Below are 56,416 nucleotides of genomic sequence, written 5' to 3'. Positions count from 1 at the left end.
GGAACCGGTGGCGCTGACGCCCAAGGAGTACCAGTTGCTGCACGAGCTGCTGTCGCCACCGGGCAGGATCATGACCCGCGATCATCTGATGCAATTGCTGTACGGCTGGAGCGAGGAGGCCGAGAGCAACACCCTGGAGGTGCACATCCACCACCTGCGCAAGAAATTTTCCGCTGACCTCATCCGTACCGTTCGCGGGGTCGGATACCTGGTGGAGGAGCGCCATTGACCTCGATCAGACGCCGCACGCTGACCCTGATCATCGGCCTGATGCTGGTCGGGCTGACCCTCATCAGTGTCCTTAACCTGCACGACAGCAACCACGAAATCGCCGAAGTCTATGACGCACAACTGGCGCAGAACGCGCGCCTGTTGCAAGGCATCATGCGCATGCCCCTGACCGGCAGGGAACACGCCGACCTGTATCAGGCCTTCAACCAGGCCCTGAGCGAAGCGGAGCCCAAGGTTGACGGGCATCCCTATGAAACGAAGATCGCATTCCAGGTCTGGGATCCCAAGGATGAAGTGCTGGTGCACACCGCGAGTGCGCCTTCGTTCAAGACCCCGCCGCGAACGGCAGGTTTCAGCGACCTCGTCGACCTGAACAATCGCCATTGGCGGGCCTTCCTCCTCGAAGACCGGCACAACGGCCTGCGCATCTGGGTAGGGGAGCGCGACGATGTGCGCGCCGACCTGGTGGACCGGATCGTGCGTCACACCCTGTGGCCCAACATTCTGGGCAGCTTGCTGCTGGCGGCAATGATCTGGCTGGCCATCGGCCTGGGGTTGAAACCGTTGGTCAATATGGCCGCTACGTTGCGGGCCAGGCCTCCCGGCTCCCTCGAACCCCTGCAATTGACGCCACTGCCTACCGAGCTTGAACCCATGCAGGCAGCGCTCAACCGGATGCTGGCGCAAATCCAGGAGGTGATGGGCCGTGAGCGGCGCTTCATCGCCGATGCCGCCCATGAAATGCGAACGCCCCTGGCCGTGCTCCGGGTGCATGCCCAGAACCTGTTGGAGCAGGGCAGTGAACAGGACCGTCGGGCATCGCTTGAACATTTGATTGCCGGCGTGGACCGGACCACCCGGCTGGTCAACCAGTTGCTCACCATGGCGCGCATCGAACCCCGGGCGGACAGCAAGCCGCCTGAGCCCATTGACCTGGCCGCGACGGTTCGCGGCAGCCTGATTCAGCTGACGCCCTGGTTGTTGAGCAAGGACATCGAGCCGGTGCTCGATGTCGCTGACGACATCGGCCTTGTCAGGGTCGACCCGACAGCCATCGACATTGCGTTGAACAACCTTGTCACCAACGCGGCCAACTTCTCTCCCGCCCACGGGGTCATCACCATCAGGCTGGCCCGCACAGAAAGAGGCTACGAGCTGATCGTCGAGGACGAGGGGCCGGGCATCGATGAGCAGGACCGGGACCGGCTGTTCGAGCGCTTCTACAGCCGAGGCAATGACCACGGCGCGGGACTGGGCCTGACCATCGTGCAGACCATCGCCGAGCGCTTCGGTGGGCAGGTCAGGCTGGAAAACCGTTCGCCTCGCGGGTTGCGTGCGTCGTTGGAAATCGGTCGCTCGTGATGCCGTGAGCGACTGCCCTGGCGGCTCAGGACGGCTCCGGGGAAACCACCCACACGCTGCAGGGCAGCTTGTACAACAAATGTTCCACCGTGCTGCCCACCAGCCGTTCCACGCCACGGTGGCCAATGCGGCCCATGACAATCACATCGGTGTCATGGGTTGCGGCGTAGCTGGACAGTACCCTCGCCGGACTGCCCATGATCATGTGCCGGTTTTCCGACGGGATGCCGTTGCGCTCGGCCAGTTCGTGAAAGGCCTCGGCCTGCGCGTCGTACAGGGTCCTGGCGGCCGTCGAGGTGAAAAATGCCGAGCCATTGCCGAAGCCGATTTCATCCGCACTGATGCTGGAAAGATCGTGGGCGTAGATCACCTCCAGTTCAGCATCGCAGGTGCTCGCCAGTTTGCAGGCTTCGCGCAGAATCCTGTCGTTGAGGTCCTCGTATTGGCCATAGGCATGAAACGGATCGACTGCGGCAACGACCTTGCGTGGCAGGGCGTTGTGCAGGTGGCTGACAAAATGCACGGGCACCGGGCATTCGCGCAGCAGGTGGATATCCAGGGGCGTGAAAAACAGGCGGGAGAGCCTTGATTCGTGCTCCAGCGCCTTGATCAGGGCCGCCATCGGCTGTTCCTGGAGGTGGATGAGTATTTCCTGCAACGGCGCTTCCACCCATACCACTTCCGTGGTGACCGTGACACCGATCTTGCGCAACGGCCTGGCCTGGTCTTCGAGCCATTGGCGATGACGCTCGACGTATCCCAGCCGCATCTGTTCCAGCGCTTGCTCGTTGACCAGTGCGGCCGTTGCCAGGCCTTCCAGATAATCAAATGCCACGATGTGCAGGGCAGCACCCGCCGCCTTGGCCAGGGCGGCCGCCCGGTCGAAGGCGGGGCTGTTTTCCATCAGGGGCGGGACGACCAGCATGAAACGTGGTTGATCAGACATGATTCAATCTCCGCTAGGTGACCGTGCAATCACAGGCTCCAATGGTCCCGGCATTCCCGGGTCTTGAAGCCTCGTCTTCAGCCTGTCCCTGTGGCGGTCGCCGGGCTTGATCCGTGTCAAGCAGGTGAGGGAATCACCTGGCTGTCCGACGTGCGGTCGTTCGCAGGCCAGCCAGTGACGCATTTGTTGACCATTATCAATCCTTCGTCCGGGTCCACGGCGCAGTCTGCGGATTCGTGCCGAACGCTGGTTTACGCACGCTAAAAGGAGTGAGCACCATGGCAACCATGAGAGCGGCTGTTTTCGTCGAAAAGAACCGGATCGTGCTGGAAGACAAACCCATTCCTGAAGTCGGACCGCTGGATGCACTGGTACGGATCACCACCACGACCATTTGCGGCACCGATGTGCATATCCTGCGTGGCGAGTACCCGGTGGCCAAGGGGCTGACCGTGGGCCACGAGCCGGTGGGGGTGATAGAGCGACTGGGCTCGCAGGTGCGGGGTTTTGTTGAAGGACAGCGGGTGATTGCCGGGGCCATCACGCCCAGCGGACAGAGTTATGCCTGCCTGTGTGGCTGTGGTTCCCAGGACGGACCCGACACGCGCCATGGCTTTCGTGCCACCGGTGGCTGGAAGTTCGGCAACATCATTGACGGCTGCCAGGCCGAGTACGTGCTGGTGCCGGACGCCCTGGCCAATTTGTGCCCGATTCCCGACGGGCTCAGTGACGAGCAGGTGCTGATGTGCCCGGACATCATGTCCACCGGGTTCTCCGGGGCCGAGCGCGGCGAGGTGAACATCGGCGATACCGTGGTCGTGTTCGCCCTGGGCCCCATCGGCCTGTGCGCGGTTGCAGGAGCGCGACTCAAGGGCGCGACCATGATCATCGGCGTGGATGCCGTGGCCGAGCGCATGAGCGTGGCTCGCCGGTTGGGTGCGACCCATGTCGTCAATTTCAAGGACGGCGACGTGGTGGAGCAGATCATGGCGCTCACCGATGGCCGTGGCGTCGATGTGTCCATCGAGGCATTGGGCACCCAGGGTACGTTCGAATCTGCGCTGCGGGTGCTGCGCCCGGGCGGTCGCCTGTCCAGCCTTGGCGTCTACTCCAGCGACCTGCGCATTCCCCTGGACGCCTTCGCCGCCGGCCTGGGCGACTACAGCATCGTTTCCACCCTGTGCCCGGGTGGCAAGGAGCGCATGCGGCGCCTGATGGCGGTGGTCCAGAGTGGAGGCGTGGACCTGTCGCCACTGGTGACCCACCGTTTCAAACTCGACGATATTGAAGCGGCCTACGAGTTGTTCGCGCATCAACGCGATGGCGTGATGAAGATCGCGATTACACCGTGAGGCGATAAGCCAGGGCCTACAGCGTCAACTTCCGGCTGAATTTGGTTTCCATCACGATGTGCGAGGCGGTGTGCGCCACGCCCTTGATCATGTTGATCCGGGTCAGCTCGGCGTTGAGTTCGCTCAGGGTCGCCGTGACCAGGTGGATGATGAAATCCGACTCGCCGGAGACCGCGTACACGGCCTGCACCGCCTCCATCTTGCGCAGCGAGGTCATGACATCGGTGTAGCTCTTGTTGGTGCAGGACGTCATGGTGAAGCAGTTGATGGTCTGCTGCAGCCGGTCCTGATCGATGCGTACGCTGTAGCCGGTGATGACGCCGGCTTTTTCCAGGCGGGTGATTCGCTCCTGCACCGCCGAGCGCGACACCCCGAGCTTGCGCGCCAGCGAAGCAGTGGGCTCCCGGGCGTTGGCGTGCAACAGGCCGAGCAATTGCCTGTCCTTGTCGGTCAGGTTGAACAGGGGACCGGAACGCTGCACATCCATGGACACTGGCTTGACCTCGCGAGGCTTCAGTTTTTAACGGCCGCTCGGCGTTGCGAACGGGTTTCCTGGAACATATCCATCATCTTCAGGCCGGCGTAAACCGTTTGTGCGGCTGCCGGGCCGAGCGGGCCACCGTTCCATTGCAGGCCATAGGCATCGAACAGGCGGTAGCGATCGGTCTCGCCGCAGATGGCTTCGGCAATGACGCGTGCGCCAATCGGCGCGGTGTTCATACCATGGCCGCCAAACGATGTACATGTCCACAAGCCCTGACCCAGGGGGCCGATGTGCGGCATTTTGTGCCGCGCATAGCCCATCAGCCCGGACCAGGCCTTATCGATCCGGATGCCGCGCAACTGCGGATAGACATCGAGAATGTCGTCGGTCAGCAACTGGCCCAGGCGCTTTTCATCCTGCAGGTTGCGGGTGGTGATCCGGCCGCCCCAGAGCAGGCGGTCACCGTCGACAATCCGGTAATAGTCCGAGGCCCGGCGATTGTCACCCACCGCATCGGTGGTCGCGACCGCGTCCGCCAGGCGCTCGCCCAGGCGTTCGGTGAGAACGGCGTAGGTCGCAATCGGCAGGAAGGCGCGGCGCAGCTTGCCGAACTCGGGGCCACCGTAGCCACCGCAGCAATACACGACATGGGCGCAATCGACGCTGCCTTGATCGGTGATCACCCGGTGCCGTCCGCGCTCGCTCTGCACCCGGACCATGGCTGAATGCTCATGGATCCTGCCGCCGTTGCGCGCAATGAGCTGGGCCAGCCCCAGGCAATAATTCAACGGATGGAAATGAAAGCCGTGGACATCGCGCAGCGCCTGGAAATAGCGATCGGTCTTCAAGCGCTCGCGCACGGCCTGGCGATCCAGGTACTCGAGGTGGAAATCGAAGTCGGTGGCCATTTTGTCGCGCAGTCGCTGCAGGTTGTCGCCATCCTCATAGCGCACGACGCTGAGCTTTCCGGGCGTTGGCGCGCAGCCCGGGAATTGATGCCGGGCGATCATGTCGCGAACCGTGTCGACCCCTTCGAGGGACAGTTTGAACAGCGCTGCGGCGGTCGCCTTGCCGCACCGACGCTCGATGGACGTCAGGCCCTCGGACCAACCCTGCAGGACGAAACCGCCGTTGCGCCCGGAAGCCCCCCAGGCCACGCGACCGGCGTCGAGCAGCACCACGGATTTGCCACGCGAGAGCAGTTCCCAGGCGGTGCTCAGACCGGCCAGTCCGGCGCCGACGATGCACACGTCGGCTTGCGCAGCACCTGTCAGCGCCGCGTGCTCGGTCGCGTATTGCATGGTGGCGGTGTAATAGTTGTTGATGTACATGAAGTGCGTTGTCCTTATTTTCACGGCACAGGCAAGCCGCGCGCCGCGTTCAAGACGGGCGCCCGGCAACGCATGGAGGGGTTATTGCACCTGGGTGAGGTCGGCGCCGTACCATTTTTCCGACAGTTGCTTGAGGGTGCCGTCGGTTTTCATGTCCGCGACGATCTTGGTCAGCGCACTGTTGAAGGCGTCGTCACCCTTGTCGACGGCGATGGCCAGCGGTTCGTAGTAGGCAGGCTTGCCTTCGACCTGCACGATCGGATAGCCATTCTTGACGGCGGCAACGATGGTCGGCAGCGCGGACAAGGTGGCATTCAGGCGCACCCCGTTACCCATGCGCAGGTCATCCAGCGGGCCCATGCTGTCGCCGTAGGTCTGGATTTCACCGGGCGTGACGTCGTAGGTAAAGGCCGGCACATCGGCCGCGTCGATTTTCAGGCGACGGTTGATGTAATCCTCCGACGTCGTCCCGGCTTCGACGCCGATCACCTTGCCGTTCAGGTCCGCCGGTTTGGCCCCGGCGGCATCCTTGTGCACCGCGAAGACATAAGGCGTGTAGTAATAGATCGCCGGGAAATCGAGGACCCGACTGCGCTCGGTCGTGGGGGTCATGGAGCCGACCGACAGGTCCCAGCGATTCGACCAGCGTCCGGCGGTGATGATGCCGTATTCGGGCGTGACGAAGGTGACCTTGCTTCCCAGACGCTTGCCGATTTCGGTGGCGACGTCTATATCGAAGCCCTGCAGCTTGTTGTCCGGGCCGAGGAACGACTGCGGTGGCCAGTTCGCCGCAGTGGCGACTTTTATCACCTTGGTGTCATGCACGCGGTCGAGGGTCGCGCCGGCCCAGGCGGCGCCTGCGGTGGTCGTGACGGCGGTGGCGACAGCGGCTGCAGCGAAGAAACGGGTAAGCGAGATCATGGGTAAGCCTCCAGGGGCGCGGGTTTTGTTGTTGTTTTTGTCGATGACTTGGGGCGGTACGGCTGATGCTTCTCAGTGGCTGAGAATCTGCGATAGAAACTCCCGGGCGCGTTCGTGCTGCGGGTTGTCGAAAAACTCCTTGGGTTTGGCCTGTTCGATGATGCAGCCCTGGTCCATGAAGATGATCCGGTCGGCGACGCGCCGGGCGAATCCCATCTCGTGGGTGACGCACACCATCGTGATGCCGTCCTGGGCGAGCTCGCCCATCACATCCAGCACTTCCTTGACCATTTCCGGGTCCAGCGCCGAGGTCGGTTCGTCGAACAGCATGATGCGCGGGCGCATGCACAGGGCACGGGCGATGGCCACACGTTGCTGCTGGCCGCCGGAGAGTTGGCCGGGATACTTGTCTGCCTGGTTGCCGATGCGGACCCGGGCGAGGTATTCACAGGCCAGTTCACGGGCCTGGGCCTCACTGAGCTTGCTCACCAGGCGCGGCCCGAGCATGAGGTTTTCCAGCACGGTCATGTGCGGAAACAGGTTGAACTGCTGGAACACCATGCCGACCTGACGCCTGACGTCGGCCACGCGGGTGGCTTCCCGGGTCAACTCGACGCCCTCGATGAACACGCTGCCTTTCTGGAAGTCTTCCAGCAGGTTCAGGCAACGGATCAAGGTGGACTTGCCGGAGCCGGACGGCCCGCAGACCACCACGATTTCGCCGCTGGCAATGTGCAGGTCAATGCCCTTGAGCACATGAAATTCCCCATACCACTTGTGCATGTCGTTGATCGAAACGGCAGGGCAGAGCGCGGTTGCAAGCTGATTCATCCTAAGGCTCCTGACTCAGCGGTGGGCACGGTTGAAGTGCTTTTCCAGGCGCGCCTGGACGGTTTCCAGCACGATCGACAGCAGCCAATAGAGCACGGCGGCGGTGATGAGCATTTCCAGGTGACGGAACTCGGCGCGGCCTTGCGTCCGTGCCAGGAACATCAGCTCCCAGACCCCGATCACCGACACCAGCGAACTGTCCTTGAGCATCGAGATGAACTGGTTGCCCGTCGGTGGAATGATCAGGCGCATGGACTGCGGGAGAATCACCCGGGTCATGGCCTGGAACGGATTGAGTCCGATCGCCCGTGAGGCTTCCCACTGGCCGCGCGGAATACTGCTGATGCCGGCACGGAAAATCTCCGTCATGTAGGCGCCATAGCACAGCGAGAGCGCGAGGATCCCGGCGGGTACGGCCCCGACCACATAGCCGAGCTGAGGAATGCCCAGGTAGATCAGGTAGATCTGGATCAGCAATGGAACACCACGGAAGAACGAGGTGTAGAAGCTGGCGATGGCAATGGCGAAACCATTGGAAGACAACCGCGCCGTCGCCCCCAGCAACGCCAGGACAAACGCGATGGCAATCGAGATCGCGGACACGTAGACCGTGGTGAATACCCCTTGGGTAATCATGAAGCCGACTTTGGTGGCGATGAAGCTGTAGGAAAGGTTGAAGGTGTCGAAGAACAACAGGAACAGTGCCAGCAATTCGCACCAGACCGTGATGATCTGCGTACGCAACGGCAGCCGGCCGAGAATGAACAGGTTCAACACCACCGTGAGGGTGAAGGTGAAGCCAACGGCGATGTCACGCGCCAGCGGGGCCTGCAGATCCAGGACGATGGGGCCCATCAACTGGGACAGGCGACCCTCGCCCAAACCGCAGGCCAGCGTGATGACGAAAATCACGACAGCGACCGATCCCATGAAGACGGCGCTATCGGTCCTGCGTGGTTTGACGACAAGGTCTTTGTACATGACTTACACGCCTTAGGGGGACCCCCTTTATTGTTGTAAGTCCATTATGTGCGCGCAGAATGCCGGGCGGGACCCGGCGAAACGATGGAGGAGTGGGTTAATTGACACAGATGTAGGGGGCAAGCCTCTACAACTGATGGAAAGGGTCGGCAGCCTGCACCTTTCGTGTTGCTCGCCATGCGTTGCCGCGTGACGTCCATCGCGGGCAGGTACTGACCCAGTGGGGCGCGAGACTGCCCGCGATGGAAGTTCAGGCACCCTACGAAGCGTTGATCCAGATGGTTTTCAACTCCGTGTACTGATCGTGGGCCCAGATCGATTTGTCACGTCCACCAAAGCCCGATTCCTTGTAGCCTCCGAACGGTGTCGAGGCATCGCCTTCGCCGAAGCAGTTGACCGTGACCACGCCGGCGCGGATCTCCCGCGACAGACGCAGGGCATTGCGCAGGCTGCCGGTGTAGGCGGAGGCGGCCAGGCCATAGACCGTGTCGTTGGCCAGTTCGATGGCTTCATCGAGGGTCGAGAACGTTGTCACGCTCAGCACCGGACCGAAAATCTCCTCGATGAACAGCCGATCATCGCGGCCCACACCGTCGATGATGGTCGGTTGCACGAACACCCCCGCTTCGGTCGCGCCACCCTGGACCACCTTGAGTTTGCCCTCGACAGCGTGCTGCAGGTATGAAGTCACCTTATCGAAATGCGCCTTGCTGACCATGGCCCCCAGGCGATTGTCCGGGTCCAGCGGGTCACCCAGTTTCCAGTCCTTGAGGTGCTTGGCAATCAGCCCGAGCAGGTCGTCCTTCACGTCCTTGTGAACGATCAGGCGCGAGGAGGCCGAGCAGTTTTCGCCCATGTTCCAGAAGGCGCCGGCGGTGACGAACTGGGCCACTTCGTCCAGGTCCTCACAGTCGTTCATGACCACGGCCGGGTTCTTGCCACCCAGCTCCAGCACCACGCGCTTGAGGTTGGAGTCGGCGGCGTACCGGAGGAACAGACGCCCGGTCTCGGTAGACCCGGTGAAGCTGACCATAGACACGTCCATGTGCCGGCCAATGGCTTCGCCGGCCTCGCGACCGCCGCCAGGCACGATGTTGAACACGCCCGGCGGGATCCCGGCCTGGTGCGCCAGTTCGACCACGCGCAGGGCGCTGAGGGTGGTTTCCCTGGCCGGTTTGACCACGATGGAGCAACCGGCGGCCAGCGACGGCGCAATCTTCCACGCCAGCATCAACAGGGGGAAGTTCCACGGCAGCACCAGGCCCACCACGCCAATGGCTTCGCGTACCACCAGGGTCACCGCCGCTGAACCCGTAGGCGCGGTGCTGTCGTAGATCTTGTCGATCAGCTCGGCATGCCAGCGCAGGGTGTGGATGGTTTCCGGTACATCGACGTTCTGGCATTCACTGACCGGTTTGCCGCTGTCCAGGCTTTCCAGCACGGCCAGTTCATGGGCGTTCTCTTCCAGCAGGCGGGCGAAATCCAGCAGGATATGTTTGCGCTCGCCCGGCGACAGTTTTGCCCAGCGGCCATCTTCGAAAGCCTGTTTTGCCGCCGCCACGGCGACATCGACATCCTGGACGTCGCAGGCGGCGACGTCGGCCAGCTTCTGGCCGGTGGCCGGGTTGGTGGTGACGAAGGTGTTGCCCGAGATCGCATCGCGAAACTCACCGTCAATGAAGGCCTGGGTACGGAATTTCAGTTGGTAGGCCAGCGCCGCGTATTGTTCCTTGCTCAACAATTCAGCCATTTCATGCACCTCCGGTGATCTGGGCGATATTGCGCTTGAGGGTGGTGATCACGTCCTTGAGTTCGGCTTTTTCACGGTCGTTCAGGCCCTGCAGCGGGGCGCGTACGCCACCGCTGCGCAGGCCCTGAAGCTCACTGCCGTACTTGATCGACTGCACGAACTTGCCGCCTTCGAGGTAGTCCATCAGCGGCATCAGCTCGGCCATGATCCGACGGCCCTTGGCAAAGTCCTGCTCGATCACGCAGGCCTCGTACAGGGCGATGTGTTCCCGTGGAATGAAGTTGGAGCCGGCACAGGTCCAGCTCGTGGCACCCCAGGCGAAGAATTCCAGGGCCTGGTCGTCCCAGCCGCAGGACAGGGCGATGTTCGGGCGCTGGATGGCCAGGCGGTGCAACTGGGCCATGTCACCGGAGCTTTCCTTGATGGCCGCGATGTTCTTCACGTCGGCGACCGCATCGAAGAACGCTTCGCCCATGCTCACGCTCATGCGGCCCGGGTAGTTGTAGAGCATGATCGGCAGGCCGCCGGCGCGATCCACGGCTTTGACGTGGAGGGCGATTTCCTCCTGGGTCGGCAGCGCGTACGGCGGGGTGCCGACCAGCAGGGCATCGGCCTTGATCTCCCGAGCGGCAGCGGCATAGGCCACGGAGTCCTCGGTGCGGATGGCACCGGTGCCGACGATCAGCGGCAGGCGGCCGTTGAGCACATCCTTGGCCTGGGCGGCCAGCTCGAAGCGCTCCTGGGCGGTGTGGGCGTAGTACTCGCCGGTGGAGCCGCCGATGATCACGCCGTGGACCCTGGACTCGACCAGGTACTCCAGAACGTTGGCGAACGCGGCCTTGTCGATGCTGCCATCTGCGGCCAAGGGGGTGATGGCCGGGGTGTAGATACCTTCGAATTTCATGAGTGAGCCTCAGTGCAGTGATTGTGGTTCAGCGACGTGCAATCAACCTTCCTTGCCGGCGCGCATTTGCCCCCAGGCCAGGTTCAGGTTGACGCCTATCGAGAGCAGGGGTTGCGGTGGGTTGGCATTGGGGCCTGGCGAGTTCAACAGGAACTCGATCAGCTCGTTGCGCTCGCCGGCCAGCCAGTCGGCCAGCAACTGACCGGTGGCGGTGCCGCGCGTCACGCCCAGGCCGTTGCAGCACAGCGCGCCGTAGACGTTGGGCCCGAGCTCGCCGAAATAGCCTTCATGGTTGCGCGACAGCGCCAGGGCGCCGCCCCAGGTGTATTCGAAGGCCAGGTCGGGAAGCATCGGGAAGCGCCGGTCGAACGAGGCGCGATGACGCGTGGCGAAGCGCTCCAGGTACTTGTGGTTGCTGCGTCCATCCGGGTTGAAACTGAAACTGTTGCGAATCAGCAGCCGATTGTCCGGCGTGCGCCGCACCGTGGTGCCGAACGGATCGGCCGGGATCACTCCCCAGTACGGCTTGCCACCCAGGCGTGCCTGCTCCTGCGCGGTCATCGGCCGGGTCAGGCTGGCGTAGGTGAACACCGGCAGCATGCGGCCCTTGAGGAAGCCGAAGTGTTGGCCGAAGGCGTTGTTGGTCAGCAGCAACTTGTCGGCGGTGATCGAACCGCCGGCGTGGCGCAGCACGGTGCGGTTGCCGTATTCGACATCGGTGATGACGGTGTTTTCGTGCAGCGTCACATTGGCCGGCAGGCTGTCGGCCAGCCCCTTGACCAGCGCGGCGGGCTGCAACAGCGAAGTGCCCGGCGTGAACAGTGCCTTGCGGTAGAACGAGGTGCCGATGTGCTCCGGCAGATCGCCGCCGTCGATCATTTCGTAAGGTTGGTCGAGCTTGTCCAGGCCACGGCGGTAAGCATCGAGCACCGCAATGCCACGGGGCTCGATGGCAGCCTGGTACTTGCCGCAGTGCATCATCTGGCAGTCGATGGCGAAGCGCTGGACCAGCGCCTTGAGGGCGTTCTTGCCACTCAGGTTGAGCTTCATGGTCTTGCGCGCCAGGGTGATGTCGCCGATGTAATCCTCGGCGCCGATGTCATGGGGCAGGTCGATGGCGAAGCCGGCGTTGCGTCCCGAGGTGCCGAAACCGACCTGCTGCGCATCCAGCAGGATGATCTGCTCATCGGGAAAGTGGCTGGCCAGTTGACGCGCGGCGGCCAGCCCCGTGAAACCGGCGCCGACGATGACCCAGCGCGCCGCCGTGTGGCCCTGATGGGCAGGGGCAGGGGTGCGCGGCCTGCTGGTGAGAAACCAGCCACAGCTGTCATCATCGGCAGGCAACGAAGTTATTTTTGTCATGGTTCGAATCCTGATTGGCAATGCAAGCGTGCAAGCGGTCGTCGCGCATCGCGGACAACTGCGCAGGGTTGGGGCCGAGAGGGATCGTCTGAGCGGGTGGACAACCCGGTCCAGGGCTTGAGCCCCAACCCTCCACAGGTTCCCGCCGTGCTTTACCAGCGATGCGGGAGCCTGCGGGTGATCAGGAAACAGCGCGAGTGGCTGCCATCAATTACTGGCCTGCACCGCTGCCGCCCGCGAAGCCTTCAGCCACTCGTCAAACTGTGCACGGTGCGCCTGCACCCATTCCTTGGCATGGCGGGTGATGTCCTTGGGTTTCTTCTCGCCTTCCTGCATCTTCAGGTTCTGCTGACTCTCGTCGTCCGAGGTGATCTGCACCAGCGAGAGGAACTTCAAGGCCGCCGGGTTCTTCTGGGCGAAGTCCCTGTTGAGCACCGCCTCGACCTTGTCCACGGCAAAGCCCAGGTTCTTGCCCTTGTACATCGTGTTGACGTCGTTCTTGCCGCCCGGCAGGTCGGTCTTCGGCACCTCCAGCCAGACCACGTCCTTGTCCTCGACCAACACGCTGGCGATCCATTGCGGCACCCAGGTGAAGTAGAAGATCGGCTTGCCTTCCTTGTAGCGGGCGATGGTGTCGGCCATCAGCGCGAAGTACGAGCCCTGGTTGACGTTGATGGCATTTCCCAGGTCATAGGCTTTCATGTGGTGGGCGATCACCAGTTCGCAGCCCCAGCCCGGGTTGCAACCGGTCATGTCGGCCTTGCCGTCGCCATCGGTGTCGAACAGCTTGGCGATCTCCGGCTTTTTCATGTCGGTGATGTACTTGATGTTGTATTTTTCGGCGGTTTTCTTGTCGATCAGGTAGCCCTGCAGCACGCCCGGCAGGATGTCGCCGGCCTTGACCATGGTCTTGTCGCCACCGGCCTTCTGATAGAACTCGTCATGCAACTGGTCCCACAGGTGCACGGTGAAGTCTGCATCGCCGCCGGACAGCGCCATCATCATCACGCCGTATTCGGTTTCTTTCGGCTCCTGGACCTTGTAGCCCAGCTCGCGCAGGCCCTCCATCGCCACCTCGCCACGGAAACGTTCCTCGGCGATCGAAGGAAAAATCGGCGTCACCTTGATACCTTCGCCGGGCTTGTCGGGCGAGGCGAGGGCGGCCAGCGAGGCCAGGGTGAAAGTGACGGCGCCAGCGCACTGGAGCAGGTTGCGGGTGAAATTGCTGTTCAACATCATCACGTACCTTTAATGGTTGTTATGGGTGTACGGCAGATTCAAAAATGGACATTCAAGCGGTCTTGCCGGGCACACTGGCCGGCTTGTTGCCGAACAGGCGCATCAGCACGCCCACGGGACCGGTCTGATACCAGCGCCGGCTCGGGTCGGCATTGGTGCGGGCGCCCATGGCCTGGGTCAGGCGGTCGAGGAAAATCGCCAGCAGCACCAGACCGACTCCGCCCACGGTGGCCAGGCCCATGTCCAGACGGCCAATGCCGCGCAGGACCATCTGGCCCAGGCCGCCCACGGAAATCATCGAAGCGATCACCACCATCGACAGCGACAGCATCAGGGTCTGGTTGAGACCGGCCATGATGGTCGAGGTGGCCAGCGGCAGTTGCACGCGGGTCAGCATCTGCCGTGGGGTGCAGCCAAAGGCACGGGCGGCCTCGATCTTGTCTTCGGGCACCTGGCGGATACCCAGGTTGGTCAGGCGCACCAGCGGCGGCAGGGCGAACACGATGGTCACCAGCACGCCGGGGACGTTGCCGATGCCAAACAGCATCACCACCGGGACCAGGTAGACGAATGCCGGCAGCGTCTGCATGGCGTCGAGCACCGGCCGGATCACCCGCTCGAGGCGGTCGCTGCGGGCGCAGACGATGCCCAGCGGAATGCCGATCACCGCGCAAAAGAACACCGAGGTCAGCACCAGGGCCAGGGTGGTCATGGATTCGGACCAGACCCCGATCAAACCGAGCAAGGTCAGGGTCACGAAGCACAGCAGCGCCATGCGCTTGCCGGCCAGCTGCCAGCCGAGCAGCGAGGACAGCAGGATGCCGATGCTCGGCGGGATGCTCTGCAAGGTGAACTCGATGCCATTGAGCACCTGATCGATCGGCCAGCGGATCGCGCGGAACACCTCGCGAAAATTCTGCACCATGTAGTTGAGCACTACTTCCACCCAGTCGCCCAAGGGGATGGTGAGGGTCTGGAAGGGGTCGAGGAAGCTGAAATCGGACATTGCGAGTACCTCTTCAAAGGAACGCTGGCGCTTAGTGGCGGCTCAGGGTCTGCAGCAACTGGTTCTTCGACACGGTGCCCTTGAACGAACCATCACGGCCGAGCACCGGCACCGGGTACGGCAGTGTGGCGGCGATATCGAGCACTTCATGCAGCGGGGTGTCGACGTACACCGGTTGCTGTTCGTGCTGGCAATAGCGGTCACTGGCCGAAGCGCCGCTTTCGTCGGTATCGACCACGCCCAGCAACCGCCCCTTGTCGTCGATCAGGTAGCCGAAGGCGGTGCATGCCTTGAACTGCGGCGCCTTGCCGTTGACTCGGCACACCGTCTGCGGATCGAGCTGCGCGACATCACCCGCCTTGAGCACCCGTGAGCTATCGAAGCCCTTGAAGAACGTCCTCACGTACTCGTTCGCCGGCTGGTTGATCAATTCCTGCGGCGTACCGATCTGCACCACGCGCCCGCCCTCCATGATCGCGATGCGATGGCCGATGCGGATGGCTTCCTCGATGTCGTGGGAAATGAAGATGATGGTGCGCTGCTGCTCGGCCTGCAGGCGGATCAGCTCGCCTTGCATCTCGCTGCGGATCAGCGGGTCAAGGGCGGAAAACGCTTCGTCCATCAGCAGGATGGTCGGGTCGTTGGCCAGCGCACGAGCCAGGCCGACACGTTGCTGCATGCCGCCGGAGAGCTGGTGCGGATAACTGTGTTCATGGCCGGCCAGGCCAACCTGGGCCAACGCTTCCTTCGCCCGGCAGTGCCGCTCGCTTTCATTGACGCCGGAGATTTCCAGGCCAAAGGCGGCGTTCTCCAGCACGCTCATGTGTGGCATCAGGGCGAAGGACTGGAACACCATGCCCATTTCCTTGCGCCGCACATCCAGCAACGCCTTGTCGCTCAGGCCGGTGATTTCCTTGCCGTTGAGGTGGATGGTGCCCGAGGTGGGTTCGATCAGGCGGTTGAACAGTCGCACCATGGTCGATTTGCCCGAGCCGGACAGGCCCATGATCACGAAGATCTCGCCGCGCTTGACCGAGAAACTGGCGTCGAACACGCCGACCACATGGCCGGTCTTCTTGAAGATCTCGTTCTTGTCGGCACCGTTGTTCAACATCTTCATGGCCAGGTCCGGATTCGGACCAAAGACCTTGAAGATGTTCTTTACCGAAAGAATCTCTTCGGAATGGCTCATACGACCCTCTTCTTATGGTTTTATCCAACTGTTAACCCTGACCGCCAGGCGCTGGCGTTCAGGGTGTGCATTGGCAGTCCGTTCGAAATCCGAACGCGAGTCAGTCCTTGAAGCGTGCCACCTGTTTCTGACGATGCGCTGTGTGGCGGCCTCGTTCAATGGGTGGGCCTGCCGGCATTCGCGCCGAACAGGTGGGCTCATGCATTTTCTTGTGTGCGCCCGGAGAAAAGGCGGTTGTTGCATTTGCTTTGGCTTGCGGACAGTCTAGAGCCGGGCCTCCCGCCCAGAAATCGACATTTTTTGCGGGCTATTGATTACCTGGTGTTATGGTTAAACATACTGAACCCGATCAGACGCTGATCAAGATGCCCTCCCTGCGCGCCGTGAAAGCCTTCGTCGCGGCGGCGCGCTACCAGAATTTCACTCGTGCGGCCGAGGCACTGTGCGTCACCCAGGCCGCCATCAGCCGGCAGATCCGCGAGCTGGAGGAGCACCTCGGCGCAGAATTGTTCAACCGCGCCGGGCGGGCAGTCGAGCTGACGTCCGCGGGGTCGATTTTCTACGATGCGGTGCAGTTATCCTTCACCAACATCGCCCAGGCGGCGGAGCGCATCAGCAGCAACAGCAACTCAAAACACGTGGTGACCCTGTGTTGCTCGCAGGCGTTCGCCAACCTGTTGCTGATGCCCAAGCTGCCAACGTTCTTCGAAGCACACCCCGAGATCGATCTGAACCTGGTGGTCACCCAGAACTTCCTGACCATGGAGAACGGTGTGCACCCGGACTTCATCATCTGCAAGATGATGAAAAGCCACGACGGCTACCACAGCCAGGCGTTGATGCATGACCAGATCTACCCGGTGTGCTCGCCGCTGTACCTTGAACGCCATCCGCAACTGCGCAAGGTCCAGGACCTACGCGACGGCGCCTTGCTCAATCTCAGCCCGTTCGGGCGCTCGCAGGTCGCCGAGCACGTCGATTGGAACGTGTGGTTCGCGTACCACGACATTGACCTCAAGACCCGACCGACCGACACCCCGCACTTTTTCAATGCCAATGACTACAACCTGTTGATCCAGCTGGCCTTGAATCATCAAGGCGTGGTGCTGGGCTGGCACCATCTGGTGGGGCCGATGGTGGAAGAGGGGTTGCTGGTCCGGCCGGTCAGGGAAGTGCTGGTACTGCAGGATTCCAAGCACTACCTGAGCTTCAACGAGGACAAGCAGAACGACGCCAGTTGCCGCCGCCTGTACCAATGGTTGCTCGCCGAATTCGGCCCTGATGGCGCTGCCGCGCAAGACTGATAACGGCAGATCATCGTGCACAGGAAACGCTGGGAACGAGCCTGCTCGCGATGGTCGCCAACGATGACGCAGGCCACCTCATGCACCCCGCACGCTCCCATACAGGGGCTTACGCCGTACGGATCTTCCTGGTCGCGTCCTGGCGGGCAACGAAAGCATTGATGTTGTCCACTGCACTGTCCATCAACTGCTGCATGGCGTCCTCGCTGCTCCAGGCGATGTGCGGGTTGAGCAGGAAATCATCGCGGTCGATCAGGGTGAACAGCGGGTTGTCCGGATGCAGCGGCTCATGTTCGACCACATCCAGTGCCACTCCGCCAAGTCGACCATTCTCCAGCGCAGCGATCAGTGCGGCCTCGTTGACCACGCCACCTCGACCGGTATTGACCACCACCGCATCGGGCTTCATCAAGGCCAGCCGCTCGGAATCGATCAGGTTGTAGGTCTCGGGCGTCAGCGGGCAGTTGATCGACAGCACGTCACAGTTGCCGAGCAGTTCATTGAGCGGGCGGCAGTCCGGCCCCCGACGCTTGCCGCCACGATCCTCGAACAACACTTGCATGCCAAAGGCTCTGGCCAGATGCGCCAGGCGCAGGGCAATCGGCCCGCTGCCGATGATCGCCAGGTGTTTGTCGCGCACATCGCGGATGCGGTGATTGAAGTAGATGTTCTGGTACGCCGCCTCACCGGCATGCACCTGGCGCATCAGCCGGGTGAACGCCGCCGGACGGCGGAACAGCTCAAGGATCATCGCCAGGCTGTGCTCCGCCACGGTGTTGGCGGCATAGCCCGGGACGCTGGTGACCTGGATGCCATGGGCATCGCAGTAGTCGACATCGACGATATCGCGCCCGGTCAGGGCCAGGGAAATCATCTTCAGCTTCGGCAATTGGCGCAGGTGCTCCTCACGCAGCGGCACACTGCAGGTCATGGCAATCGTCGCCTCTTGCAGATGCTCGATGACCTGCTCGGGGCGGGTATAGGCATACTGTTTCCAACTGTGCTTGCAGTCCGGGCGTTTCAGACGGGTCGACGGCGCCAGGCCATCGTCGTCGAGAAAAACGATCTGTTCAGTCACGATCAAATCCTTATTTCTTTTGCGCCGGCACGTAGCCGGCCGGGGCCATGGCAACCAGCTGGCGGGTGACGAAACCCGCATCCTGGTCGTGATCTTCGAGGGATTCCTTGCGCACCAGGGCATCGCGCACCAGGTGCGCGCCAAAGAAGCGCAACGGTTCCGGCGGCAACAGTTTCATGCGCTGGTTGACCAGGCCGCAGTTGGCCCACTCGTCATTGGCATGCTCGACCAGCGACTTGATGATGCGGCTGGCAAACACCGTGGTCGCCACGCCATTGCCGGAGAAACCGATGCCGTAGGCGATGTTCTGGTGATGGTCGAGGTAGCCGAAGTTCGGCAGGCCCTTCATCGCGCGGTCGATGGGGCCGGTCCAACTGCTGACGATCGGCACGCCGGACAGTTGCGGGTAGAGGCGACGCAACTCGGCGGTGACCTTGTCGGCCGCCGGCGAGGGTTTCTCGTACAGATTGCCGATGCGCCCGGCAAAGGCAAACTGGCCCAGCGGCTTGCCGAACACCACACGACCGTCCGGGGTGTTGCGCCAGTAGTTGAGCACGGTACGCGAGTCGGTCATGCATTCGCCGCCACTGAAACCGATGGCGTCCAGCCTGGCCTTGACCGGTGCGGTGGCGACCATGTCGCTGGACATGATCGCGATCATCCGGCGCAGCTCCGGGAACCGCGCCCCCCAGGCGTTCATCGCCAGCACCACGCGATCGGCACGCACGGCGCCGCGCTCGGTATGCACCACCGGATGCTTGCCTTGCTCCAGGCGGGTGAGCGGGCTCTTTTCGTAGATGTTCACCCCCAGCTTCAGCGCCACACGGCGCAGGCCTCGGGCGAGCATGGCCGGCTGCACAGTGGCGGCGTTCGGGTCGTAGATGCCGCCCAACACGAGGGGCGAGCCGACCCGGCCCTGGATAGTATGGCGATCCATCTCATGAAACGGGTTGACGCCCAGGTTCTGCAGGCCATCGGTCAGCACCCGCCAGGAATTCATCTGGCGCTGATTGGTGGCGGTCCACAGCCAGCCGTGCTTGCGGTATTGAGCGTCGATGCCATGTTCCTGGCAGAAACTGCCGATTTCGTCGATGGCCGATTCCGCCGCTTCGCAAATACGCCGGGCCTCGACGTCGCCGCAGATGGTGCGCAACGACAGATACTTGCCCCACCAGTTGGTGGCGACGCCGCCGTTGCGGCCGCTGGCCCCCGCACCGCAGCGGTCGCGTTCGACGATGACGATGTTCTTTTCCGGGTTGGCCTGTTTCAGGCGGATGGCCGACCACAGGCCAAGGTAGCCGCCGCCGACGATGCACACGTCAGCTTGAATCGATGCCTGCAGGGCAGGGGCCAGATCGTTATCCAGGTCAAGCGCCTGGGCATACCAGAATCCACGGTACATAAGGGGTGCCTTCAGCCTATGTTGTCTTGTGGGTCACATGATGCGGAGGGCGGGCAGTGGCGCACTATGATGCGGGGGACAATTGATAGAAGAACGCTGCGCGGATCGGTTAATTCCAATGGCGTCGCGTTGCCTTCTGTGGGAGCGAGCCTGCTCGCGATGGCGGAGTGTCAGACGCCGTAGAGGGTGGCTGTGCGGGCGAATCGCGAGCAGGCTCGCTCCCACAGATGCACAGCTCCGTATCAGGGCGGGGTTCAGAGCTGGCCGAAGGCCTGGATCTCTATGCGATATTGCGGGGCTGCCAGCGCGGCTCCGACGCAGGCGCGCACGGGAGGCTGGTCACCGACCCAGGCGTCGTACACCTCGTTCATGGCGGAAAATTCGCCCATGTCCGCCAACCAGATCTGCAGGCGGGTCAGATGGTTCTTGCCGGCGCCGACCTGTGCCAGCCACTGCTCCAGTTGCGCCAGGACGCAGCGGGTCTGCGTGGCGATATCGCCCGGTGCCAGCGCGACGATGCCGGAGGTCTCGATGCGGCCGTCCACCAGCACCAATTGACTGGCACGCGGGCCGGGGTTGATTCGTTCGATCATGTTCCGGCTCCTTAGAACAGCACGTAGGTTTTGCGCAGGGTTTCGCGGACGTCCCATACGCCTTCGCAGTTCTCGGGAAACAGCACCGCGTCACCCGCGCGCAGTTCCACCGGTTCGCCACCGTCCGGGGTGAAGGTGCACCAGCCGCTGACGATATGGCTGAACTCGCGGTTCTTCAGGTGACGGCGGAACAACCCCGGGCTGCTTTCCCAGACGCCGATGCTGGCGCCGACAGCATCATCGGTCTGGGCCTGGCCGGTGGCGGCGACGGCAATGGGCTCGCCGATCGGCAGGCGTGCCGGCGAGTGTTCTCCCAGGGGGGAGGCGGCGGCGTTGCGAACGACGGTCAGGACTTGGCTCATGAATGTTTCCTTTGTTTAGGGGCCTTTCGGCAAGCGGTCGGTACTTTTGCACCGCCCCGGTCGAGGCGCATATAACAGAACGGACCAGTCATCGAACGCCCCGCAGCGGCCTGCCGTTTTCGGTGCCGGGATAATACAAATTGACCGGCTCATACAATTCAGGGGGCAGCCACAGGGATACAGTTCAGCTCGTTCGATATAAATATAAAAAGAGGGTCGTATGAGCCAGACCGATGAAATTCTTTCGGTGAAGAACATCTTCAAGGTGTTCGGTCCCCACCCGGACCAGGCCATGAAGATGTTGGACAACGGTGCCGACAAGAATGAAATCTTCAAGAAGACCGGTCATGTGGTCGGTGTGTTCGACGCCAGCTTTTCGGTCAAGCGCGGCGAGATCTTCGTGATCATGGGCCTGTCCGGCTCGGGCAAGTCGACCATGGTGCGGCTGTTCAATCGCCTGATCGAGCCGACCTCCGGCAGCATCCACCTCAACGGCAAGGAAATCACCGGCCTGAGCGACAAGGCGTTGCTGGACGTGCGGCGCAAGGAAATGGGCATGGTGTTCCAGTCCTTCGCCCTGATGCCGCACATGAGCGTGCTGGAAAACACCGCCTTCGGCCTGGAAATCTCCGGCGTCAAGGAAAGCGAGCGGCACTGTCGGGCGAAGGAAGCCCTGGCCCAGGTTGGTCTGGCAGGCCAGGAATACAGCTACCCCCATCAACTGTCCGGCGGTATGCAGCAGCGCGTCGGCCTGGCTCGTGCATTGGCCAACGACCCGACCATCCTGCTGATGGACGAAGCGTTTTCCGCACTTGACCCGCTGATCCGCAGCGAGATGCAAGGCGAATTGATCCGTCTGCAGGCCGAACAGCAGCGCACCATCATCTTCATTTCCCACGACATCGAGGAAGCCGTTCGCATCGGTCATCGCATCGCGATCATGGAAGGCGGGCGGGTGGTGCAGATCGGCACGCCACTGGAGCTGATCGAGCAACCGGCCAACGACTACGTGCGGGCCTTCTTCAAGGGGTTCGACGTGTCCCGGATGTTGAAGGCCGGCGATATCGCTGCGCTGGACCCGGCGACCGTCTGCCGGGTCTGCCGCAAAGAGCTGGAACACGCCCACGCCCACCACTGAGCGCCCCGATCAAAAGAGGTAAGCCACGATGTCCGATTTCAGCTTTCTTGATCCCTTCCAGTCCATCACCATCCCCTTGGGCGACTGGGTGGAAGTGGTACTCAACTACATGGTGCAGAACTTTCGCGAGGTGTTCCGCGCGATCCGCTGGCCGATCGACCAGGTGCTCAATGGCATCGAGTTCAGCTTGCAGAGCATTCCGCCGAGCATCGGCATCCTGCTGTCCTCGCTGCTCGGCTGGCAGCTGGCCGGCAAGCGCATGGCGCTGCTGTGCTTCGTGACCCTGACCTTGCTCGGTTTGATCGGGGTCTGGTCCGAATCCATGACCACCCTGGCCCTGGTGCTGACCTCGGTGTTCTTCTGCGCGGTGATCGGCATTCCGCTGGGCATCGTCTGCGCCCGCAGCGACCGCCTTGAGCGGGTGATACGGCCGGTGCTCGACGCCATGCAGACCTTGCCGGCATTCGTCTACCTGGTCCCGGTGGTGATGCTGTTTGGCATCGGCAACGTCCCCGGCGTGCTGGTGACCATCGTGTTCGCCCTGCCGCCGCTGGTGCGTCTGACCAACCTGGGGATCCGCCAGGTGCCCGAGGACAAGATCGAGGCCGCCCGTGCCTTTGGCTGCACGCCTCGGCAGATGCTGACCCGCGTGCAACTGCCGCTGGCCACCTCGACGATCATGGCCGGCCTCAACCAGACCCTGATGCTGTCGCTGTCGATGGTGGTGATCGCCTCGATGATTTCCGTGGGCGGCCTGGGCCAGATGGTCCTGCGCGGCATTGGCCGTCTGGACATGGGCCTGGCCACCGTGGGCGGTGTCGGCCTGGTGCTGCTGGCGATTTTCCTCGACCGCCTGACCCAGGCCATGGGCGCCCGCACCAATGCCGACCCGAGTCGGCGCTGGTACCAGACCGGCCCCGTGGGCGTGCTGATGCGCCTGTTCGGCGCCGCGCAGCCTGCCGGACGGCGCGAGACTGCCTGAGATTCACCGTTCTATCTGCCGCAATCCACACAACAATCACAAAAGGTAAGCGAAGATGTACGAGTCCACATTCACCCGCCGTTTTCTGCAATGCGCCTCAGCCGTGGCGTTCAGCGTGGCCTGCCTGGGCGCCAGCGCTTCCGTGGATAAACCGGGGGAGGGGGTGAAGATCACCCCGGCGTTCCCGACCGTCGATGAAGAGCGATTCCGTGGCGAAGTGGCGTTGGCCGGTCTGCGCGAGCTGGGCTACAAGGTGCAGAAACCCAAGGAGACCGAATACGCCACCATGGTCGTGGCGGTGGGTTTCGGCGATGCGGATTTCACCGTCAACGCCTGGGACAAGCTGCACGCCGCGTTCTACCAGAAGGCCGGCGGCGACGAGAACATGATCAAGGTCGGCAATATCCTGCCCGGCGTGTTGCAGGGCTATCTGATCGACAAGAAAACCGCCGACCAGTACAACATCAAGTACATCACCGACCTGAAGAAACCGGAAATCGCCAAGCTGTTCGACACCGATGGCGACGGCAAGGCCGACATGACCGGCTGCAACCCGGGCTGGGGCTGCGAACTGGTGATTGCGCACCAGATGAAAGCCTACGACCTGGAAAAATCCATCCATGTGAACCAGGGGTCGTACTTCGCGTTGATGGCCGACACCATCACCCGTGCCAAGGAAGGCAAGCCGGTGTTCTATTACACCTGGATTCCACAGTGGGTCGCCGGGGTGCTGGTGGAAGGGCGCGACGTGGTCTGGCTGCAGGTGCCCAAGACCGATCTTCCAGGCGGCGACAACAGCCTCGATACCACCTATGAGGGCAAGAACCTGGGCTTCGCGCTGGACAAGGTTCAGGCACTGGTGAATCGCAAGTTCGCCGAGAAGAACCCGGCGGCGGTCAAGTTCCTGTCGGTGATGCAGATCCCGGCAGCGGACGAGAGCGCGCAGAACCTGAAAATGCAGCAGGGCGAGAAATCCATGGCCGATATCCAGCGCCATACCCGCGAGTGGATCGCCGCGCACCAGGCGCAGTTCGACGGCTGGGTGAAGGCTGCACGGGAGGCGGGCGTCCAGGCCACTCAAGCCAGTAACTGAGGGGTTGACCGCTCCCTGATCGCGGCTTGGTCCCGCGATCAGGGCTATGACAACGCGATCCGGAGGACTCCATCGCCATGATGAACTCGCCATTCTCGAGACCTGCTGACACCCGCCGTATCGATCCCTCCCGGCGCCGCGCGGACGGATCCCCGGACGACAACGATCGAACCGAAATCGGTCCGACCCCGTTGGCGTTCGCCGAATGGGCGCAATCGGGCCTGCCCGCGCCACACCTGGCGACGATGCGCGAATACCGCCTGCAACGGCTCAAGGCGCAACTGGTCGCACGGGACCTGGCTGGCATCCTGCTGTTCGACCCGTTGAACATTCGCTACGCCACCGACACCACCAACATGCAGCTGTGGACCACCCACAACCCGGCCCGCGCCTGCTTCGTCGCGGCCAGCGGGCACGTGGTGCTGTGGGATTTCCACGGCTGCGACCACCTCTCCGCGCACTTGCCGCTGATCAGTGAGCTGCGCAGCGGGGCGTCCTTTTTCTATTTCGAAACCGGCGATCGTACCGAGCAACACGCCAAACGCTTCGCCGCACAGGTGGACGAATTGCTGCGCAGCCATGGCGGCGCCAACCGCAGACTGGCGGTGGATCGCATCGAAGTCGCCGGTCTGCGCGCACTCGATGCCCTGGGCGTGCAGGTCAGCAGTGGCCAGGAAGTCACGGAGCTGGCCCGGGTGATCAAGGGCCCGGACGAGATCAAGGCCATGCGTTGCGCCGTGGCCTCCTGCGAGGCCTCGATCAGTGAAATGCGCCAGGCCATGCGCGCCGGTGCCACCGAGAACGACGTCTGGTCCGCCCTGCACGCCGGCAATATCCGCCGGGGTGGCGAGTGGATCGAAACCCGCATTCTCAGCTCCGGCCCGCGCACCAATCCCTGGTACCAGGAGTCCGGCCCGAGGGTATTGAGCGACGGCGATCTGCTGTCCTTCGACACGGACCTGATCGGTGTCTACGGCATGTGCGTGGACATGTCTCGCAGCTGGATCTGCGGCGGGCTGGAACCCAGCGCCGAGCAAAAACGCCTGTACCGCATCGCCCACGAGCACATTCGCTTCAACACAGAGCTGGTTCGTCCGGGCGTGGGCTTCACCGAGTTGACTCGCCTGGCCCACCGTCTGCCCGAATCCTGCCGCGCGCAGCGATACGGCGTGATGTTCCATGGTGTCGGCTTGTGCGACGAATACCCGTGCATCCGCTACCCGGAAGATGTCGAATCGTATGGCTACGAGGGTGTGCTGGAACCGGGCATGGCGCTGTGCGTCGAGGCCTACATCGGCGAGGTCGGCGGGCGGGACGGCATCAAGCTGGAGAACCAGCTGCTGGTGACCGAGGACGGTTGCGAAGTGTTGACCCGCTATCCCTTCGAAAGCAGTTTCCTGCAAGACTGAACACGCGGGTCGGCACTCGTTGACGATCCGTCTGGTCAGCTCGGGCGTGGAACTCACCGCGTGGTAATCGTGGCGTTTGGTCAAACGCCGTCAGCGTGCTTAAGATCATACCGAACCCGTTGCCGGCGCTACCTCCGGGCAGGCACCGGGCTCGGGTGTTCAAGACGCATTGGATGAGTGATCGAGCATGAGCACGGTGGTTGAGCCGATAAGCGAAGCGGGGCGGGCGAAAAGCACGCGGTTGGGCATCGGGCTGTGCCTGATGTCGATGTTCGTGTTCGCTGCCCAGGACGGGATCACCAAGATCCTGGTCAAGGACCTGCCCGTGTCGCAACTGATGATGGTGCGCTACTGGTTTTTCCTGCTGTTTGCCCTGTGTTTCCTGCGCATGAAGGGCGGGGTGGGCAATGCGCTGAAAAGCGCTCACCCCTGGCTGCAACTGAGCCGGTCGCTGATTGCCGTGTTCGACATCATGGTTTTCGGCCTGGCCCTGCGCTTCCTCGGGCTGGCCGAGACCCACGCGATCTATGCGATCTTCCCGTTGCTGACCATGGGGCTGGCCGCGCTGCTGCTGGGCGAACGGATCAGCCCGCGGCAATGCGTGGCCGGCGTCATCGGCTTTGCCGGTACGTTGATCATCCTCAAACCGGGCATGGGCGTGTTCAGCCTGACCTCGCTGATTCCCCTGGCGGGCGCGGTGATGTTCGCGTTCTTCAGTGTGCTGACGCGCAAGATCAGCGCAGTCGACAGCTTTGGCACCAACATGCTGTACATGGCGTTCTGGGGCGCGTTGGCGTCGACCCTGATGGCTGCGCCGCAATGGGTGACACCGTCATCGACCGAGTGGGGGTTGCTGCTGGTGCTGTCGATCAGCGGGGTGATCGCCCAATTGTTGCTGCTGCAATCGTTGAAATATGCGGCGGCCGTGACTTTGCAACCATTCAACTACTCACTGCTGTTGTTTGCGTCGGTGTTCGGCGTGACGTGGTTTGGCGAGACCTTGCAGACGTCCCTGGTGGTGGGCGCGCTGTTGGTGGTGCTGGGCGGGATCTACGCGTTCCGGCGCTAGGGTGCAAAGGCCGGAGAAACCCCCTCCATAGGGTTTCTCCGATGGCCGTCAGGCCGGTTCGCCGATGCGCGTTTGCCCGTCCAGCACCTCGGTGACGACGGCGATGTGAGTCAGGGAAAGGCGCCCGAGGGCGCCTTGTCAGAGATCGATCACCAGATCGGAGGTCGGGCGGCTGCAGCACAACAGGCGCAGGCCCTTGTCGATTTCGCGCTGGCGAATGCCACCGTTGTGTTTCATCTCGACGCTGCCTTCGAGCAGCGCCGTCTTGCAGGTGCCGCACACGCCCTGGCTGCACGAGGAGGGCACGACTGCGCCGGCTTTCTTCGCGGCCGACAGCACGGTCTGGTCGGCGCTCATGGTGAATGACTTGCCGGAGCGGGCCAGGCGAACGGTAAAGGTGTCCTGGGCCAGGCCGGGTTCGGCGCCCGGTGTCGGTTCGACCACGACTTCGGCATTGATGTCGAAGCTTTCCTGGTGGTAGCGCGCCAGGTCGAAACCGGCAGACCCCAGCAGCGCCCTGGCGGCATCCATGTAGCCTTTCGGGCCGCAGGTGAACACCGAACGCTCGAGGAAATCGGGGATGCGCTGCTGCAGTTCGGCAATCGACAGGCGCCCGATCGGTCCGGACCAGTCCGGTTCGTCACCCAGGCCTTCACAAAAGAACAGGGTGCGCAGGCGGGGCATGGAGCGCTCCAGGCGGGCCAGTTCCTCGCGAAAGATGATGTCCTTGGGGGTGCGCGCGCTGTGCACGAAGACGATATCCAGGTCGGCGTGCAGGTCGGCTGCGGCGCGGGTCATGGCCATCAGTGGGGTGATCCCGGAGCCAGCGGAGAGGTACAGCAGTTTGCGGGCCGGACCGGCCACGGGGGTGAAGACGCCGGCCGGCCCCGAGGCGCTCATGGCATCGCCGGCCTTGAGGTTATCGTGCAACCAGTTGGAGACCGCACCACCCGGCACCCGCTTGACGGTGATCGAGAAGGTGAACGGCCGGGTCGGGGTAGACGACAGGGTGTAGCAGCGTGACACGCTCTGCTGGCCGATCACTGGCGAAATGGTGAGGAACTGGCCCGGTTCGTAGGCCAGGGCAGGGTAGTCCGGGCTATGGAAAGTGAAGGTCTTCACGTCGTGGGTTTCGGCCACGACGCTCAGGCATTCGATGCGTTTGCTCTCGCCACTGGCCCACTGGGCACCGTGGGCAGCCCAGTGGTCGGTGTCGGCGAAGCGCTGGTCGGCACGCAGGGCGGCGATGTTCTCGTAGAGGCTCATCACTTCAAATCCCATGGACAGCGAGACGGTCGCTGTACCAGCGCAGGAACTGGTCAACGTAGGGCTCGGTGAATTCGGAGTAGGGACCGGGAATGTAGGCCGGGTCCTGGGTACCGCTATGGGTGATGGCCACCAGTTCTGCATCCTGCCGGGTGGTGGCGACCCAGACTTCGGTCAGGCGCTGCAGGTCGTAGTCGACGCCTTCCACGGCATCCGCGTGCACCAGCCACTTGGTGCGCACCAGCGTCCGGTCCGGGGACAACGGGATGATCCAGCTGATCATCGCATGGTCGCTCATGACGTGGGCCCATGAATTGTTGCCCCACAGGTGGGTGTCGCCCAGGTCCTTGCGCGTCAGGTTGCCCAGCAGCCGGGTGCAGGCGACCTTGCTGTCCAGGGTCTGGGATTCGCCACTGCCGGCAATGATCATGCGCTGGGTGCGAAACTGGGTGGCGGCATCGCCGTCCAGGTACTCGAACGTCTCATACAAATGACCTTCACGGGCCCAATCGGCCTCGATGCCGGCCTTGCGAATCTGATAGGCGTCATAGGAGGCGCGCGACTCTTCGCTCATTTCTTCGAAACTTACGCCCAGGTCTTCGGCGTGATAGGAAACCATCAGTTCCGGGTGAGTTCCCGCGCAGTGATAACACTCGCGGTTATTTTCCATCACCAACTTCCAATTACCGTTCTCGATATAGTCAAGTTCATAGGCGATGCGGGTATTGGCCAGGTCATACGGTGCAAAGCGCGCGCCCATGACTTCTTCCTGGATGGCAATGTCCTGGGGCGCCTCGTCACTCAGGCAAACGAATACGTGGGCGCCGATGACCTTGCAATGAACCGGGATCAGGCTGCGGCACTTGGGGTCGAACCCCTTGCCCATATTGGCCGCGTGCTTGAGGCTGCCATCCAGGTCGTAGGTCCATTGGTGATAGGGGCAAACCAGCATGCCAACCGTTGATTTTCCGGGCTCCTTGAGGCGGGCGCCGCGGTGGCGGCAGACATTGCGATAAGCACGAATCTGTTCGTCGTCATCGCGCAGCACCATGATCGACGACTTGCCGATATCGGTGGTGAACACATCGCCAGGCTCGGCGACATCCGCCGTCACGGCCACCAATATCCAGTGCCGGGTGAAAAATACATCGACATCGGTTTCGAAGATGTCCTGGCGACTGAATACTTCGCCAGGCATGCCAAAACCAGGTTGCCGGGAAGTTATAACTTCGCGGTGAGACTTGATAGACGCAATGCTCATTATTATTCCTCAGGCACTATTATTGTAATCTGTGTATTAACTAATACACGTGCTGTAAGGATTATCTGAGTGGGTCAAAATACCGTCAATGCGCCTATTTTTACACTTCGCATTACATCAAGTTATAAGTTCACTTTCGACAACGCCGACAGTGGCGCACGGTCCTGCAACCAGCGAATGATTGCCCAGGCCTCCGGCGTTGCAGCACGCCCGTAGGGGATGATTGCGTAATAGGCATCGGTGGGGCGCACGGTAAACGGTTCGAGTCTGACCAGTTCACCGCTGGCCAGCAGATGCTCCACCACCCGACCCCAGCCCAGCCCGATACCGTGGCCGTGCAGCGCTGCATGGACGACGTCGGCGTGCAGGTTGCCGCGCAAGGTGAAGTGAAACTTCTGTGTGCTCAACCCCAATTGCTTGAACCAGCCCTGCCAGTTCATCCAGCCTTCGGAGGTCGAGTCGGAGTCCAGCAAGCCGGCCGCCGCCAGTTGCTCCAGGGTCGTGGGCGCAGGATTGCGCGCGAGCCAGGCGGGGGAGCACACCGGGAAGATTTCTTCTTCGCACAGCAGGATCGCCTCGCCGTCCTCCCATTGGCCGTTGCCGTAGCGAACGTACAGGTCGGATTCCTGGGTGCGCAGATCACCGGTGAACATCTGGGTGGCCAGGCGCAACTGGATGTCAGGCAGCGTTTCGCGCAGGGCGGCGAGCCGGGGCATGATCTGGAACTGCGAGAACGAGGCGGTGACACCGAGGCTGATTTCCCGCCGACCGCCTTCCTGATTGATCTGGTCGAAGACGGTGGCGATCTTCTGCAGGGACTCGGAAATGATCGCGAACAGGGCCTGGCCTTCGTTGGTCAGGTCGATGCTGCGGTGCAAGCGGTGGAACAGTTGGGCGCCGACGTTTTCCTCGAGCATCTTCACCTGTTTACTGACAGCGGCCTGGGTCACGCCCAGCTCCTTCGCGGCCTGGGTGAAGCTTTTCAGGCGGGCGACGGATTCGAACTGGAGCAGGGCGGTCATCGACGGAATGATGCGCCGGTAACCCTTGTGTCGGGTGCCGGGTTCCTGGGTTTTCATTGTGATTGCTCCGGGATTTTCTGCTGACGCCGTCTGTGGGAGCGAGCCGGCTCGCTCCCACAGGTTCCTACACGGCCAAACTACGTTCACGCAACTCGGTATTGAGGATGCGATCATTCTCGCTGTAGTCCACCGGGCAGTCGATGACATGCACGCCGGGTGTCTTGATGCAGTGTTCGAGCAGCGACAGGAAGCTGTCGGCGCTGTCCACGCGATGGCCGTTGGCACCGTAGGCCTGGGCATACTTGACGAAATCCGGGTTGCCGTAGTCCAGGCCGAAATCGGTGAAGCCCATGTTGGCCTGCTTCCAGCGGATCATGCCGTAGCCGTCATCGCGAAGGATCACCACGGTCAGGTGCATGCCCAGCCTCACCGCCGTTTCCAGCTCCTGGCTGTTCATCATGAAACCGCCGTCGCCACACACCGCGACCACCGGACGGTCCGGGTAGACTAGGTGCGCCGCCATCGCCGACGGCAGGCCTGCGCCCATGGTCGCCAGGGCGTTGTCCAGCAGCACGGTATTGGGTTTGTGCGCCTTGTAGTTGCGGGCGAACCAGATCTTGTAGATGCCGTTGTCCAGGGCCACGATTCCTTCGGACGGCAGGGCACGGCGGACGTCGGCGACCAGGCGTTGCGGGTAGACCGGGAATCGGTCGTCGTCGGCACCTTCGGCGATCTGCGTTTCGTTGGCTTCGCGGATCGCCAGCAGACGCGTGAAATCCCAGTGCGAGGTGTCGCTCAGGGCTTCGCCGATCTGCCACACCGCGTTGGCGATGTCGCCGATCACCTCGATCTGCGGGAAATACACCGCATCCACCTCGGCGGAACGGAAGTTGATGTGGATGACTTCGGTGCCACCGCGCACCATGAAGAACGGCGGTTTCTCGATCACGTCGTGGCCGATGTTGACGATCAGGTCCGCGGCCTCGATGGCCCGGTGCACGAAATCACCGGCCGACAGCGCGGCGTTGCCGAGGAAACACGGATGACGCTCATCGACCACACCCTTGCCCATCTGAGTGGTGATGAACGGGATGCCGGTCTTGTCGATCAGTTGCTTGAGCACCTTGGCGGTCATCTTGCGATTGGCGCCGGCACCGATGACCAGGATCGGGCTGCGGGCGGTGCGCAGCTTGTCGACGGCGGCCTGCACCGCCTTGTGCTCGGCCAGCGGGCGACGGTGCAGGCTTGGCGGGATTGGCGTGCTGTCGGTCTGCTCGGCGGCGATGTCTTCCGGCAACTCCAGGTGCACGGCACCGGGTTTTTCTTCTTCGGCGAGACGGAAGGCTTCGCGCATGCGCGCCGGGATGTTATCGGCGGAGGCGAACTGGTGCGTGTACTTGGTGATGGGGGCCATCATGCCGCACACGTCGATGATCTGGAATCGACCCTGCTTGGACTTCTTGATCGGCTTCTGCCCGGTGATCATCATCATGGGCATTCCGCCCAGGTAGGCATAGGCGCTGGCCGTCACCAGGTTGGTGGCACCGGGGCCGAGGGTGGACAGGCTGACGCCGGTCTTGCCGGTCAGGCGGCCGTAGGTGGCCGCCATGAATCCCGCGGACTGCTCGTGACGGGTCAGCACCAGCCTGATCTTCGACTTGCGCAGCGACTCCAGCAGGTCGAGGTTTTCCTCACCGGGAATGCCGAATACATACTCGACACCTTCGTTTTCCAGGCATTGCACAACGACATCGGCGGCCTTGGCCATTTCGTCACCTTCATCGGTTCGTTCGGGGGAATAGGGGCTGCCACGCAGCTTATCGCGACGAGCGCATGCTCCGACAGTGACACGATGTCCGGAGCACCCGGCCCCTCGCCGCGGCCAGGCCTCAAGCCAATTGGTACGTGGTCTTCACCCGGGTGAAGAACTGCCGCGCATGGGTCCCTTGCTCCCGGGAACCCAGGCTGGAAGCGCCGTTGCCGCCAAACGGCACGTGATAGTCGACCCCGGCGGTCGGCAGGTTGACCATCACCATCCCCGCCGAACTGTTGCGCTTGAAGTGCTCGGCATGCCGCAGCGAGGTGGTGACGATCCCAGCGGACAGGCCGAATGCCGTGTCCTCGGCCGCAGCGAAGGCTTGCTCGTAATCACGCACCTTGAGCACGCTCAACACCGGACCGAAGATCTCTTCGCGATAAATGCGCATGTCCGGCCGAACGTCGCTGAACAATGCCGGGGTGAACAGATGCGCGCCCGTCGGGTTCTCGATGCGTTCACCCCCGCACACCAGCGTGGCGCCCTGTTCGACGCCGCTGGCAACGTAGGCCAGGTTCTGCTCCAGCTGGCGCGCATCCACCACGGGCCCGATGTCGGTCGAGGCCTGCTGCGCATCGCCCACCTTCAGCGCCCGGGTACGTTCGGCCAGGCGCGCAACGAACACATCATGGATGCCCTCGGTCACGATCACCCGCGAGCTGGCGGTGCAACGCTGGCCGGTGCTGTAGAACGAGCCGTTGAGCGCCACGTCGACCGCCTGTTCCAGATCGGCATCATCGAGCACGATCAAGGGGTTCTTGCCGCCCATCTCCAGTTGCACCTTTTTCATGCCTTCGGCGGCGAGACGGGCAATCTGCCGGCCGGTCTGCTCCGATCCGGTAAAGCTGATGCCGTCGACCAGCGGCGAGCGAATCAGCGTATCGCCAACGCTGCGGCCCGGGCCGATCAGCATATTGAACACGCCCGCCGGCAAGCCAGCGCGGGAGATGATCTCCGCCAGTGCCCACGCCGAAGACGGCACCAGCTCGGCAGGCTTGAACACCACGCTGTTGCCGAAACACAGCGCCGGGGCGATCTTCCAGGCCGGAATGGCCATCGGGAAGTTCCACGGTGCGATGATGCCAATCACCCCCAGTGGCTGGGTGAACACGTCGATGCCGACGTCCTGGCGCACCGACGCGTATTTCTCGCCTTCGGCGCGCAAGGCTTCCTGGGCGTAGAACTTGAACGAACGCCCGGCACGCTCGACCTCACCCAGGGCTTCGCGCACGACTTTGCCTTCTTCGCGAGCGAGCAGGACGGCCAGCGTTTCGCGGCGGGCCAGGATCTCGCTGCCAACGAAGTCCAGTGCATCGGCACGTTGCTGCGGATTGCTCCGCGCCCAGCCCGGCTGAGCACGGCGCGCGGCGGCGATAGCCTGTTCGGTCAGCGCCTGATCGGCACGCACGAAGCGCTCGATCACGTCCTGCGGGTTGGAGGGGTTGCGGTTGTCCAGCAGGTCAGTGCCGTCTGCAGGAAGGAAGGCGCCATCGACGTAGCTGCTCTTGGTGACGGGGGTCATGCGCTGCGAATCCTTTAGGGTGGGGTTTGCCGACCATGATGCTCAGCGCCGCAACGCGCCTGCTATTACGGGGATGACAATTGATAGGACGCCGGGGCCGGGAAACACCGGGTTTGTCCGAGGCATACGATATAGCGGTCTTTATATGATAGGCCGGACGCCCGGCGAGGCTTAGAATGACCCCGTGCCGGATTTCCCGGCGGCCCTGGAGAGCGACCTTGAACGCACTGCCTGCAGCGGTAAAGCCGGACCTTCGAGTCGGTTTCGTGCTGATGAACCAGTTCACCCTGGTGCCGGTCGCAGGGCTGGTCGACTCCCTGCGCTTTGCCGCCGACAAGTCGTTCCGCAGCCAGCAGGTGTACTGCCAATGGGACTGGATGACCTGCAACGACCTGCCCATCAGCGCCAGTTGCGGCATGCCGATTTCCCCCACGCGGCCATTGAACCTGTGGGCCCAGTACGACTACATCGTGATTGCCGGCGGCCTGCTGGGCGAAACGCGCAATCCCCCCGAATGGCTGCTCGACGCGCTGCGCGATGTGCACGCGGCGAACATCCCGATCATCGCCCTGTGTTCGGCGTCCTTCGTGCTGGGCAAGGCCGGGCTGCTCGACGGACGCCGGTGCGCCGTGCATTTCACCATCCGCGAGGAATTCGAGGAACTGTTCCCCAACGCGACGGCGGTGATCGACAAGAGCTACGTCGATGATCGCGGCATCATCACCTGCCCGGGCGGTACGGCCATCGACCTCGCCGCCAGCCTGATCCGCCGCCACTGTGGCGAAGTGCGGGCGCAGAAAGGGCTGGAATACCTCCTGGTGGAAGAGCGGGCGGATGACAAGGAACAGGCGGGCAAGGTCTACCAGAATGATCGGGTGGAGCGCGCCATTGCTTTCATGCGTGACAACCTGGACGTGTCGCTGTCACTCAAGGCGGTGGCTGAAGCGGTCGGCACGCACCCGCGCCAACTTCACCGCGAGTTTGTCGCCAATACCCAGGAACCACCCGCCAACTACTGGCGCAAACTGCGCCTGGACCATGCCCGGCGGCTGTTGGTGAACACCAGCCAGAACATCACCACCATCGCCCTGGCCAGCGGCTTTTCCGACGCGTCGCACTTCATTCTGTGGTTCCGCAAGCAGTTTGGCGAAACCCCGTACAGCTTCCGCAAGCGCCGCCATGAAGTGGAACGCTTCAATGGCGAGCGCCTGGTGGAACGGGTAGGGCTGGACCCTGAGCTTTAACGCGAGGCACGGTTGAGCAGGGCATCGAACACCACTTCACAGGCCGCCGCCCAGGTCGCGCTGCCCGGTTGGTGGTGAAGCACGTCCAGGCCGGTGGCCGTGAAGGTGCCCGGTGTGGCAATGGCTTCGCCCAGGGCCTTCAGGGTTTGATCCGGTCGGGCGCGGGCACTGGCGACGCAATCCTCCAGATTCCCCAGCACCAGCGTGCGCGCCTGCTCGGCGGGCAGTCCCTTGTCCACCAGCCAGTGTTGCAGGTCATGCAGCAGAAAATAGAACCAGCCGTTCATGCAGGCGGCCACGGTCGCCAGCTCGAACGCCGCTTCATTGTCCATCACCACCAGTGAACCGAGTGGGGCGAGGATCGTCTCGGTAGCCTGGTCGGGTGGGTAGACGACCACGGTCGAGCGGTTGAGTTGCGCGGCGCAGGACAGCATCACACGGATGCAACGTGCGTCGGCAAAGGTCGCTTGCAGTGTGTGCAAATGCAGGCCGGCGACCAGCGACAGCAGGTGCTGGCCAGGTTTCAGACGAACCTCGGCAGCCAGTTGCGCCACACTGTCGGGGCGCACACCGAGGAGCAGGAGGTCGGCATTCTCGACCACCGCCTGGTTGTCCGGCATCACCTCGCAGGCCTGTTCGACAGCCAGGGCCCGGGCCCGCTCGGCGTTGCGCGGTGACAACAAGATCGGCCCATCGAAGCCACTACGGCGCAAACCACGGACGATGCTCTCGGTCAGTTCGCCAACGCCCAGAATGCCCAGACTTTGCATGTCGCTACCTCAGGCTTCGAGCCCAGCACGACGCTGGCCCCAGTTCAGATTCAGGTTCACACCGACGCTCAGCAGCGGCTCCGGCGGGTTGCGGTTGGGGCCGGGCGAGGAGAGGAGGAAGTCGCTCAGTTCGTGACGCTCGCCCGTGAGCCAGTTGGCCAGCAAAGTACCGGTGGCGGTGCCCCGGGTGATGCCCAGGCCGTTGCAGCACAACGCGGCGTGGACCCGGGGTGCCAGGCTGCCAAAATAGGAGAGGTGGTTGCGCGACAGGCACATTGCGCCGCCCCAGGTGTAGTCGAACGGCATGTCCGGGAGCATCGGAAAGCGGCGTTCGAACGAGGTGCGATGCTGGCGTGCCGCGCGATCCAGATACTTTTGCTGCGCCTGGCCGCTGGCGTTGAAGCTGAAACTGTTGCGCACCAGCAGGCGCTGATCCGGCGTGCGACGCAAGGTGGTGCCAAACGGGTCGGCGGGGATGATGCCCCAGGTTGACTTGCCACCCAGGCGCGCCTGTTCCGCCTCGGTCAATGGCCGGGTCATGCTGGCGTAGGTGAAGATCGGCAGCAGGCGCCCCGGCAGGAAGCCGAAATGCGAGGCAAAGGCGTTGTTGCACAGCAGCAGTTCGTCGGCAACGATTTCGCCGTTGGCGTGGTGCAGGGTGATCTTGTCACCCTGTTCCAGGCGGGTGATGACGGTGTGCTCGTACAGGCTGACGTTGGCCGGCAGGCTGTCGGCCAGGCCGCGGGCCAGGGCGGCCGGTTGCAGCAGCAAGGTGCCCGGGGTGTAAAGTGCCTGACGATAGAACGAGGTGCCCAGATGCCCGGGCAGGTCACGGGCGTCGATCATTTCATAGGGTTGATCGAGCTTGTCCAGGCCGCTTCGGTAGGCGGCCAGCACGGCCAGGCCCTTGTCCTCGACCGCCGCCTGGTATTTGCCGTCCGGACGAATCTGGCAGTCGATGCCATGCTCGGCCACCAGGGCGCGGATCTGCGCCTGGGCGAAGTGGTTCATCTTCAGGTTCATGCGCGCCGTCGCCAGATCGCCGATGTAGTCCGGCGCGCCAATGTCGTGGGGCAGGTCGATGGCAAAACCCGAGTTGCGCCCTGAAGCGCCGAAGCCGACTTCCTGACCCTCGATCAGCACGACTTCATCGTCGGGGAATTTCAATGCCAGCTGACGCGCGGCGGCCAGGCCGGTAAACCCGGCGCCAAGCACTGCCCAGCGGGCCTGAGTGCGGCCGCTGTGAGCAGGGCGCGGTGTGCGCGCCGGGCTCAAGTGGAACCAGGCACAACCATTGTCGTCTGCTGGAGTGGACGTGTTTCTGTACATGCGGCCGGTTCCCTGTTTTTTCAGCACTATCGCATCGGCGCAGGGCCGGCAATATAACGATCGGGACAACTCATGGAAGGTTTGGACGCCAGCGCAAGATAGCGCGGGACAGCGGCAATTTTCGCGTCTAGGCTGCGCTTGCCTACCCACTCGGTTGCTCTGCTGAACCGACCCCGCATGAGGTTTGAAGCGATGTCCGATTTCCCGTTTGCCGGCCTGAACCTTGCCATCACTACGCCGTTCGACCACCAGGGCAAAATTGATCTCGTGCGTTTTGGTCAATTGATCGAGCGCTATCTGGAGGCCGGTGTCGACGGCTTCGTGCTGAGCTCGGGGACGGGCATGCATGTGTACCTGTCGAAGGAGGAATCAAGTGAACTGATTGCCTACGGCGCGAACATCATTCGCGGTCGGGCGCGGATCATTGCACAAACTTCGGCGCTGCTGGTCGACGACGTGATCGAGCGCACCCAACGCGCTGCGGATGCAGGCGCCGATGGGGTGATGGTCTTGCCGCCGTTTTTCGAGGGGCCGACCGATGATCAGGGCATCCTTGATTTCTATACCGCCGTAGCGGGTGCAGGCCTGCCGGTGATCGGCTACAACGTGCCGCAGGCCGTGGGTGTGGAAATCACGCCGGCGTTGCTGCAACAGCTGTGCGAGATCGAGCATGTCGTGGCGGTCAAGGACAGCAGCGGTGACCTCTGCGCGCAGGCGTCGTTGATTCGTACCGGGTTACCGGTGATCAATGGGGCTGATCCACTTGTTCCGTATGCGTTGTTTGCCGGTTGCGCGGGCCTGATCTGGGGCGGCGCCAACCTGGCACCGAAAACCTGCGTGGCGCTGGTCCGCGCCGCCCGTGAGAAGCGCTGGGACCAAACGCGGGAAATCTGGAAGCAGCTGGAACCGGTGATGTCATTGATCTGGCAGGGCGATTACGTGCAGTCGGTTTACGCCGGCGCCCAATTGACCGGTTACGACGCCGGGCAGCCCCGTCGTCCGCTGGCACGTTTGTCTGAGGAGAAAACCCGGGCACTGCGAACGGCTCTCGGCTCGCTCGTTGACGCCGAAGCCCTGTAACGCTGATGACAGGGGCCGTCCGAAGGTCAGCGGTGGCTGCAAGCTCGCTCCAACGGTATTTGGGGCGTTCACGTCATTCGTGGAACACGTGGTTCGCCGGGATATGTCGGATTGGGGCGCCGTGATTTTTCCTCGTGTTTGATCAGGGCTGGCCGATAACGGTGAACGCCCATCCCTCATTTCCAGCCGTGGTATCCCGTTGAAGACATCCATTCTGATCTGTTGCATGGCCCTGTTGACTGGCTGCGTGGGTCACTACCAGCAACCGGCATCGAACGCACCTCACGCCACCCTCGAAGGCCAATGGGGCACGAATAATTTGATGTCCGGAGGCAGCCAGGGTTACTGGGCCTACTATGACGCGCGCTGCCAGGACACCGCCGAGACCGGCGTCCTGGGCAGCCTGTCAGTGTCCGACCCGGCGAAGAATCGATTTCTGATCCAGCCTGATCGACGCGTTTACCTGACGGCACTCAGCTCGGGTGTGATCGAGCGTCAGAGCACCGATCAAGCGCTGATTCACAGGAGTTGTTTGAGCCGCAGCAGTTTCATCCCCGAAGCTGGCGCCACGTACCAGATGACCCACTCAGCACCTGAGTCCGGCTGTGCGCTGCAGGTCATCGACAAGCAGACAGGCAAAGCACCTTCGACACTGGTGGTCGAGCCCGTCGTCGAAGGGTGTGGGTTGTGACTGAGGGCCGGGGGGCTTTGGCTCGCATTCACCGAGGGCTGGAAAGCGCCTGAGCGTTGCGTTTGGCGAAAAGCACCGTTGCGCAGTCGGTGGATTCTCTGACAGGGAATGAATGCCTACCTTGGTGAGGAGACACTCAACCACGGAAATCATCATGACCCATCACTTGTTCAGCCCCATCAAACTCGGCCCACTCAGCCTCGGTCATCGCGTCGCCATGGCCCCCCTGACTCGCTCACGGGCAGGTCAGCCGGGCAACGTTCCGACCTCGATGAACGTCGAGTACTACCGTCAGCGTGCCAGTGCTGCATTGATCATTACCGAAGCGACGCAGATTTCCCAGCAAGGCCAGGGGTACGCCTGGACCCCCGGCATCCACAGCGACGAGCAGATACAGGGCTGGAAAGCGGTCAGCGAGGCCGTGCACGCAGAGGGCGGACGCATTTTTCTGCAACTGTGGCATGTGGGAAGGGTGTCGCACCCGGTGTTCCAACCCAACGGCGGGTTACCCGTGGCGCCAACCGCGCAGGCAGTGCCTGGCAAGACCTTCATCCTGAACGAGAAAGGAGAGGGCGTCTGGGGGGATGTGCCGGTTCCTCAAGAACTGGACATTCCGGGCATCGAAGCGATCATTGACGACTTCCGCAAGGCGGCTCGCAATGCGCTGCTGGCCGGTATGGACGGTGTGGAAATTCACGCCGGCAATGGCTATCTGCTCGACCAGTTCATCAACAGCGCGAGCAATCAGCGCAGTGATCGCTACGGTGGCAGTATCGAAAACCGTGCACGGCTTTTGCTCGAAGTCGTGGACGCGGTGACTGCAGAAGTGGGTGCCGAACGCGTTGCTGTGCGCCTGACACCCATGGGGCGATTCATGGGGATGGGCGATGACACCCCGGAACAGACCTTTGGCTACATTGCCTCCCGGCTCAATGACTGGAATCTCGCGTACCTGCACCTGGTCGAACCGATGATGGTCGGCACCGTACTCGACGAGACCAACGATCCACGCTGGGATGCCATCATCCAGCAGCTGCGCGCGGATTTCCGGGGTGTCCTGATGCTGGCCGGTGGATATACCGGAGAAACCGCCGAACAGGCCATCGCCCAGGGCCGCGCCGACCTCATCGCTTTTGGTCGCCCGTTCATTGCCAACCCCGATTTGCCGGCGCGCCTGCGTGGACGCCACGCCCTCAACGTGGCCGACGGCAACAGCTTTTTTGGCGGTGACGCCAAAGGGTACATCGACTATCCGCTGTTGGCGTGACGCAAGGATGTTCGTAGTCCCGACCATGGTCGAGACTTCGCCTTGACTTTTCCTCATCTCGGGAAAGAGGACTACTGCGACAGAGGCCGTCATTATCCGGGTGTGGCGCTGCTTTTGAGCTGACTCACAAAAGGCTGTCCAGATACGTATCTCCATCATCGATACCGAACTCGATCCACATCGGCAGGTGATCGCTCATGCGGTACGTGCGCCACTCCTTGAAACTTTGCCCAGGCTTCTCAGCGCGATCCAGGGCATAGGACGCCTCATCATCCGACTTGTAGACCGTGTCATAGAAATCAAAGACACCGGCTTTACCGGTCGGTTTTAGACGGGCGAGTTGCTTGTGGTAGGCCACTTGATCGTAATGCTTGTTCTGTTCGACGTTAGAGCCCGGGATGGACTGTAGCTGCGGCGGGACGATGAAGCCGGCTTTCTCGATTGCCTTCATCGTCGCGTCCGTTGTACTGAAGATATTGAAATCACCGAGCATGATCAGGTTATCCGGAGCCGGTTCGCCCCCTGGCTCATACTGGGGGGAGGCAGAGAGTTTCCTGGCATTTTTCGCAAGGGTGTTTGCAAAAGCTGTTATCTCTGCAAGTCGCCTGGTATCGACCGGTTTGCTGTCTCCATAGTAGATATGGACCGTGGCCAGGGTAATGTAGGCCCATCCCGCGCGGAATCCGGCGAGGTAGGGGGAGCGTGCCATCTGCACCGGCTCCTCTTTTTCACCCGACGCCTTCGACAGCACAAGCTCAGCCGCCAAGCCGGTAAATCTGACCTTTCTTGTGTCGTACAGATAGGCCATGCGCTCGGAGTTGCCGGCTGTGCCGAGCGTTACGTCGGTGACCAGAAAATCCCACCAGCTGCCCATCAGGCTTTTCAGGTGCTGCAGCGGATACAAACCCGCTCGAATTTCCTGGATAGCGATCAGATCGAAACGGCTGAGAATCTCGGCGATGTAGTAGTAAGACTCATCATCGCGGTAACCATACTTTCCGGAATCAAACTCGCGAATATTCCAAGTAGCCAGGAGCAACGTGTCTGTCGCGGTACGCGCTGGAATCTGTTCCTTGAGCGCTGCGCGCAATCCTTTGAGGCCCTTGACGGTACGGCGACGCTTTTGATCGTCGAGCTTTTTCAGATTCGGGTAGTAAGGCATGGAAGTTCTCCGGTTGAGGTGCAATCCAGTGGCGGCCTTTGTTCACCGGTAATCCGATCGGCTACTGCACAGTCAAAGCACCTCATCCGGTGTTCAGAGGATAGGAGAGTAGGGGGGCTTTGCAACAGACGCTTCAGGCATGAATGGGCAGGGCGACGCCAAAAAGGACAAAAAAACCACCACAGACTTTATTGAAGCGTCGACCGGTTCGAGCCAACCAGGGCCTGACCCGGTGCGCAGCGCTGGCCACCAGATACTCGACAACGAACTCCACGACCGCGTAAGTCAGTGCGATGACGGCCGTCTGCGCGAGGATATTTCTTTGGGGATCGAGGAAGGGAGGGATAAACGCAGTGAACAGCAGTATTGCCTTGGGGTTTGAAAGGGCCGACACCAGCCCTTGCCGGAACAGCGACCAGGTTCGCTGGCTTGTCGTACCGACCGTATCCAGGCTGACAGGGGCAGCCCGCCACAACCCGAAGCCCAACCAGATCAGATAGAGCCCTCCGACAACCTTCAAGACCGTGAACCCGGTGGCCGAGGCCTGGATCAGCGCCCCCAACCCCAATGCACACAGCGAAAGCACGAGCGCAAAACCGAGTACGCCGCCAGTAATGGTAAACAGTGTTTTCCGACGCCCGTGAAGAGCGCCATGGGTCAGCACCAGTAACGCATTGGGACCTGGTACTACCGCGATGCCGCAACAGGTAAACAGATAGAGCAACCAGGTCTCAAAGGGCATGATTCAATCCACTTTTTGTTGATTCAGACCCGCATCCTGCGGATGATCCGCAATCATGAAAAGCGCATAATTCACGTATTAGCCATTCGATTAACGAATAGAGGTAAACGCGATGCCTGCCAGTGATTTGCAGATCGATTGGCTCAAATGCTTCGTGGCCGTCGTGGATGCAGGCTCCTTATCCGGCGCAGCCCATGAGATAAACCGATCACAGTCTGCCGTCAGCATGCAGATGAAAAAGCTGGAAACCGCGCTTGGACGGCAGTTGCTCAGTCGCGGTCCGAGGCACCTTCAACTGACCGATGACGGCCAGACATTGCTGGGCTACGCACGTCGCATGCTCGCACTGCACGCTGAAACCCAGGCAGCTTTTCACGGTGAAGCGCTGACCGGACGAATCCGCCTGGGTGTCGCGGAGGACTACGCGGCAGCGTATCTCACGCCGGTGCTGAAGCGCTTTTCACCGCGCTACGCCGGCGTGGAAATAGAACTGACCTGTGAACAATCGACCAGGCTGATTCCGCGGGTGCGAAGCGGCGATCTTGATCTTGCGCTGGTGTCCAGGGATTCACCTCAATGCGGCACATTTCTGTTCAAGGAACCGATGGTTTGGGTGGGCTCGGCCCAATTCGAATTGTGGAGACGAGACCCGGTGCCTATTGCCGTCTACGAAAGTGAAAGCCTGGCCCGGCATTTCGCGGTGAACTCACTGACCCAACAGGGGCGCGAATTCAAGGTGGTCTACAACAGCTCCAGCCTGGCTGGCCAGGTGGCTGCCGTCGAAGGTGGGCTCGCCATTGCGGCGATCACGCAGTGCACCGTACAAGCATCGCTTCAGGTCTTGGGCAGCGAACACGGTTTGGGGAGCATCAAGCCCATGGAAGTTTCGATTTTACGCAGCCGAGCGTCCCGCGGGTCGAAAGCGGTCAATAGCCTTCATGCGTTCATCATCAACGCGTTGAGAAGCCAGACATAGTCATCCGGTTTTTTGGATTGGTACGGGGATGAGGTGGGACGGCGAAGGGCTGAATGCGCTGGAAGACTTAAACACCTCGTTTAACATAATATACATTACACGTAACAACGTATCTCAATATCCCCCCGGTTACCCACGGCTTTTCACACAGCAAATTGTCCCCTTAGCCTTGGTCCTCGGTCATTTATTCAATCAACGCCCAATGCTCAGGAAACGCCTCTCCAAGCTTTTCCCTGTTTCCCAATTGCATGTCCGCAAAATCAAACCCTGGCAACACCGCGTCGCTGACCAAAGCAAATCCTGCTGAACCGTCAATCAGTCGCGAAGCTTTCCAGATACCGCCAGTACGTGCGGTTGCAAACATTCACCGGTAATCACGTTGCTGCCCATCACGATGGTTTTCAAGATGCTGCACGGGTCGTTCCTGGTAGCGTCATTGCCGGTGACCATACAGCCTCGCTCAAGGATTGACCTGATACCCCTTGCCTTGCAAACAACCGCTGTACGCCGTCGCACTGGCGGCCTCGTTGCTGTTGCGTTGTGCCCGGCGTTCCTGGCGTTGACGTGAGCCACCGATCACGGCGCCCGCAGCGGCGGTCTGCCTGGCGCGGTCCTGGCGATAATCCTGTTTGGTGTCGTCATCCACGCGATCATAAAACTCGTCGTGCTGGCGTCCGCGTATCTGTGCGGCGGTCGCGCCGGCGGCAGCGCCTGCCGCGGCGCCCTTGATCCGGCCTCCGGACGGTGTCGATGAGGTGGTTTGGCCGGCCGCGATGTTCTGGCACTCGGTGATATCGGTCTGGGTCTGTTGCGTGCTTTGCCCCTTCAGGGGCACGACCGACTGGGCCCATCCTTGAGGGGCGACAACCGCCAGCGCGACACACAGGCCAAGGGAAGACAACCTGTTCATGATGACCTCCGGGCAATGGGCAGCCATCAAGAGTGTAGATCAGGGTGACTTGCCCTCCCTCGCCAAGGGACTGACGGCCTTATTTTCGCTGCCGGCCCGTGCGCTTCAGCGTTTCACTCGGCAGCTCCTTGAACAGCGAGTAATAGCTGCTGGAAAACCGCCCCAGGTGCCAGAACGACCACTGCATCGCCACTTCGGCCACGGTGGTTTGCAGCGGCGAGCTGTTGAGCAATGCCCGGTGAGCGCTGTTGAGGCGACGCAGGCGCAGCCAGTGGGTCGGGGTCATGCCGGTGTAGGCCTTGAACGCATGTTGCAATTGGCGCAGCGACACTCCGGCAACCTGGGAAAGCTCCAGCAGGTTGAGGGTCTCCTCGGGGGAATCGGCCGCCCATTCACCGATGCGTTTCATCACCGCGCGCTCTTCGGTGCGACGCTGCAAGCCGCCACGATCCAGGCAGATGCACGCGTTATCGAGGATGTACAGGCAGTCTTCGAGCAACTGTTGCGTCAGCGCTTCCTTGCTCGGTGGATCCATGGTTTGTGCCAATCGGGTCAGGGTGCCGCTCAGCCAGCGGCTGAACAGCGCGTTCTGCCCCGAGTTCAGCGGCGCCATGAACAAGCCTTCCAGCCGGGCGACATTCAGGCCGTGGCGCTGGACAAACGCCGGCCCGAAGACCACGGCGATTTCCTGGTAATTCTCCGGGGTGATCCAGATGTTGCGGCTTTCTTCATTGAGCACGTACAGCGCGTTGTCGCTGCGATCGAAACAGAACGCCAGCGCTCCCTCGGGCGCGCTGAAATTCTGCTCGACCCGGGTGTTCATGTGCTCTTCGTAGATCTCCACGCCCTGCAGATCGAGGTAACGCACCCGCCCGGCGAAATGCCCCGGCGACATCTGCTGGTAATGCTGGACCCAGCCCGGTGTGGCGCGGATCTGCTCGGCCACGTCGGCGGTATCGAAGGCTTGGACCTGTATGGGATTGCACGCTGTCATGGGTGACCTTACGCACTCGTTTGGTGCGTTTTGGTGCTGCTGAAAGTGGATAGATGGAACCTTGAGGCTCGCCCAAGATAGTCGTCAACGCGTCTCAGGGGAAGTGTGCGGCAGATGAAACCGCCCTCCCCGGCGTTAATAAAACCAACAACGAGGTCTTTATGAATGTCCCTTTCGATCAGCTGCTGACGTGGCTGAAAGATCACAAGATTACCGAAGTCGAGTGCGTCGTCAGCGACCTGACCGGCATTGCACGCGGCAAAATCGCGCCCACCAACAAGTTCCTGCATGAGCGAGGCATGCGCCTGCCGGAAAGTGTGCTGTTGCAAACGGTAACCGGGGACTTCGTCGACGACGACATCTACTACGACCTGCTCGACCCGGCCGACATCGACATGGTCTGCAAGCCGGTTTCCGATGCCGTGTATGTAGTGCCATGGGCCATCGAGCCGACCGCCATCGTGATTCACGACACCTTCGACAAGTTCGGCAACCCCATCGAACTGTCGCCGCGCAACGTGCTGAAGAAAGTCCTGCAGCTGTACACCGATAAGGGCTGGAGGCCGATTGTCGCGCCGGAAATGGAGTTCTACCTGACCCAACGCTGCGAAGACCCGGACCTGCCGCTCAAGGCGCCGCTGGGCCGTTCGGGCCGGGCGGAAAGTGGGCGTCAGTCGTTTTCCATCGACGCCGCCAACGAGTTCGATCCGCTGTTCGAGGACGTCTACGACTGGTGCGAACTGCAAGGCCTGGACCTCGACACGCTGATCCACGAAGACGGCCCGGCACAGATGGAAATCAACTTCCGTCATGGCGACGCGCTGGACCTGGCGGACCAGATCACCGTATTCAAACGCACCATGCGTGAAGCCGCGCTCAAGCACAACGTCGCCGCCACCTTCATGGCCAAGCCGATTGGCGACGAGCCGGGCAGCGCCATGCACATTCACCAGAGCGTCGTGGACATCGCCACCGGCAAGCCGATCTTCGCCAATGCCGACGGGCAAATGAGCGAACTGTTCCTGCATTACATCGGTGGTTTGCAGAAATACATCCCCAAAGTGCTGCCGATGTTTGCGCCGAACGTGAACTCGTTCCGCCGCTTCCTGCCCGACACTTCGGCACCGGTCAACGTCGAATGGGGCGAGGAAAACCGCACCGTGGGCCTGCGTGTCCCCACTTCCAGTCCCGAGGCGATGCGCGTGGAAAACCGCTTGCCGGGTGCCGACGCCAACCCGTACCTGGCGATTGCCGCCAGCCTGTTGTGCGGCTACATCGGCATGGTCGAAGGCATCGCCCCGAGCGCGGCGGTACAGGGTCGTGCCTATGAGCGTCGCAACCTGCGTCTGCCGATCACCATCGAAGACGCGCTGACCCAGATGGAAGAATGCGTGGCCATCGAACGTTACCTGGGGAGCAAGTTTGTCCGCGGTTATGTCGCGGTCAAACGGGCCGAACACGAGAACTTCAAGCGGGTGATCAGCTCCTGGGAACGTGAGTTCCTGTTGCTCAGCGTCTAATCCCGCGTAGCCCTCGACGGCTGCTTCGCGCGCAGGCTCGCTCCCACTGTTGCAATGCAGTTGCCTGTGGGAGCGAGCCTGCTCGCGAAAGCGCTCGCCAACACACCCAAGCACCACCTGAAAAACCCAATAACTCCAAGAGGTGTCGACATGCGTCTATTGAAATCCGTTGTTCCGGCCGCGCTGGCCGTGCTGTTCAGTGCCATTGCGCACGCCCAGCCACAGGTCAGCGTTTATAACTGGACCGATTACATCGGCGAAACCACCCTCGCCGACTTCCAGGCCAAATCCGGGATCAAGGTGATCTACGACGTCTTCGATTCCAACGAAACCCTGGAGGGAAAGCTGCTCGCCGGCCGTACCGGGTATGACGTGGTGGTGCCGTCCAATCATTTCCTCGGCCGTCAGGTGAAGGCTGGCGCGTTCCTCAAGCTGGATCGCGAACAGCTGCCGAACTTCAAGAACCTCGACCCGAAACTGCTGGCATTGCTGGAGCAGAACGACCCGGGCAACCAGCATTCGGTCCCCTACCTGTGGGGCACCAACGGCATCGGTTACAACGTGGATAAGGTCAAGCAAGTGCTTGGCATCGACCACATCGATTCCTGGGCCGTGCTGTTCGAGCCGGAAAACATCAAGAAACTCAGCCAATGCGGTGTGTCGATGATGGACTCGCCGGATGAAGTGTTCCCGGCCATCCTTAACTACATGGGCATGGACCCACGCAGTGAAAAAACCGAGGACTATAAAAAAGCCGAAGCCAAGCTGCTGAGCATCCGGCCTTACGTCACCTATTTTCACTCGTCCAAGTACGTGTCGGACCTGGCCAACGGTGACATCTGCGTGGCCTTCGGTTACTCCGGCGACGTGTTCCAGGCCGCCAACCGTGCCAAGGAAGCCAATAACGGCGTGAACATCGCCTACGCCATTCCCAAGGAAGGCAGTAACCTGTGGTTCGACCTGCTGGCCATCCCTGCCGACGCCAGCAACCCTAAAGAAGCCCACGCCTTCATCAATTACCTGCTCGACCCGCAAGTGATCGCCAAAGTCAGTGCTTCGGTCGGCTATGCCAACCCGAACCCGGCGGCCAAGCAGTACATGGACGCTGAGCTGGTCAACAATCCCGAGGTTTACCCGCCTCAGGACGTGCTCGACAAACTCTACATTTCCACCACCCCGCCCCAGGCGATCATGCGTCTGATGACCCGTTCCTGGAGCAAAGTGAAGTCGAACAAATGAATCAGTACACCCAGGAACATGCCCGCTCCTATTACGCGGCCTCGGCCAATGGACTGGCCCCCTTCCCTGCGCTGACCGACGACCTGGTGGCTGACGTCTGCGTGATTGGTGGCGGGTTCACCGGGGTCAACACCGCCATCGAGCTGGCACAACGCGGGCTCTCGGTGATCCTGCTCGAGGCCCGACGCATCGGCTGGGGCGCCAGCGGGCGTAACGGCGGGCAGTTGATTCGCGGCATCGGGCATGACGTCAGTGGGTTCGCCAAATACATCGGCATCGATGGCGTGCGCTATCTGGAGCGCGCCGGGGTCGAATCGGTGGAACTGGTGGGCCAGCGCATCCGCGAGCACGACATCGAGTGCGACCTGCGTTGGGGCTTTTGTGAACTGGCCAATACCCAGGCTCAGTTCGCGGCATTCAAGGGCGAACAGCAACGCCTGGTCGACGCCGGTTACGCCCATGAAACCCGTTTGGTCGGGCCCGAGCAGATCCGCGAGCAGGTGGTGAACGCCGGAGTGTACGCCGGTGGCCTGGTGGACATGGGGTCCGGGCATTTGCACCCGTTGAATCTGGTGCTGGGCGAAGCGCGGGTGGCGCAGACCCTTGGCGTGCAAATCTTCGAGCAAAGCCCGGTGCTGGAACTGATCCATGGCAGCACGGTGCAGGTACGCTGTGCCTCGGGCACGGTGCGTGCCGGCAGCCTGGTGCTGGGGTGCAATGCGCACCTGGACGAACTGGAGCCGAAACTCAGTGGCAAAGTGCTGCCGGCGGGCAGCTACATCATCGCCACCGAGCCCTTGGCGCCAGACGTCGCGGCCCGACTGATCCCGCAGAACCTGGCATTGTGCGATCAGAAAGTCGGCCTGGACTACTACCGGCTCTCGGCTGACCGGCGCTTGCTGTTCGGCGGTGCCTGCCACTACTCCGGGCGTGATCCGGCGGACATCGCCGCCTACATGCGTCCGCAGATGCTCAAGGTGTTCCCGCAACTGGCCGATGTGCGCATCGACTACCAGTGGGGTGGCAAGATCGGCATCACCGCCAATCGCTTTCCACAGGTCGGTCGCCTGGGCCAGCAGCCGAACGTGTTTTACGCCCAGGGTTACTCCGGTCATGGGCTGAACGTGACCCACTGGTGCGCGAAACTGCTGGGTGAAGCGATTCACGCCGGCCACAGCCAGGGCTTCGACGTGTTCAGTGCCGTGCCGCACATGACCTTCCCCGGCGGCCCGATGCTGCGCTCTCCCCTGCTGGCGCTGGGGATGCTGTGGTATCGGTTGCGCGAAGTGCTGGGTTGAATGTAGGGACTGATCATTCTTACGCAACGAAGAGTGAGCAGTCCTACGGAAAATGAACACCGGCAGCGTATTCAGGGAAGCTTCCGACGCTCTTTTCAGGTTGTCCGTCGGAAGCACGGGGCTTAGCGTGGTGACTTTCTTCAGAGGCGAACTCATCATGAACGCTAGAGGCGACAGACCTGCCCGAAAGTCCGGACATTCACGACAAGTCACGAGATTGCGCATAGACTGGCCGGCACCTGTCCCGGAGGTCCATATGAGCCCCCAGCATCCGCCGTTTGATTCCGACTCCGAAACCGAAGAACAGGCATCCAGCTATGACCGTTGGCTTCGCGCCAAAGTCCAAGCTTCACGAGATGATCCTCGGCCCAACTTCCCACACGATCAAGTGATGGCCGAAATGCAAGCCCTTATCGAGTCCAGGCGCCACGGGCGCGATGCAGATTGAATGGCGGCCCGAAGCACGGGCTGACTTGAAGCAAATCATCAGCTACGTCGCCGACCGCAACCTGCAAGCCGCCGTCGAATTGAATCAGGCCATCCACGCCGCCGCGTCCACTGTTTCGAAACATCCTCACCTCTACAGGACAGGTCGAGTCAGGGGCACGCGAGAAATCGTCGCGCATGCCAACTATCTGTTGGTTTATCAGGTAACGGACCAGCTAGAGATCCTCAACGTGTTGCATTCCAGGCAAAAATACCCCTGAGCCCACGGAAATCACGCCTGTATCTACGCCGACCCCCGCCTTTCGATTTGCTCAATCGCGAGGCACTTCTATATTGAGGGGGTGCTCTGACTTTCCTGTCTCCCGGCGAGTGCCCTCTATGGTTTCGACCGATCAACTGATCATCTGCGAGCACTGCGACTGCGTGTACCGGAAAACCACGCTCGCCAAACATCAAAAAACCCTCTGTACCCGCTGCGGCGGCGTGCTTCAGCGTTACAACGGCCTGACCGTGGAGCAGCGCCTGGCGCTGACCGTCACGGCATTGATGCTGTGGATCTTCGCCAATTTCTACCCGGTCATGAGCATCAGCCTCAAAGGCCTGAAAAACAGCGCGACGCTGTGGGATTCCGTGCTGGCCCTGAGCCTGGGCCCCATCACCTTCATCGCCCTGGTGGCGGCCATCGCCATGATCATTGCGCCGGTCATTCAATTGCTGCTGTTGATCTGGGTCCTGGGCCACGCCCTCGCCGGCCGTCGCTCGCCGGGGTTCAGGTTCTGCATGCGCTGGCTGGAAACCCTCAGGCCCTGGAGCATGCTGGAAGTCTGCCTGCTGGGCGCGATGGTCGCGGTGATCAAGCTTGCCGGATTGCTCGATGTGCTGCCGGGCATCGGTCTGTTCGCCCTGGCCATTCTCAGCCTGATGATGATCCGCATCGCCGGGCGCGATATCCGTGACTTGTGGGACCTGCCATGAGCACGCCACCGCTGGCCAGCGAACTCGACCTGTGCCTGTGCCACAGTTGCGGCCTGGCTTGCGACATGACCGGCGAACCCCACGAATGCGAACGCTGCGGCGCGCCGCTGCACCGACGCAAGACCAACGCATTGACCCGGACCTGGGCGTACCTGCTGACGTCCCTGGTGTTTTACATCCCGGCCAATCTGTTGCCAGTGATGAACACCAAAATGGTCGGCAACGGCGCCGACAGCACCATCATGAGTGGCGTGCTGGAGTTCTGGGAGGCCGGCGCCTGGGACATTGCCCTGATCATCTTTATCGCCAGCATCGCCGTGCCCGGCCTCAAGTTCGTGGTCCTGACCCTGTTGCTGGTGACGGTGCAACGCAACAGCGCGTGGGCACGCAAGGAGCGTTCGAAGCTGTACCGCTTCGTCGAGGTCATCGGTTATTGGTCGATGCTCGACGTGATCGTGGTCGCACTGGTCGCCTCGCTGGTGAAGTTCCAGGCCCTGGCGGACATCGAACCACGCACTGGCATTCTGTTTTTTGGCCTGGTGGTGGTGTTCACCATGCTGGCGGCGATGAGTTTCGACCCGCGGTTGATCTGGGATACACCCCATCCGAACAACGAGGAGGTCATGGATGAAATCGCAAGCCACTGACGGGCCGCAAGCCCCCGGGCAGGCCCCGATCAAGACCCGCCGCTTCAGCGTTTCGCTGGTCTGGATCGTGCCCATCGTCGCCGTGCTGGTGGGTATTTCCCTGGTGGTGCACAGCATCCTGCAGGAAGGCCCCACGATCACCGTGACCTTCAAGACCGGCAGCGGCCTGACCGCCAACAAGACCGAGGTCAAGTACCGCAATGTGGTGATCGGCCATGTCTCCGACGTCGAGCTCAGCGACGACCAGAAAAGTGTCAACGCCACCATCAAGCTGGCCAAGCAGGCAGAGAGTTTCACCCGCAAGGACTCGCAGTTCTGGGTGGTGCGTCCGCGCATCGGTGCCGGCGGCGTGTCGGGCATCGACACGCTGCTTTCCGGAGACTACATCGGCGCCGACATTGGCCAGGACAACGCCCGGGCCAAGCGTTTCACCGGCCTGGAAAACCCACCGCCCATTACCTATGGCGAGCCGGGCAAGCGCTTTACCTTGCACACCCAGGACCTGGGCTCGCTGGACATTGGCTCACCGGTCTATTACCGCAAGATTCCGGTCGGCCAGGTGGTCGCCTATGCCCTGGACGCCGATGGCAAAGGGGTGAACATCGAGGTGTTCATTCATTCGCCCAACGACGCCTACGTCACCGACAACACCCGGTTCTGGAACGCCAGCGGCATCGATGTGAATGTCGGCGCCAACGGTTTTGCGGTGAAAACCGAGTCGCTCTCCGCCCTGCTGGTCGGTGGCATTGCCTTTCGCGCGCCGGAATACAGCCCCAATGATGCGCCGGCAGCCGAGGAAAAGACTTTCGATCTGTTCGAAGACCAGCAGACCGCCCTCGCCCCGCCCGCCGGCAAGGCGCAGTACCTGGTGCTGCGTTTCGACCAGGCCTTGCGCGGTCTGAAAGTCGGTGCGCCGGTGGAATTCCTCGGTGTCGAGTTCGGTCGGGTGGTGTCGGTCAACCTGGATTTCGATGCCGAAAAACGCAGTTTCCCGGTCAACGTCGGCATCCTGATCTACCCGCAGCGGCTCGGTCAGGCGCACACCAAGATGCTCAAGGTGTTGAACCACAACCCCGATGACGAAGCCGCCGGCATCCGGTTGATCGGCACCTTCATCGACAACGGCCTGCGCGCCCAGGCCCGCAGCGGCAACCTGCTGACCGGCCAGTTGTACATCGCCCTCGACTTCTACCCCAAGGCCGAGAAGGTCGCGTTCGACCCGACCGCCCGCCCACCGTCCATTCCAACCATCCCCGGCAGCCTCGAACAGCTGCAGGAAAAACTCGAAGGCATGGTCAACAAGATCAACCAGTTGCCCATCGAGCGCATCGCCAGCAACCTCGACGGCAACCTCGTGGAGCTGCGCAAGGGCCTGGTGCAATTCAATGCCAAAACCCTGCCCGGTGTGCAAACCACCCTGGGAGATGTCAGCAAAACCCTGCAATCGGCGACCTCGACCCTGGCCGAGGACTCGCCGCAACGAGAACAGCTGACCCAGACCCTGGACGAACTCGGACGCATGTCACGTTCGCTGCGTGAGCTTTCGGATTACCTGGGACGGCACCCCGAGTCGCTGATTCGCGGGCGGCCGGACAATGCCGCGCCGCTGGACCTGAAAGCGCCACCGCGTAACTGACTACAGGAGCCACACTCATGGTTACTCCGCTGAAGATAACGTGGGTCACGGCGTTCGTGCTGCTGACGGCCTGTCGTAGCGACCCCATTCAATTCCACACCCTGACGCCTGCGCAATTGAGCGGCACCGCGCGGGGCAATGGCGGTGAAATCCAGATCGAAGGCCTCAGCGTGCCGCCCCAGGTCGATCGCCCGCAGATCGTCATTCGCCAGGGCAACAGTGGCCTGGCGATTCTGGAAACCGAGTGGTGGGCCGCCAGCCTGGTGGATGAGCTGCGCAGCGCGTTGGTCGATCAGCTGGCCAGCAGCAACCCCCAGCGCAAGGCGTCGGTGCGCCTGGAGGTGCAGCGCTTCGATTCGATTCCCGGTCAATATGCGCTGATGGACGTCAAATGGCGCCTGCGCAGCCCCGGTGACGGTGAAAGCGCGATGCTGAATTGCCGCAGCACCCTGCAGACGCCTTCAGGTCCGTCCATCGACGACCTGGTGCTCGCCCAGCAACGCAACGTCCAGCGCCTGGCCGCGCTGATCAGCCAGGCGGCAGGCCGTGCACAAAAAAGTTGTCCGCCGGCCTCCTGAGTTCACGTTTTTTTCGCATTTCGCCCCTTACATTTGTCAGCGTTTTTGACCTGCAAACGATTCGCATTGACCTACACTCATTGACGACCCTGTTGGTCTGTCCGTGTGCATGATTCCAAACATAACTGGAGCCGCCACTGCATGAACCCCCGCATCCCCGATTTCCTCAAACACGCCCTGCTGGCCACCGCCCTGCTCGGTGCCGGTCACGCGTACGCCGCCGATGGCGACGGCATCGTGGTCTACAACGCCCAGCACGAAAGCCTGACCAAAGCGTGGATCGAGGGCTTTACCCGGGAAACCGGGATCAAGGTCACGGTGCGCAATGGCGATGACACCGAGATGGGTAACCAGATCGTGCAAGAGGGTGCGGCGTCACCGGCAGACGTGTTCCTCACCGAAAACTCCCCGGCCATGGTTCTGGTCGACAACGCCGGGCTGTTTGCGCCGGTGGCCCCGTCCACCCTGGAACAGGTCGACGCTGCGTACCGCCCGGCCCATGGCAAATGGGTCGGCATCGCGGCGCGTTCCACGGTGTTTGTCTACAACCCGGGCAAACTGCCGGAAGCCGAGCTGCCGAAATCGCTGATGGACCTCGCCGAGCCCAAATGGAAAGGCCGTTGGGCTGCCTCGCCGGCGGGTGCCGACTTCCAGGCAATCGTCGCGGCGGTGCTGGAGCTCAAGGGCGAAGCCGCCACCCTCGAGTGGCTCAAGGGCATGAAAACCAATTTCACCGCCTACCGGGGCAACAGCTCGGTGCTCAAGGCGGTCAATGCCGGGCAGATCGACAGCGGGGTGATTTACCACTACTACCGTTTCGGCGATCAGGCCAAAACCGGTGAAAACAGCCAGAACACGGCCCTGCACTACTTCAAGCACAAGGATCCGGGGGCATTCGTGAGTGTCTCCGGTGGCGGCGTCCTGGCTTCGAGTCAACACAAGGAGCAGGCCCAGGCCTTCCTCAAATGGGTGACCGGCAAGGACGGCCAGGCGATCCTCAAGACCGGCAGCTCCTACGAGTACGCTGTTGGCAAGAATGCTGAGTCCAACCCCAAACTGGTGCCTTTGCAACAGCTCGACGCGCCGAAAGTCGATGCCTCCAAACTCGACAGCAAGAAAGCCGTGGAGCTGATGACCCAGGCCGGACTGCTCTGAATTGATGCCTGAAACGCTGCCGGCGGGTGTCGCTGCGCCGATTCCCGCCCCTTTGCGCCGCCGCTCCCATGGCTTGTTCGCGGGGCGTGGCGGTGCATGGGTGATCGGTTTGTCGTTACTGGTGTCATTGCTGGCCCTGCTGCCGATCGCCTTCGTCATCGGCGTGTCCTGGCAGACCGGTTGGGCTACGCTCTCGGCCCTGGTGTTTCGGCCACGGGTGGGCGAACTGTTGCTCAACACCGTGTTGCTGGTGGTGATCACCCTGCCCTTGTGCATCGTCCTCGGTATAACACTGGCCTGGTTGACGGAGCGCAGCAATTTGCCGGGGCGACGCGGCTGGTCATTGCTGGCGACCGCGCCGCTGGCGGTACCGGCCTTCGTCCACAGCTATGCCTGGGTCAGCCTGGTGCCGCCGATTCACGGGCTGTCTGCCGGGGTGCTGGTGTCGGTGATCGCCTACTTCCCTTTCCTCTACCTGCCGGTGGCCGCGACCCTGCGCCGTCTCGATCCGGCGATCGAGGACGTCGCGCAATCCATGGGCCTCAAGCCATGGGCGGTGTTCTTCCGGGTGGTGCTGCCGCAATTGCGCCTGGCCATCTGCGGCGGCGCCCTACTGGTGGGCCTGCATTTGCTGGCCGAGTACGGCCTGTACGCGATGATCCGGTTCGACACCTTTACCACGGCGATTTTCGATCAGTTCAAATCCACCTTCAATGGCCCTGCCGCCAACATGCTGGCCGGTGTGCTTGCCCTGTGCTGCCTGGCCATGTTGACCCTCGAGTCGACGGCGCGAGGCCATGCACGTTATGCCCGGGTGGGCTCGGGCAGTGCCCGCGAACAGCCAGTGGCGTGCCTTACAACCGGGCAAACCGTGCTGGCGCTGGCGTTGCTGACCATCACCTGTGCCCTGGCCCTCGGCGTGCCGTTGTTCACCTTGGGCAAGTGGCTGATTGCCGGCGGCGCGCAGGTCTGGGAGATGGCCGAACTGCTGCCGGCGCTGCAACAGACCTTGCTGTTCGGGGTCTGCGGGGCGGTGCTCACCACCGTCGCGGCGTTCCCGATTGCGTGGCTGTCGATACGCTCGCCAGGGCGATTGCAGCGGGTTCTGGAAAGCTGCAACTACATCACCAGTTCCTTGCCAGGCATTGTCGTGGCCCTGGCACTGGTGACGGTCACGGTGCATTACGCCCGGCCGATTTATCAGACTGCCGTCACCGTGCTGCTCGCCTATATGCTGATGTTCCTGCCCCGGGCACTGGTCAGCCTGCGGGCCGGTATCGCCCAGGCACCGATCGAGCTGGAGAACATGGCGCGCAGCCTGGGGCGCTCGCCGGCCCGGGCGCTGTGGCTGATCACCCTGCGCCTGGCCGCGCCCGGTGCCGCGGCGGGCGCCGCCCTGGTGTTCCTGGCGATCACCAACGAATTGACCGCTACCCTGCTCCTCGCGCCGAACGGCACACGCACACTGGCGACCGGGTTCTGGGCGTTGACCAGCGAAATCGACTACGCCGCCGCAGCGCCCTATGCGTTGCTGATGATTGTGCTGTCGCTGCCCTTGACCGGCCTTCTCTATCACCAATCCAAACGCACGGCGGGCCGATGAACGCGCTTGAACTGCATTCGATCTGTAAATCCTATGGCGCACAGCGGGCCCTGCACGATGTCAGCCTGTCAGTGCCGGCGGGCAGCCGCACCGTCATCGTCGGCCCTTCGGGCTCGGGCAAGACCACCTTGTTGCGGATGATCGCCGGCTTTGAATTCCCCGACGCCGGGCGGCTTATGTTCAATGGCCAGACGCTGATCGATGAAACCCATGAGGTCCCCGCCCATCGGCGCCAGATCGGCTACGTCCCACAGGATGGCGCGCTGTTTCCGCACATGAGCGTGGCCGCCAACATTGGTTTCGGCCTGGCAACCAAAGGCCTGGAGAAACGCGAGCGTGTCGCCCAACTGATGGACAGCGTGGCCTTGCCGCTGAGCATGGCCGAGCGCTGGCCCCATGAGTTGTCCGGCGGCCAGCAACAACGGGTGGCGCTGGCCCGGGCACTGGCCCAGCAACCCCAATTGATGCTGCTGGATGAGCCGTTTTCCGCGCTCGATACCGGCTTGCGCGCCGCCATGCGCAAGCTGGTGGCGCGACTGCTGGCCGATGCCGGCGTGACCACCATCCTGGTGACCCATGACCAGAGCGAAGCGCTGTCATTCGCCGATCAACTGGCGGTCATGCGCGAGGGACGCCTGGTGCAGTCCGGCCACCCGCTGGACCTGTATCGCTACCCCGGCGACGAACAAACCGCTCTGTTCCTTGGCGACGCTGTGGTCATGCCAGCCAGGATCGAAGCCGGCTGGGCCCATTGCGACCTGGGGCGGATTCCGGTCAACAACCATCGCAACAACCGCAGCGCGCAGATCATGCTGCGTCCCGAGCAGTTGCAACTGGTCGGTGTGGTTCCCAACGGCCTGGAAGCGGTCGGTTGCCGAGCCGTGGTGACCGAACGCGATTTCAGCGGCAACACCTGCACCCTGACCGTGGAGCTGGAGACCCCG

At 62.2% G+C, this 56,416-nt stretch carries 53 protein-coding genes and 1 pseudogene (2 of these 54 cut by a window edge); 26 read left to right on the top strand and 28 right to left on the bottom strand.

Annotated features, from left to right (window positions below):
- A protein-coding gene (locus tag IB249_RS22840; RefSeq protein WP_192307995.1) for a response regulator crosses the window boundary here: on the top strand, positions 1–229 show its 3' end. It extends 434 nt beyond the left edge of the window; only the last 229 of its 663 coding nucleotides appear in the window; its start codon lies off the left edge, out of view; its stop codon occupies positions 227–229.
- Positions 226–1,593 carry an ATP-binding protein gene (locus IB249_RS22835; RefSeq protein WP_192307994.1) on the top strand — a complete coding sequence of 456 codons (1,368 nt, stop codon included), beginning with the start codon at positions 226–228 and terminating at the stop codon, positions 1,591–1,593. Before IB249_RS22840 ends, IB249_RS22835 begins: the two co-directional genes overlap by 4 nt.
- 25 nt (positions 1,594–1,618) lie before the next feature.
- On the opposite strand, the gene IB249_RS22830 is transcribed toward IB249_RS22835, so the two are convergent.
- A complete protein-coding gene (locus IB249_RS22830) occupies positions 1,619–2,539 on the bottom strand; it encodes a universal stress protein (protein WP_192307992.1) in 921 nt (306 codons plus the stop codon).
- Between the two features lie 278 nt (positions 2,540–2,817).
- Between IB249_RS22830 and IB249_RS22825 the strand changes: the two genes are divergently transcribed.
- The gene (locus IB249_RS22825; RefSeq protein ID WP_192307991.1) at positions 2,818–3,891 is read left to right on the top strand and encodes an NAD(P)-dependent alcohol dehydrogenase; all 1,074 of its coding nucleotides are present in this window, start codon (positions 2,818–2,820) and stop codon (positions 3,889–3,891) included.
- Between the two features lie 16 nt (positions 3,892–3,907).
- On the opposite strand, the gene IB249_RS22820 is transcribed toward IB249_RS22825, so the two are convergent.
- The 11 genes from IB249_RS22820 to IB249_RS22770 form a co-directional block, all read right to left on the bottom strand.
- Positions 3,908–4,378 (bottom strand): Lrp/AsnC family transcriptional regulator, encoded by a 471-nt coding sequence (locus tag IB249_RS22820; protein ID WP_192307989.1) that lies wholly within the window; start codon positions 4,376–4,378, stop codon positions 3,908–3,910.
- 26 nt (positions 4,379–4,404) lie between these two features.
- Positions 4,405–5,706 (bottom strand): NAD(P)/FAD-dependent oxidoreductase, encoded by a 1,302-nt coding sequence (locus tag IB249_RS22815; RefSeq protein WP_192307987.1) that lies wholly within the window; start codon positions 5,704–5,706, stop codon positions 4,405–4,407.
- An 81-nt stretch (positions 5,707–5,787) separates the two neighbouring features.
- On the bottom strand, positions 5,788–6,627 hold the full coding sequence (locus tag IB249_RS22810) for a transporter substrate-binding domain-containing protein (protein ID WP_192307986.1): 840 nt from the start codon (positions 6,625–6,627) through the stop codon (positions 5,788–5,790).
- A 72-nt stretch (positions 6,628–6,699) separates the two neighbouring features.
- The gene (locus tag IB249_RS22805) at positions 6,700–7,458 is read right to left on the bottom strand and encodes an amino acid ABC transporter ATP-binding protein (RefSeq protein ID WP_192307985.1); all 759 of its coding nucleotides are present in this window, start codon (positions 7,456–7,458) and stop codon (positions 6,700–6,702) included.
- Between the two features lie 15 nt (positions 7,459–7,473).
- On the bottom strand, positions 7,474–8,439 hold the full coding sequence (locus IB249_RS22800; protein ID WP_192307984.1) for an amino acid ABC transporter permease: 966 nt from the start codon (positions 8,437–8,439) through the stop codon (positions 7,474–7,476).
- 259 nt (positions 8,440–8,698) lie between these two features.
- Positions 8,699–10,189, bottom strand: coding sequence for an aldehyde dehydrogenase (locus IB249_RS22795; protein WP_192307983.1), 1,491 nt, complete (start codon positions 10,187–10,189; stop codon positions 8,699–8,701).
- Between the two features lies 1 nt (position 10,190).
- Entirely contained in the window at positions 10,191–11,093 is a 903-nt protein-coding gene (locus IB249_RS22790; protein ID WP_192307982.1) for a dihydrodipicolinate synthase family protein, read from the bottom strand.
- 42 nt (positions 11,094–11,135) lie between these two features.
- A complete protein-coding gene (locus tag IB249_RS22785; RefSeq protein WP_192307981.1) occupies positions 11,136–12,455 on the bottom strand; it encodes an NAD(P)/FAD-dependent oxidoreductase in 1,320 nt (439 codons plus the stop codon).
- A 207-nt stretch (positions 12,456–12,662) separates the two neighbouring features.
- Entirely contained in the window at positions 12,663–13,691 is a 1,029-nt protein-coding gene (proX, locus tag IB249_RS22780) for a glycine betaine/L-proline ABC transporter substrate-binding protein ProX (protein ID WP_192307980.1), read from the bottom strand.
- A gap of 55 nt (positions 13,692–13,746) precedes the next feature.
- Positions 13,747–14,700 carry a glycine betaine/L-proline ABC transporter permease ProW gene (proW, locus tag IB249_RS22775; protein ID WP_192307979.1) on the bottom strand — a complete coding sequence of 318 codons (954 nt, stop codon included), beginning with the start codon at positions 14,698–14,700 and terminating at the stop codon, positions 13,747–13,749.
- 31 nt (positions 14,701–14,731) lie between these two features.
- The gene (locus tag IB249_RS22770) at positions 14,732–15,892 is read right to left on the bottom strand and encodes a quaternary amine ABC transporter ATP-binding protein (RefSeq protein ID WP_192307978.1); all 1,161 of its coding nucleotides are present in this window, start codon (positions 15,890–15,892) and stop codon (positions 14,732–14,734) included.
- 326 nt (positions 15,893–16,218) lie between these two features.
- Between IB249_RS22770 and IB249_RS22765 the strand changes: the two genes are divergently transcribed.
- On the top strand, positions 16,219–17,196 hold the full coding sequence (locus IB249_RS22765) for a LysR family transcriptional regulator (RefSeq protein WP_192307977.1): 978 nt from the start codon (positions 16,219–16,221) through the stop codon (positions 17,194–17,196).
- A 109-nt stretch (positions 17,197–17,305) separates the two neighbouring features.
- Here IB249_RS22765 and IB249_RS22760 read toward each other — a convergent pair whose 3' ends face one another.
- From IB249_RS22760 to IB249_RS22745, 4 genes are all read right to left on the bottom strand, one after another.
- Positions 17,306–18,274 carry an NAD(P)-dependent oxidoreductase gene (locus IB249_RS22760; RefSeq protein ID WP_192307976.1) on the bottom strand — a complete coding sequence of 323 codons (969 nt, stop codon included), beginning with the start codon at positions 18,272–18,274 and terminating at the stop codon, positions 17,306–17,308.
- 10 nt (positions 18,275–18,284) lie between these two features.
- Positions 18,285–19,676: an NAD(P)/FAD-dependent oxidoreductase gene (locus IB249_RS22755; protein WP_192307975.1), complete on the bottom strand. Its 1,392-nt coding sequence runs from the start codon at positions 19,674–19,676 to the stop codon at positions 18,285–18,287.
- A 254-nt stretch (positions 19,677–19,930) separates the two neighbouring features.
- Entirely contained in the window at positions 19,931–20,269 is a 339-nt protein-coding gene (locus IB249_RS22750) for a RidA family protein (protein ID WP_192307974.1), read from the bottom strand.
- A gap of 11 nt (positions 20,270–20,280) precedes the next feature.
- Positions 20,281–20,631 (bottom strand): cupin domain-containing protein, encoded by a 351-nt coding sequence (locus tag IB249_RS22745; protein WP_192307973.1) that lies wholly within the window; start codon positions 20,629–20,631, stop codon positions 20,281–20,283.
- A 220-nt stretch (positions 20,632–20,851) separates the two neighbouring features.
- Here IB249_RS22745 and IB249_RS22740 point away from each other — a divergent pair, with 220 nt between their 5' ends.
- The 5 genes from IB249_RS22740 (at position 20,852) to IB249_RS22720 (ending at position 26,322) form a co-directional block, all read left to right on the top strand.
- Positions 20,852–21,769 carry a quaternary amine ABC transporter ATP-binding protein gene (locus IB249_RS22740; protein WP_192307972.1) on the top strand — a complete coding sequence of 306 codons (918 nt, stop codon included), beginning with the start codon at positions 20,852–20,854 and terminating at the stop codon, positions 21,767–21,769.
- 28 nt (positions 21,770–21,797) lie between these two features.
- Positions 21,798–22,751, top strand: a complete 954-nt coding sequence (gene proW / locus IB249_RS22735; RefSeq protein ID WP_192307971.1) for a glycine betaine/L-proline ABC transporter permease ProW — start codon at positions 21,798–21,800, stop codon at positions 22,749–22,751.
- Positions 22,752–22,806: 55 nt separating this feature from the next.
- Complete coding sequence (gene proX / locus IB249_RS22730) at positions 22,807–23,844, top strand: glycine betaine/L-proline ABC transporter substrate-binding protein ProX (RefSeq protein ID WP_192307970.1); 1,038 nt, start codon at positions 22,807–22,809, stop codon at positions 23,842–23,844.
- A 77-nt stretch (positions 23,845–23,921) separates the two neighbouring features.
- A complete protein-coding gene (dddP, locus tag IB249_RS22725; protein ID WP_192307969.1) occupies positions 23,922–25,253 on the top strand; it encodes a dimethylsulfonioproprionate lyase DddP in 1,332 nt (443 codons plus the stop codon).
- Between the two features lie 187 nt (positions 25,254–25,440).
- A complete protein-coding gene (locus IB249_RS22720) occupies positions 25,441–26,322 on the top strand; it encodes a DMT family transporter (protein WP_192307968.1) in 882 nt (293 codons plus the stop codon).
- A gap of 138 nt (positions 26,323–26,460) precedes the next feature.
- Here the strand turns inward: IB249_RS22720 and IB249_RS22715 are convergent, their stop codons facing one another.
- The 5 genes from IB249_RS22715 to IB249_RS22695 form a co-directional block, all read right to left on the bottom strand.
- Positions 26,461–27,588 (bottom strand): hybrid-cluster NAD(P)-dependent oxidoreductase, encoded by a 1,128-nt coding sequence (locus IB249_RS22715; RefSeq protein ID WP_192307967.1) that lies wholly within the window; start codon positions 27,586–27,588, stop codon positions 26,461–26,463.
- A gap of 4 nt (positions 27,589–27,592) precedes the next feature.
- The gene (locus IB249_RS22710; protein ID WP_192307966.1) at positions 27,593–28,849 is read right to left on the bottom strand and encodes an aromatic ring-hydroxylating oxygenase subunit alpha; all 1,257 of its coding nucleotides are present in this window, start codon (positions 28,847–28,849) and stop codon (positions 27,593–27,595) included.
- Between the two features lie 122 nt (positions 28,850–28,971).
- Positions 28,972–29,928: a LysR substrate-binding domain-containing protein gene (locus IB249_RS22705; protein WP_192307965.1), complete on the bottom strand. Its 957-nt coding sequence runs from the start codon at positions 29,926–29,928 to the stop codon at positions 28,972–28,974.
- Positions 29,929–29,995: 67 nt separating this feature from the next.
- Positions 29,996–31,639 carry an acetolactate synthase large subunit gene (locus IB249_RS22700; protein ID WP_192307964.1) on the bottom strand — a complete coding sequence of 548 codons (1,644 nt, stop codon included), beginning with the start codon at positions 31,637–31,639 and terminating at the stop codon, positions 29,996–29,998.
- A gap of 121 nt (positions 31,640–31,760) precedes the next feature.
- A complete protein-coding gene (locus tag IB249_RS22695) occupies positions 31,761–33,209 on the bottom strand; it encodes an aldehyde dehydrogenase family protein (protein ID WP_192307963.1) in 1,449 nt (482 codons plus the stop codon).
- A gap of 218 nt (positions 33,210–33,427) precedes the next feature.
- Here IB249_RS22695 and IB249_RS22690 point away from each other — a divergent pair, with 218 nt between their 5' ends.
- Positions 33,428–34,453, top strand: coding sequence for a GlxA family transcriptional regulator (locus tag IB249_RS22690; protein ID WP_225607153.1), 1,026 nt, complete (start codon positions 33,428–33,430; stop codon positions 34,451–34,453).
- Here IB249_RS22690 and IB249_RS22685 read toward each other — a convergent pair.
- Together IB249_RS22685 and IB249_RS22680 are read right to left on the bottom strand one after the other, a co-directional pair.
- Entirely contained in the window at positions 34,450–35,223 is a 774-nt protein-coding gene (locus tag IB249_RS22685; RefSeq protein ID WP_192307962.1) for an NAD(P)-binding domain-containing protein, read from the bottom strand. The two genes, IB249_RS22690 and IB249_RS22685, sit on opposite strands and share 4 nt — an antisense overlap.
- 9 nt (positions 35,224–35,232) lie before the next feature.
- Positions 35,233–36,552: an NAD(P)/FAD-dependent oxidoreductase gene (locus IB249_RS22680; protein ID WP_192307961.1), complete on the bottom strand. Its 1,320-nt coding sequence runs from the start codon at positions 36,550–36,552 to the stop codon at positions 35,233–35,235.
- A gap of 192 nt (positions 36,553–36,744) precedes the next feature.
- Between IB249_RS22680 and IB249_RS22675 the strand changes: the two genes are divergently transcribed.
- The 3 genes from IB249_RS22675 (at position 36,745) to IB249_RS22665 (ending at position 39,590) form a co-directional block, all read left to right on the top strand.
- Positions 36,745–37,632 (top strand): dihydrodipicolinate synthase family protein, encoded by an 888-nt coding sequence (locus tag IB249_RS22675; RefSeq protein ID WP_192307960.1) that lies wholly within the window; start codon positions 36,745–36,747, stop codon positions 37,630–37,632.
- A gap of 226 nt (positions 37,633–37,858) precedes the next feature.
- Positions 37,859–38,323 (top strand): hypothetical protein, encoded by a 465-nt coding sequence (locus IB249_RS22670; RefSeq protein ID WP_225607152.1) that lies wholly within the window; start codon positions 37,859–37,861, stop codon positions 38,321–38,323.
- Positions 38,324–38,477: 154 nt separating this feature from the next.
- Positions 38,478–39,590 (top strand): alkene reductase, encoded by a 1,113-nt coding sequence (locus IB249_RS22665; protein ID WP_192307959.1) that lies wholly within the window; start codon positions 38,478–38,480, stop codon positions 39,588–39,590.
- Between the two features lie 124 nt (positions 39,591–39,714).
- Here IB249_RS22665 and IB249_RS22660 read toward each other — a convergent pair whose 3' ends face one another.
- Together IB249_RS22660 and IB249_RS22655 are read right to left on the bottom strand one after the other, a co-directional pair.
- Positions 39,715–40,752, bottom strand: a complete 1,038-nt coding sequence (locus tag IB249_RS22660) for an endonuclease/exonuclease/phosphatase family protein (RefSeq protein ID WP_192307958.1) — start codon at positions 40,750–40,752, stop codon at positions 39,715–39,717.
- Between the two features lie 133 nt (positions 40,753–40,885).
- Positions 40,886–41,494, bottom strand: coding sequence for a LysE family translocator (locus IB249_RS22655; protein WP_192307957.1), 609 nt, complete (start codon positions 41,492–41,494; stop codon positions 40,886–40,888).
- 112 nt (positions 41,495–41,606) lie between these two features.
- On the opposite strand from IB249_RS22655, the gene IB249_RS22650 reads away from it, so the two are divergent.
- Complete coding sequence (locus tag IB249_RS22650) at positions 41,607–42,470, top strand: LysR family transcriptional regulator (RefSeq protein ID WP_192307956.1); 864 nt, start codon at positions 41,607–41,609, stop codon at positions 42,468–42,470.
- 184 nt (positions 42,471–42,654) lie between these two features.
- Here the strand turns inward: IB249_RS22650 and IB249_RS22645 are convergent.
- The 3 genes and pseudogenes from IB249_RS22645 to IB249_RS22635 all read right to left on the bottom strand — a co-directional run.
- Positions 42,655–42,887, bottom strand: a pseudogene (locus IB249_RS22645) (cupin domain-containing protein); the annotation flags it as partial.
- A 43-nt stretch (positions 42,888–42,930) separates the two neighbouring features.
- Entirely contained in the window at positions 42,931–43,380 is a 450-nt protein-coding gene (locus tag IB249_RS22640) for a YMGG-like glycine zipper-containing protein (RefSeq protein WP_192307955.1), read from the bottom strand.
- A gap of 79 nt (positions 43,381–43,459) precedes the next feature.
- On the bottom strand, positions 43,460–44,374 hold the full coding sequence (locus IB249_RS22635; RefSeq protein ID WP_192307954.1) for a helix-turn-helix domain-containing protein: 915 nt from the start codon (positions 44,372–44,374) through the stop codon (positions 43,460–43,462).
- Between the two features lie 161 nt (positions 44,375–44,535).
- Here IB249_RS22635 and IB249_RS22630 point away from each other — a divergent pair, with 161 nt between their 5' ends.
- The 12 genes from IB249_RS22630 to IB249_RS22580 form a co-directional block, all read left to right on the top strand.
- Positions 44,536–45,894 carry a glutamine synthetase family protein gene (locus IB249_RS22630; protein ID WP_192307953.1) on the top strand — a complete coding sequence of 453 codons (1,359 nt, stop codon included), beginning with the start codon at positions 44,536–44,538 and terminating at the stop codon, positions 45,892–45,894.
- Between the two features lie 150 nt (positions 45,895–46,044).
- Entirely contained in the window at positions 46,045–47,133 is a 1,089-nt protein-coding gene (locus IB249_RS22625; protein WP_192307952.1) for a polyamine ABC transporter substrate-binding protein, read from the top strand.
- Positions 47,130–48,431, top strand: coding sequence for an NAD(P)/FAD-dependent oxidoreductase (locus IB249_RS22620; RefSeq protein ID WP_192307951.1), 1,302 nt, complete (start codon positions 47,130–47,132; stop codon positions 48,429–48,431). The genes IB249_RS22625 and IB249_RS22620 overlap by 4 nt, the downstream gene beginning before the upstream one ends.
- A 256-nt stretch (positions 48,432–48,687) precedes the next feature.
- Positions 48,688–48,879 carry an antitoxin gene (locus tag IB249_RS29815; RefSeq protein WP_225607151.1) on the top strand — a complete coding sequence of 64 codons (192 nt, stop codon included), beginning with the start codon at positions 48,688–48,690 and terminating at the stop codon, positions 48,877–48,879.
- On the top strand, positions 48,869–49,138 hold the full coding sequence (locus IB249_RS22615) for a type II toxin-antitoxin system RelE/ParE family toxin (RefSeq protein ID WP_192307950.1): 270 nt from the start codon (positions 48,869–48,871) through the stop codon (positions 49,136–49,138). Before IB249_RS29815 ends, IB249_RS22615 begins: the two co-directional genes overlap by 11 nt.
- Positions 49,139–49,256: 118 nt before the next feature.
- Positions 49,257–49,853, top strand: coding sequence for a paraquat-inducible protein A (locus IB249_RS22610; protein ID WP_192307949.1), 597 nt, complete (start codon positions 49,257–49,259; stop codon positions 49,851–49,853).
- Positions 49,850–50,500, top strand: a complete 651-nt coding sequence (locus IB249_RS22605; protein ID WP_192307948.1) for a paraquat-inducible protein A — start codon at positions 49,850–49,852, stop codon at positions 50,498–50,500. Before IB249_RS22610 ends, IB249_RS22605 begins: the two co-directional genes overlap by 4 nt.
- Entirely contained in the window at positions 50,481–52,136 is a 1,656-nt protein-coding gene (locus IB249_RS22600) for an intermembrane transport protein PqiB (RefSeq protein WP_192307947.1), read from the top strand. Before IB249_RS22605 ends, IB249_RS22600 begins: the two co-directional genes overlap by 20 nt.
- A gap of 17 nt (positions 52,137–52,153) precedes the next feature.
- A complete protein-coding gene (locus IB249_RS22595) occupies positions 52,154–52,714 on the top strand; it encodes a membrane integrity-associated transporter subunit PqiC (protein ID WP_192307946.1) in 561 nt (186 codons plus the stop codon).
- Between the two features lie 141 nt (positions 52,715–52,855).
- On the top strand, positions 52,856–53,869 hold the full coding sequence (locus IB249_RS22590) for an iron ABC transporter substrate-binding protein (RefSeq protein ID WP_192307945.1): 1,014 nt from the start codon (positions 52,856–52,858) through the stop codon (positions 53,867–53,869).
- Positions 53,870–53,873: 4 nt separating this feature from the next.
- The gene (locus IB249_RS22585; RefSeq protein ID WP_192307944.1) at positions 53,874–55,472 is read left to right on the top strand and encodes an ABC transporter permease; all 1,599 of its coding nucleotides are present in this window, start codon (positions 53,874–53,876) and stop codon (positions 55,470–55,472) included.
- Positions 55,469–56,416 carry the 5' portion of an ABC transporter ATP-binding protein gene (locus IB249_RS22580; RefSeq protein WP_192307943.1) on the top strand. Its footprint extends 132 nt past the window's final position, so the window shows 948 of its 1,080 coding nt (coding positions 1–948); it begins with the start codon at positions 55,469–55,471; the stop codon falls past the right edge of the window. Before IB249_RS22585 ends, IB249_RS22580 begins: the two co-directional genes overlap by 4 nt.

This window comes from Pseudomonas sp. PDM04 (genome assembly GCF_014851765.1).
GTDB lineage: Bacteria > Pseudomonadota > Gammaproteobacteria > Pseudomonadales > Pseudomonadaceae > Aquipseudomonas.
This window is presented reverse-complemented; position numbering and strand designations above follow the sequence as displayed.

Excerpts from the sequence above, each read along its gene's own strand:
- IB249_RS22830 (WP_192307992.1), bottom strand. The coding sequence starts at position 2,539 with ATGTCTGATCAACCACGTTTCATGCTGGTCGTCCCGCCCCTGATGGAA.
- IB249_RS22825 (WP_192307991.1), top strand. The coding sequence starts at position 2,818 with ATGGCAACCATGAGAGCGGCTGTTTTCGTCGAAAAGAACCGGATCGTG.
- IB249_RS22820 (WP_192307989.1), bottom strand. The coding sequence starts at position 4,378 with ATGGATGTGCAGCGTTCCGGTCCCCTGTTCAACCTGACCGACAAGGAC.
- IB249_RS22815 (WP_192307987.1), bottom strand. The coding sequence starts at position 5,706 with ATGTACATCAACAACTATTACACCGCCACCATGCAATACGCGACCGAG.
- IB249_RS22810 (WP_192307986.1), bottom strand. The coding sequence starts at position 6,627 with ATGATCTCGCTTACCCGTTTCTTCGCTGCAGCCGCTGTCGCCACCGCC.
- IB249_RS22805 (WP_192307985.1), bottom strand. The coding sequence starts at position 7,458 with ATGAATCAGCTTGCAACCGCGCTCTGCCCTGCCGTTTCGATCAACGAC.
- IB249_RS22800 (WP_192307984.1), bottom strand. The coding sequence starts at position 8,439 with ATGTACAAAGACCTTGTCGTCAAACCACGCAGGACCGATAGCGCCGTC.
- IB249_RS22795 (WP_192307983.1), bottom strand. The coding sequence starts at position 10,189 with ATGGCTGAATTGTTGAGCAAGGAACAATACGCGGCGCTGGCCTACCAA.
- IB249_RS22790 (WP_192307982.1), bottom strand. The coding sequence starts at position 11,093 with ATGAAATTCGAAGGTATCTACACCCCGGCCATCACCCCCTTGGCCGCA.
- IB249_RS22785 (WP_192307981.1), bottom strand. The coding sequence starts at position 12,455 with ATGACAAAAATAACTTCGTTGCCTGCCGATGATGACAGCTGTGGCTGG.
- proX (WP_192307980.1), bottom strand. The coding sequence starts at position 13,691 with ATGTTGAACAGCAATTTCACCCGCAACCTGCTCCAGTGCGCTGGCGCC.
- proW (WP_192307979.1), bottom strand. The coding sequence starts at position 14,700 with ATGTCCGATTTCAGCTTCCTCGACCCCTTCCAGACCCTCACCATCCCC.
- IB249_RS22770 (WP_192307978.1), bottom strand. The coding sequence starts at position 15,892 with ATGAGCCATTCCGAAGAGATTCTTTCGGTAAAGAACATCTTCAAGGTC.
- IB249_RS22765 (WP_192307977.1), top strand. The coding sequence starts at position 16,219 with ATGGTTAAACATACTGAACCCGATCAGACGCTGATCAAGATGCCCTCC.
- IB249_RS22755 (WP_192307975.1), bottom strand. The coding sequence starts at position 19,676 with ATGTACCGTGGATTCTGGTATGCCCAGGCGCTTGACCTGGATAACGAT.
- IB249_RS22750 (WP_192307974.1), bottom strand. The coding sequence starts at position 20,269 with ATGATCGAACGAATCAACCCCGGCCCGCGTGCCAGTCAATTGGTGCTG.
- IB249_RS22745 (WP_192307973.1), bottom strand. The coding sequence starts at position 20,631 with ATGAGCCAAGTCCTGACCGTCGTTCGCAACGCCGCCGCCTCCCCCCTG.
- IB249_RS22740 (WP_192307972.1), top strand. The coding sequence starts at position 20,852 with ATGAGCCAGACCGATGAAATTCTTTCGGTGAAGAACATCTTCAAGGTG.
- proW (WP_192307971.1), top strand. The coding sequence starts at position 21,798 with ATGTCCGATTTCAGCTTTCTTGATCCCTTCCAGTCCATCACCATCCCC.
- proX (WP_192307970.1), top strand. The coding sequence starts at position 22,807 with ATGTACGAGTCCACATTCACCCGCCGTTTTCTGCAATGCGCCTCAGCC.
- dddP (WP_192307969.1), top strand. The coding sequence starts at position 23,922 with ATGATGAACTCGCCATTCTCGAGACCTGCTGACACCCGCCGTATCGAT.
- IB249_RS22720 (WP_192307968.1), top strand. The coding sequence starts at position 25,441 with ATGAGCACGGTGGTTGAGCCGATAAGCGAAGCGGGGCGGGCGAAAAGC.
- IB249_RS22715 (WP_192307967.1), bottom strand. The coding sequence starts at position 27,588 with ATGAGCCTCTACGAGAACATCGCCGCCCTGCGTGCCGACCAGCGCTTC.
- IB249_RS22710 (WP_192307966.1), bottom strand. The coding sequence starts at position 28,849 with ATGAGCATTGCGTCTATCAAGTCTCACCGCGAAGTTATAACTTCCCGG.
- IB249_RS22705 (WP_192307965.1), bottom strand. The coding sequence starts at position 29,928 with ATGAAAACCCAGGAACCCGGCACCCGACACAAGGGTTACCGGCGCATC.
- IB249_RS22700 (WP_192307964.1), bottom strand. The coding sequence starts at position 31,639 with ATGGCCAAGGCCGCCGATGTCGTTGTGCAATGCCTGGAAAACGAAGGT.
- IB249_RS22695 (WP_192307963.1), bottom strand. The coding sequence starts at position 33,209 with ATGACCCCCGTCACCAAGAGCAGCTACGTCGATGGCGCCTTCCTTCCT.
- IB249_RS22685 (WP_192307962.1), bottom strand. The coding sequence starts at position 35,223 with ATGCAAAGTCTGGGCATTCTGGGCGTTGGCGAACTGACCGAGAGCATC.
- IB249_RS22680 (WP_192307961.1), bottom strand. The coding sequence starts at position 36,552 with ATGTACAGAAACACGTCCACTCCAGCAGACGACAATGGTTGTGCCTGG.
- IB249_RS22675 (WP_192307960.1), top strand. The coding sequence starts at position 36,745 with ATGTCCGATTTCCCGTTTGCCGGCCTGAACCTTGCCATCACTACGCCG.
- IB249_RS22670 (WP_225607152.1), top strand. The coding sequence starts at position 37,859 with ATGGCCCTGTTGACTGGCTGCGTGGGTCACTACCAGCAACCGGCATCG.
- IB249_RS22665 (WP_192307959.1), top strand. The coding sequence starts at position 38,478 with ATGACCCATCACTTGTTCAGCCCCATCAAACTCGGCCCACTCAGCCTC.
- IB249_RS22660 (WP_192307958.1), bottom strand. The coding sequence starts at position 40,752 with ATGCCTTACTACCCGAATCTGAAAAAGCTCGACGATCAAAAGCGTCGC.
- IB249_RS22655 (WP_192307957.1), bottom strand. The coding sequence starts at position 41,494 with ATGCCCTTTGAGACCTGGTTGCTCTATCTGTTTACCTGTTGCGGCATC.
- IB249_RS22650 (WP_192307956.1), top strand. The coding sequence starts at position 41,607 with ATGCCTGCCAGTGATTTGCAGATCGATTGGCTCAAATGCTTCGTGGCC.
- IB249_RS22640 (WP_192307955.1), bottom strand. The coding sequence starts at position 43,380 with ATGAACAGGTTGTCTTCCCTTGGCCTGTGTGTCGCGCTGGCGGTTGTC.
- IB249_RS22635 (WP_192307954.1), bottom strand. The coding sequence starts at position 44,374 with ATGACAGCGTGCAATCCCATACAGGTCCAAGCCTTCGATACCGCCGAC.
- IB249_RS22630 (WP_192307953.1), top strand. The coding sequence starts at position 44,536 with ATGAATGTCCCTTTCGATCAGCTGCTGACGTGGCTGAAAGATCACAAG.
- IB249_RS22625 (WP_192307952.1), top strand. The coding sequence starts at position 46,045 with ATGCGTCTATTGAAATCCGTTGTTCCGGCCGCGCTGGCCGTGCTGTTC.
- IB249_RS22620 (WP_192307951.1), top strand. The coding sequence starts at position 47,130 with ATGAATCAGTACACCCAGGAACATGCCCGCTCCTATTACGCGGCCTCG.
- IB249_RS29815 (WP_225607151.1), top strand. The coding sequence starts at position 48,688 with ATGAGCCCCCAGCATCCGCCGTTTGATTCCGACTCCGAAACCGAAGAA.
- IB249_RS22615 (WP_192307950.1), top strand. The coding sequence starts at position 48,869 with ATGCAGATTGAATGGCGGCCCGAAGCACGGGCTGACTTGAAGCAAATC.
- IB249_RS22610 (WP_192307949.1), top strand. The coding sequence starts at position 49,257 with ATGGTTTCGACCGATCAACTGATCATCTGCGAGCACTGCGACTGCGTG.
- IB249_RS22605 (WP_192307948.1), top strand. The coding sequence starts at position 49,850 with ATGAGCACGCCACCGCTGGCCAGCGAACTCGACCTGTGCCTGTGCCAC.
- IB249_RS22600 (WP_192307947.1), top strand. The coding sequence starts at position 50,481 with ATGAAATCGCAAGCCACTGACGGGCCGCAAGCCCCCGGGCAGGCCCCG.
- IB249_RS22595 (WP_192307946.1), top strand. The coding sequence starts at position 52,154 with ATGGTTACTCCGCTGAAGATAACGTGGGTCACGGCGTTCGTGCTGCTG.
- IB249_RS22590 (WP_192307945.1), top strand. The coding sequence starts at position 52,856 with ATGAACCCCCGCATCCCCGATTTCCTCAAACACGCCCTGCTGGCCACC.
- IB249_RS22585 (WP_192307944.1), top strand. The coding sequence starts at position 53,874 with ATGCCTGAAACGCTGCCGGCGGGTGTCGCTGCGCCGATTCCCGCCCCT.